A 55102-nucleotide genomic window follows, 5' to 3' on the forward strand; every position below is an offset into this window, starting at 1 on the left:
CCCCCCCCCCCCCCCCCCCCCCCCCCCCCCCCCCCCCCCCCCCCCCCCCCCCCCCCCCCCCCCCCCCCCCCCCCCTTGCCCCCCCCCCCCCCCCCCCCCCCCCCCCCCCCCCCCCGGCACCCGGCGACGCCGGACTAGATGACGCCGTCGGAGATCGTCGTCGGGTTGCCGAACCGGTGGTTGGTGATCGACACCGCCTGCTCGTGCAGGAAGGGCAGCAGCTCGACGCGTCCCGACGGGGTGACCGGGTGCGACCACACCGCGAGGTCGGGCGTGCCGTCCGTCGCCTCGGCGAGCGCCGTCGCCGAGCCGCCGACCAGGCGCACGCGCGACGTGGAGATCTCGCCCTTCGCGGCACGCGCCAGCCATCCGGCGTCGCCCTCGCGCACGACCCGGATGTCGCGGGCCGCGAGCAGCGCGCGCACGCCCTTCGGCAGCTCGTGCGCGGTCGAGACCGTGAGCGGCGACTTCGCGAGCAGGCCCGCCGCGATGACGCGGAGGCCGTCGGCGAGCGTCGCGTCCTCGCTCACGCGGATCGTGACCGGCAGCGGGAGGTAGCGGAACAGGTTCCGCTCGACGCCGACGCCCGAGACGTCCTTGACGGTGCCGTACTCCTCGGCCCAGGCGACCTCGTCGGAGAGGGCGCCGCGGCGGAGCACCTCGTAGGAGTCGTAGTCGAGCGACGACTGCGACGCCTCGATGAGCTCGGTGACCCGGCGCTCGAGCCCCCGCAGGTGCAGTGAGCGGCTGCCGTCGCCGTGGTCGGGCTGCCAGTCGCCCAGGCCGAACAGGTAGTTCGGGCCGCCGGCCTTGGCGCCCGCGCCGACCGAGGAGCGCTTCCAGCCGCCGAACGGCTGGCGCTGCACGATGGCGCCCGTGATGCCGCGGTTCACGTACAGGTTGCCTGCCTCGACCGTCTCGAGCCAGGTCGCGATCTCGTCGGAGTCGAGCGAGTGCAGGCCCGCGGTGAGGCCGAAGTCGACCGCGTTCTGGAAGCGGATGGCCTCCTCGAGGTCCCTGGCGTGCATGACGCCGAGCACCGGGCCGAAGAACTCGGTGAGGTGGAAGTAGGAGCCGGGCTTCACGTTGGCGCGGATGCCGGGCGACCAGAGCCGGTTCGTGTCGTCCAGCCGCTTCGGCTCGACGAGCCACTCCTCGTCGGCGCCGAGCGTCGTGAGCGCGTGGAGCAGCTTGCCGTTCGCGGGCTCGACGATCGGGCCCATCTGGCTCGACGGGTGCTCGGGCCAGCCGACGCGGAGCGACGTGGCGGCGTCCACGAGCTGGCGGCGGAACCGCTCGGACTTCGCGACCGAGCCGACGAGGATGACGAGCGACGCGGCCGAGCACTTCTGGCCGGCGTGGCCGAAGGCGCTCTTGACGACGTCGGATGCCGCGAGGTCGAGGTCGGCCGACGGCGTGACGATGATCGCGTTCTTGCCACTCGTCTCGGCGAGAAGGGGCAGGTCCCTGCGGAACGAGCGGAACAGCTCGGCGGTCTCGTACGCGCCGGTGAGGATGACGCGGTCGACCTTCTCGTCGGACACGAGCTTGGTGCCGAGCTCGCGCGAGCCGAGGTCGACGAGCGCGAGCAGGTCCTTCGGGATGCCCGCCTCCCACAGCGCCTCGACCATGACGGCGCCCGAGCGCTGCGAGAGCTTCGCGGGCTTGATGATGACGCCCGAGCCCGCCGCGAGCGCCGCGAGCACGCCGCCGGCCGGGATGGCGACCGGGAAGTTCCACGGCGGCGTGACGACGGTCAGCTTGGACGGGACGAACCGGGCGCCCTGCACGCGGTCGAGCTCGCGGGCCCGCTCGGCGTAGTAGTGCGCGAAGTCGATGGCCTCGCTGATCTCGGGGTCGGCCTCGGCGATCGTCTTGCCGGTCTCGGCGGCCATGACCTCGATGAGGCGGTCGCGGTTCGCGGCGAGCGCGAGGCCCGCGCGGTGCAGCACGGCGGCGCGCTCGTCGCCCGACATCCGGCCCCACTCGGCGCCGTTCGCGGCGACCGTCGACATGAGCTGCTCGAGCTCGTCGACCGTGTCGATGCGGTTGGCCCGCAGGGTGTCGATGCCGAGCGTCGAGGTGGGCACGCGCTCGAGGATGCGACGACCCCACTCGCGGTTCGCGGCGAGCGCCGGGTCGGTGTCCGGCTCGTTGCGGAAGCCGGGGGTGACGCCCGGGCCGGCCGGCGCCGTCGCCTCGTCGGCGTAGCCGAGCACGGGCTCGCCGTCGGATCCGCGCGTGATGCCGAGCACGACGCTCGTGAGCGAGCCCTCGTGCTGGTCGCCGGGCGCGGGCGCGGCGACCGGCGCGCCCAGCTCGGCGGCATCCTTCTCGTCCCACTCGGTGCGGCGGTTCTGCGTGCGGTTCGGGGCGGGCGCGGGCGCCTCGGGGTCCTCGCCCTCGAGCGCGGCGAGCGACGCGAGGTAGCGGTCGCGCTCGCGCTCGAACAGCGCCCGGTTCTCCGAGAGCTCGAACACGGCCGACATGAAGTTCTCCTGGCTCGCGTTCTCCTCCAGGCGGCGGATGAGGTACGCGATCGCGACGTCGAACTCCGACGGGTTCACGACGGGCGTGTACAGCAGCAGGCGGCCGACGTCGCCGCGGACCGCCGCGGCCTGGCCGGTCGCCATCCCGAGGAGCATCTCGAACTCGACGCCCGCCTCGACGCCCCGCTCCTTCGCGGTGAGGTACGCGTGGGCGACGTCGAAGAGGTTGTGGCCGGCGACGCCGAGCTTCACGGCGTCGATGCGCTCCGGCGTCATCGACCAGTGCAGGACGCGCTTGTAGTTGGTGTCGGAGTCCTGCTTGGTGTCGTAGGTCGCGAGCGGCCAGTCGTGGATGGCCGCGTCGACGTGCTCCATGGCGAGGTTCGCGCCCTTGACGACGCGCACCTTGATCGGCGCGCCGCCCGCGGCGCGGCGGGCCTGCGCCCACTCGGTGAGGTCCTGCATGGCACCGAGCGCGTCGGGAAGGTAGGTCTGCAGCACGATGCCGGCCTCGAGCTGCTGCAGCTGCGGCTGGTCGAGCAGCCGCTTGAAGACCGCGATGGTGAGGTCGAGGTCGCGGTACTCCTCCATGTCGAGGTTGATGAACTTCCCGCCCGTGCGGGCCGAGGCGCTCGAGACGCCGGCCTTCGCGGCCAGCTCGTACAGCGGGGTGAGCTTCGCGACGACCTTCTCGACGGCCTCGTCGAACGACCACATCGAGAGCTGGCTCACGACGCTCGACACCTTGATCGAGACGTAGTCGACGTCGTCGCGCGCGAGGAAGTCGTACGTGCCCTTCAGGCGGCGGTCGGCCTCGGCCTCGCCGAGCACGGCCTCGCCGAGCAGGTTGAGGTTCAGGCGGTTGCCGGTCTCGCGGAGCTGCGCGATGGCGGGACCGAGCTTGGCGGGCGTGGCGTCGAGCACGAGGTGCCCGACCATGGCGCGCAGCACCCGGCGGGCGATCGGGATGACGACCCACGGGAACGCGGGCGCCATCGCGCCGCCGAGGCGGATCGCCGCCGTGAGGTACGCCGGCAGGAACTTCGGGGTGAGCTTCGCCACCTCGGCGAGGTTGCGTCCGGCCACGCCCAGGTCCTCGGGGCGCATGACGCCGTCGACGAACCCGACGGTGAAGGCGAGCCCGTTCGGGTCCTTGAGGACGCCGGCGAGGCGCTGCGCGGCAGGGTCGACGGGGTGGGTGCTGCTCTCGGCGAGCCAGCGCTCGACGAGCGCCACGACGTGGTCGGTGCTCGGCACGACGTTCGCGAGCGTGTTCTGAGTGGTCACGACGACGATGTCCTTCGTTCTCGGGTGCAGGGGTGTGCGCGGGGTGGTGCGCACCCGCCGATTCCAGTGTGCGCCCGCGGCATCCGTTCAGTACAGCGAATGAATCCGATGCATACTGTTCGTGTTTCCCGAATGTTCGGTGCCGTCATCCGGCACGCCGAACCTAACCCGGCGGATGCCGCGCGAGGAGGTGCCACGCGATGCTCGACGTACGCCGCCTGCGCCTCCTGGTCGAGCTGAGCCGCCGCGGCACGCTCGCTGCCGTCGCCGAGGCGCTGGCGTACAGCCCGTCGTCCGTCTCGCAGCAGCTCGCGCAGCTCGAGAAGGAGGCCGGCGTGCCGCTCCTCGTCCAGGTCGGCCGGCGCGTCCAGCTCACCCCGCAGGCGGAGCTGCTCGTGGGACACGCGCAGGCCGTACTCGAACGACTCGAAGAGGCCGAGGCGGATGTCGCCCGCTCGCTCACGACGGTCGGCGGCACGGTCCGCATCGCGGTGTTCCAGTCCGCGGCCCACGCCGTCGTGCCGCAGGCGCTCACGCTGCTCGCCGCCGAGCACCCCGACCTGCGCGTCGAGATCACCGAGCGCGAACCCGAGCTCGCGCTGTTCGACGTGGCCGCGCGCGACTTCGACCTCGTGGTCGCCGAGCAGTACCCCGGCACGACCCGTCCGCTGCACCCGGAGCTCGACCGGGTGCCGCTCGCGCGCGACGCGATCCGCCTGGCGCTGCCGCCGCACCCGTCGGCGCGCCATCGCACGGCCCGCCGCGTCGATCCCGCCGCGGCCCCCGTCGACACCGCCGCCCCGCCCGCTCTCGCCCCCGCCGACCCGCCCACCCCCGGCGGCATCCGCTCAGCAGCAGACCACGCTGCGGATGCCGCGGAGCGTGGCGGACTGCGGAGTCCCGCCGTCGAGCAGCTGCGCGGCGCGGCGGGGCTGCCGTGGGTGATGGAGCCGCGGGGCACGGCGGCGCGGCGCTTCGCGGAACAGCTCTGCCGCGAGGCGGGGTTCGAGCCCGACGTGCGCTTCGAGACCGCCGACCTCATGGGTCACATCCGCCTGATCAGGTCGGGCAATGCGGTCGGGTTGCTGCCCGACCTCGTGTGGGCGGGCGAGCCGCCGAGCGTGCACCTCGCGCCGCTGCCCGGCGACCCCGAGCGCGAGGTGTTCTCGTCGACGCGACGCGCGTCGGCCCGACGCCCCGCGGTCGTCGCAGCCCGTGATGCGCTCGCGCGCGCCGCCGCACGCAGCGACCGGCCGGACGCCGGAGCCTGACGCCCTCCACCCCCGGCGCGCACGGCCCGATCTCGTGCAGGAACGGTGCCTCCCGGCGCCGCGGAGCGCCCGTTCCTGCACGACATCCCAGGGTCAGGCGGCGTCGTGCATCCACGGGGTGTAGCTGATTCCGACGAGCAGCCCCTCCGGGCTCTGCAGCCGTGAGGTGGCCTGGCCCCAGGGCTCCTCGTGCGCCTCGACGAGGACCTCGAGCCCCTTCGCGCGGAGTTCCTCGACGGCGGGCGCGACCGCCTCGGCGGACGCCACGTCGAACTCGATCCACGCCTGCGGCACGGGCCGGTCGACGGGCCACTCGGTCGTGCCGAACGTGGCCTCGGCGGCCTGGTCGAGCGGCCAGATCGCGAACGCCTTCGCGCCCGCGACCTCCTCGGTGTGGAAGTAGCGCGGGGCGTTCTCGTGGAACGGGACGCCGAGTGCGCCGGCCCAGAAGTCGTGCGAGGCGGAGTCGACGGTGCCGATCGGGCCGAACCCGGCGATGAAGGCGATGTCCATACGGCAATTCGACCGCGCCCCGCCGACGGCCGCAACGCCCGCGGGTCAGTCGGCGACCGCGGCGGCGGCGAATCGCGCCGCCTGCGCGCGCAGGTACGCGCGCAGCTCCGGCGGCCCCTCGATGCGGCATCCGACGCCATCGGGCACCCAGAGCAGCGCCGCCGCGACCATCGGGGCGGACTCGCCCTCGACGGGCCACACCGAGCCCGCCCCGTCGGGCGAGGCGACCGCGTCGCGCGCCCACCACCCGAGTCGCGCGTGCAGCTCCGCCGCGGGCAGGTCGACGTGCACCCTGGCGCGCACGGTGTGCTCGCGCCAGCGCACCGCCCGCTGCACCCGGTCGAGCGCTTCCTCGTCGGTCAGCGGATGCGGCGTGAACCGCACGCGCGTCGGGAAGACGTCGTCGATGCGGTCGAGGCGGAACGTGCGCCAGTCGTCGCGGTCGCGGTCCCACGCGAGCAGGTACCAGCGGCGGCCGAGGGGCACGAGCCGGTGCGGCTCGATCGAGCGAGCGGATGTCGCGCCCGTGGCATCCGTGTACCGCATGCGGACCCGCTCGCTGTCGCGGCAGCAGAGCGCGAGCTGCGCGAGCAGGTCGCTGTCGACGGATGCCGCGCCGCCCGAGCCGCCCGGCCCGCCACCGTTCGGCCCGGCCGGCGCCGCGACCGCCTGCAGCGCCTCGATGCGTCGGCGCAGCGCGGGCGGCAGCACCTGCTCGAGCTTCGCGAGCGCGCTGAGGGTGGTGTGCTCGGCGCCGCGCAGCCCCGCCGCCGCCTGCGAGCGCAGCCCCACCGCGATCGCGACGCCCTCGTCGTCGGTGAGCAGGAGCGGCGGCAGCCCGGTGCCCGCTTCGAGCCGGTAGCCGCCCGCCACTCCGCGCGTCGACTCGATGGAGTACCCGAGCTCGCGGAGCCGCTCGACGTCTCGGCGCAGGGTGCGCTCGGAGACGTCGAGCCGGTCGACGAGCTCGCGCGCCGTCCAATGCCGGTGGCTCTGGAGGAGCGAGAGCAGTTCGAGCGTGCGGGTGGTGGTCGCAGCCATATCGCGATTCTCCTCCCATTCAGGACAGAAGGTGACCGGATGCCTCGAGATCCTCGGATCATGACGAACCAGATGATCACGGCGCGGGGCCTCACCAAGACGTTCCGCGCGAAGGGACAGGACGTGGAGGCCGTGCGGGAGGTCGACCTCTCCGTCGCCGAGGGCGAGCTCGTGGCGTTCCTCGGGCCGAACGGCGCCGGCAAGTCGACCACGGTGCGCATGCTCACGACGCTGCTGCCGCCGACCGCCGGCGAGGCGACCGTCGCGGGATGCGACATCCGCCGGGACCCCGGCGGGGTGCGCCGGCGGATCGGCTACGTCGGCCAGGGCACCTCGGGCGGGCACACCCAGCGCGTGCGCGACGAGCTGCACGCGCAGGGCGCGTTCTACGGCATGGGCCGCCGCGAGACCCGCACGCGGGCCGCGGACCTCATCGAATCGCTCGAGCTGGGCCAGGTCGCCAACCGGCAGGTGCAGTCGCTGTCGGGCGGCCAGAAGCGGCGCGTCGACATCGCCCTGGGGCTGATCCACCGTCCCGAGCTGCTCTTCCTCGACGAGCCGTCGACCGGCCTCGACCCGCACAGCCGGGCGAACCTGTGGGAGCACATCGTCGACCTCCGCCGCGAGACCGGCACGACGATCTTCCTCACCACCCACTACCTCGACGAGGCCGACCAGCTCGCCGAGCGCGTCATGGTCATGGACCACGGCCGGGTCATCGCCGACGACACCGCGCCGGCGCTCAAGCAGCAGCTCGCGGGCGACCGCGTGACGCTCGAGTTCGGGTCGGCGACGGATGCCGCGGCCGCGGCCGCTCGCGTCGGCGGGGAGTCGCGCGGGGCGGTCGTGACGATCACGGCGCCCGACGGCGACCGGGCGCTTCCCCGCTGGATCCGCGACCTCGCCGCGGTCGGGCTCGAGGTGCGCGCCGCGACGCATCGCCCGCCCACGCTCGACGACGTGTTCCTCGCGCTCACGGGGCGGAGCCTCCGCGAGGAGGGCGCCGCATCCGCTTCCTCCGACTCGCGGGTCGAGGAGGCGCCGCCAGGGCCGTCTCGAGACCTCCAGCACGCATCGACCGGGTCTCGAGACGCGGCCTGACGGCCGCTCCTCGACCCGCACTGTGAAAGGACTGCTCATGACCACCTCCGTCTCCGCGGCATCCGTCGCCCGCCCCACGGGGTTCGCCCGCGACACCGCGGCCGTCTTCGTGCGGGAGTCGCGCCCGCTCGTCCGCGACCCCTTCAGCGTCGTGTTCTCGCTCGTGCAGCCGCTCGTGTTCCTCGGGCTGTTCGGCCCGCTCCTCGTCGGCGCCGCCGGCGGCGACGTCGCCGGCACGCTGCAGTGGTTCGTGCCCGGCATCCTCGTCATGGTCGCGCTGTTCGGCACCGGGTCGACCGGCGCGAACCTGCTCTTCGAGATGCAGACCGGATCCCACGAGCGCACGCTCGTCGCCCCGCTCTCGCGCGGCGCGCTGCTCGTCGGGCGAGCCCTCAAGGACGTCGTGCCGCTCGTCGTCCAGGGCACCCTCGTGGTGCTCGGGGCCGTGCCGTTCGGGTTCCGGCTCGACGTGCCCGGCCTCGTGGTCGGACTCGTCGTGCTCGCGGTGTTCGGCGTGGGACTGGGCTCGCTGAGCTACACGCTCGCGCTCGCCTGCCGGGACCGCGACTGGATGTTCTGGATGGTGCACCAGACGCTGCTGTTCCCGCTCATGATCCTCTCGGGCATGCTGCTGCCGCTCGACGAGGGCCCCGCGTGGATGCAGGTCGCCGCGTCCGTCAATCCGCTGAGCTACGTCGTCGACGCCGAGCGCGCGCTCCTCGCGGGCGATTTCGCCGACCCGTCGATCCTCGGCGGCGCGCTGGCGGCGGCGGTCACCTGCGCGGTCGGGCTCGCGCTCGGGGTGCGTGCGATGCGCCGCGCCCGCTGAGCTCGCACTGCAGGAGGATCCCGGCGGCGCGCCGGGATCCTCCGGCGTGTCGGCCGGATCCTCCTTCATCGTGCGCGAGCTCGGCGGGCGAGGCGAGGCGCGGCACGGCGGGCGGATGCGGCATCCGCTCGTCTACGCTCGATGGATGCCCGACGAAGCGCAGCCCGCCCCCGCAGCCCCCGCCGCCGAGACCGCGCCCGACCATGACGTCGTCATCGTCGGCGGCGGCCACAACGGACTCACCGCCGCCGCGTACCTCGGCCGCGCGGGCAAGCGCGTGCTGCTGCTCGAGCGCGACGACCACCTCGGCGGCGCGGCCGTCTCGGCGAACGCGTTCGAGGGCGTCGACGCCCGGCTCAGCCGGTACTCGTACCTCGTGAGCCTGCTCCCCCAGCGCATCATCGACGACCTCGGGCTCGACATCCGCCTCGTGCGCCGTCGCTTCTCGTCGTACACGCCCGACCCGCGCGACCCGAGCCGCGGCCTGCTCGTCGACGTCGAGTCGGAGGCCGCGGCCGCCCGCGACGCCTTCGCGCGGGTCGGCGCGGCCGACGACGCCGACGCGTGGGCGGCCTTCTACTCCGACACCGCGCGCGTCGCGGAGGCCCTCTTCCCGACGCTCACCGAGCCGCTGCCGACGCGCGACGAGGCGCGTGCGCTCGTCGGCGACGAGCGCATCTGGCGCGAGTTCGTCGAGCAGCCCCTCGGCGCCGCCATCGACGCGCGGTTCGCCGACGACCTCGTCCGCGGCGTCGTCGCGACCGACGGGCTGATCGGCACGTTCACCGACCTCGCCGACGGGTCGCTCGACGCCAACCGCTGCTTCCTGTACCACGTCATCGGCGGCGGGACCGGCGACTGGGACGTGCCCGTCGGCGGCATGGGCGCGGTCTCCGGCGAGCTCGCGCGGGCCGCGCGCGAGGCGGGCGCGAGCCTCCGCACCGGGGCCGAGGTCACGGCCGTCGACCCCGAGACCGGCGAGGTCCGCTGGCTCGAGGCCGGCAGCGAGCGGATGGCGCGCGCCCACGTCGTCCTCGCGAACGTGGCGCCGCACGTGCTCGACCGGCTCGTCGCCTCCGCCGCGGGTCGAGGAGGAGCCGCAGGCGACGGCTCGCGGCCCGACCCGGAGCACGAGCCCGCCGTCGCCCCACGCGACGAGCGCCCGACCGCCGCCGACCCCGAGGTCCCGCTCGACGAGTACGCCCGTCGGCGCGTCGCGCGGCTCGGCATCCCGGAGGGCGCCCAGGTCAAGGCGAACCTGCTTCTCACGCGCCTCCCGCGCCTCCGAGACGAGACGGTCGCGCCGGAGCAGGCGTTCGCCGGCACCTTCCACATCAACGAGCTGGGCACGCAGCTCGCCGAGGCCTACGCGAGCGCCTCGGGCGGCATCCTGCCCGACCCGCTCCCCTGCGAGATCTACTGCCACACCCTCAGCGACCGCAGCATCCTCGGCCCCGACCTCGCCGACTCCGACGCGCAGACGCTCACGGTCTTCGGCCTCCACGTGCCCGACCGCCTCGTCGACCGCTACGGCAACGACGAGCTGCGCGAGCTCCTCCGCGACGCCGTGCTCGCCTCGCTCGACTCCGTGCTCGCCGAGCCGATCGCCGACGTGATCGCGTCGGATGCCGCGGGCCGCCCGTGCATCGAGGTGAAGACGACGCGCGACCTCGAGGAGGCCCTCGGCATGCCGGGCGGGAACATCTTCCACGGGCCGCTGTCGTGGCCGTGGGCCGAGCCCGGCGCCCCGCTCGAGACGCCCGCCGAGCGATGGGGCGTGGCGACGGCGCACCCCCGCGTGCTCCTGTGCGGCTCCGGCGCGGTGCGAGGCGGCGCGGTCAGCGGCCTCGGCGGGCACAACGCCGCGATGGCCGTGCTCGAGGGCCAGCTGCCGTAGCCGACGCTGGGCGGCCGGCGCCGCGCCATCCGCTCGTCGACCCGGCTAGAAGACGAACATCTGCCCGAGGACGAGCACGGCGATGAAGAACACCGCCACCACGCCGCCCACGATGATGAGCGCGCGAGCCGACATGCGGGCGATCCCGTAGCCGACGAGCACCGGCAGCGCGAGCAGCATGAGCGTCACGACCCACCAGAACGCCTGGTAGCCCGCGGTGGTCGCCTCCGAGAGCCGGCCGGCGAACAGTTGCTGCGTCCCCGGGTTGGTCGCGAACGCGAACGCGGCGCTGAGCGGCACCGCGATCAGTGCGAACACGATGAGGCCGACGAACCAGCCCCACATGTCCGGATGCCGCCCGCCGATGCGGAGTGCCTCGTCCTCGTGCTGCGCCTGAGCCGCGGTGTGCGTGACCCGGGGCTTCGATCCCGAACTGCCCATGCGCGTCACTCTAGCCGTGCGCCGACGCCGGGATTAGCCTGAATCCAGGACGACACGCGGGGGGCGAAGATGACCAGCATCCGACCGACCGGCCACTACACGCAGAAGGCCGACGGGTTGTACCTGCAGCTCGACCGACTGTTCCGTGCCCCGATCGAGGAGATCTGGTTCTCGCTCACCAACCCCACGGCCCTCGACGCGTGGATCGGCACCTACAAGGGCAGCCCGGCCACCGGGGCGGTGCGGTTCCGCATGGGCGCCGAGGGCGACGGCGCGCCCTGGCAGGACGTGACCATCCTCGAGTGCGCGCCGCCGCACCGCATGCACCTCGACATCCAGCAGGGCGAGGACGCCCCGCCGTGGCGCCTGCTCGTGCACCTCGCGGAGGGCAGCGGACTGACGACGCTGACCCTCGCGCACCGGCTCCCGCCGCGCGAGGACGTCGGCAGCCTCGGCGCCGGCTGGGACTTCTACCTCGACCGGCTCGCCGCGGCCCGCGCCGGCTCGCCCCTCCCCGACTGGGACCGCGACGGCTACCTCGACACCCTCGGGCCGCACTACCGCGAGCTCCGGGTCCCGGCCGCGTAGGCCTCGGTGAGCATCGAACGGAGGCCGGCGATCGGCCGGTCGGCCCGTGCGGCCGCGCGCGTACGCACCTCGCGCCTCCGCGGCACGTCCGCCGCCGCTGCGCAGCCGGCCGACGGCGGCCAGGGACTCTTCGCCGAGCACCCGGTGCGGTGGGGCTTCCTCGTCGCGCTCGGGATCCTCGTCGCGGCGCTGCTCGCGGTCGTCGTCGTGAACCTCAGCGACGTGCTGCTGTCGGTCTTCATCGCCGCATTCGTCGCGCTCGGGCTCGACCCGCTCATCCGCTGGTTCGAGCGTCGCGGGATGTCGCGACCGACCGCGATCGTCACCGTCCTGATCCTGTTCATCGCGGTCGTCGTCGGGATCGTCTGGATCCTCATCCCGCCGGTCGTGAGCCAGGCGACCTCGCTCATCACCAACCTGCCGGGGCAGGTGCGCGCGCTCGAGGACTCGGGCTGGTTCGAGCGGGTCGACGAGACCACCAACGGAGTCGCCTCGGCCCTCGCGAGCGGCATCGGCGGCATCCTCTCCGACCCCAACACCTGGGCGACGATCGGCGGCGGCGCGCTCGCCTTCGGTGCGAGGATCCTCAACGCCGTCTCCACCGGCTTCTTCGTGGTCGTGCTCTCCGTCTACTTCATCGCCACGCTCGACAGCTCCAAGCGCGCGATCTACACGCTCGTCGCGGCATCCGACCGGCCCGTGGTGGTGCCGCTCGCCGAGCGGATCATGCAGTCGATCGGCAAGTACCTCAGCGGCATGGTGGTGCTCGCGTTCTTCAACGCCGTGTTCTCGACCATCCTGCTCGTGCTCACGGGCAACCCCTACGCCCTGATCCTCGGCGTCATCGCACTGTTCGTGACGCTCATCCCGCTCATCGGAACGGTGCTCACGACCGTGCTCATGACGGTCGTCTCGCTCTTCGTCTCGCCCACCGCGGCGCTCGTCGTCCTGATCGCCATGCTGATCTACATGCAGGTGGAGGCCTACATCCTGACGCCGCGCGTGATGGGCAAGGCCGTGCAGGTGCCGGGCACGATCGTCCTCATCTCGGCGCTCGCGGGCGGTACCCTGCTGGGGCTGCTCGGGGCGCTCGTGGCGATCCCGATCTCGGCGGGCATCCTGCTCATCCTCCGCGAGATCGTGATCCCGAGGAAGGCGGTCACGTAGGGGGACGGGGTCCGGTCGGTCAGGCCCAGACGGACGGCGCCTCGGCGCGCGTCGCGGGCAGCGCGACATCCGCACCCCACCGCTCGATCCACTCGGGCAGCTCGTCGCTCGCGGGCGGCGCGCCGAACGCCTCGATCAGCTCGGACACGGGGACCGTGCCGCCCTCCTTGCGCAGGAAGCGGGCGCGGATGAAGCCCTTCGCGTAGACCTCGGGCTCGCCGTCGCGGCCCGGGCGGACGAACCGCTGCTCGCAGTAGACGGCCTTCTGGTCGAAGCCCAGCAGGCGCGACTCGATCGTGAACCGCTGCCACGGCTCGAGCGACTTGCGGAACGTGATCGTCTCGCTCACCACGACCGGGTACCAGCGGCGCTGCCGCATGATGCGGAACACGTCGCTGCGCACGAGCAGGTCGAACCGCGCGACGTCCATGATCGAGAAGTACACGCCGTTGTTCATGTGCCGGTTGATGTCGAGGTCGGTCGGCAGCACGACGAACCGCGTGTGCGCGACGTCGTAGTGGCCGAGGTCGGGCTTGCGTCGCGACAGGAAGAGCACGTGCAGCAGCGTGCGGAACAACATGTGCATAGTCCACGACTGTAGGCGCGATCCGTCGTGGATACCCCATCATTCGTGTGTGCGCACAGGCCGACGACGGATACCGCGGCGCGGAATTGTGCGCAGTCGCGAACGCCGCGCGGGGCGGCCGCTCCGCTACGCCGCGGGCTCGCCCGTCGCGTTGCCCTTCGGCGGCACGTGCCGCTCGTCGTGGCCGTTGTAGACGGACAGCGGGCGGATGAGCGCGTTCGACGCGTGCTGCTCCATGATGTGGGCGGTCCAACCCGTGACGCGGCTCGCGACGAACAGCGGCGTGAAGGTCTCGGTGTCCCATCCCATCAGGTGGTACGCGGGCCCGGCCGGGTAGTCGAGGTTCGGCTTGATGCTCTTGCGCTCGCCCATCGCCTGCTCGAGCGCCGTGTAGACCTCGAGGATGTCCGGGCGGTCGTAGTGCTCCGCCATCCGCTCGAGCGCATCGCGCATGGTCGGCACGCGACTGTCGCCGTTCTTGTACACGCGGTGCCCGAAGCCCATGATCTTGCGCTTCTCGGCGAGCGCCGCGTCGAGCCAGGCGACCGCGCGCTCGGCGGACCCGTCGCCCAGGCCGATCTCGTCGAACGCGTGCATGACCGCCTCGTTCGCGCCGCCGTGCAGCGGGCCCTTGAGCGCCCCGATCGCGCCGACGACCGCCGAGTACAGGTCGGCGAGGGTCGAGGTGATCACGCGCGCCGTGAACGTCGACGCGTTGAACGAGTGCTCGGCGTACAGGATCATCGACACGTCGAAGGCGTTCACGACCTCGAGCTCGGGCGCCTCGCCGAACGCCTGCCAGAGGAAGTTCGCCGAGTAGCCGAGGTCGGCGCGCGGCTCGACGAACTCGAGGTCGTGCCGGCGGCGCTGGTCGTACGTGACGATCGAGGGCAGCTTCGCGAAGAGGCGGATCGCCTTCTCGAGGTTCGCCTCGCGCGAGTCGTCGGGCGTCGTCGGGTCGCTCGCTCCGATGACGCTGACGGCCGTCCGGACCACGTCCATCGGGTGCGCCGTGAGCGGGAGCTCGTCGACGATGCGCTTGACCTCGTGGTCGAGGCCGCGGTGGCTGCGCTCGAGCTCCTCGAACTCGGCCAGCTGGGCGTCGTCCGGCAGGTCGCCGTGCCAGAGCAGGTAGGCGACCTCCTCGAAGGTGACGGATGCCGCGAGCTCCTGCACCGGGTAGCCGCGGTAGAGCAGCGAGTTCGTCTCGGGGTTCACCTTCGAGATGGCGGTGTAGTCGACGGGGACACCCGCGAGCCCCTTGAAGATCTGCGGCTGGAAGGCCGCGGCCGCGGTGGTCTCCTGCGACGTCTGCTCGCTCATCGTTCTCCTCGTGGGATGTCGGCCGCCCGCCGCGTCGCGGGCGCCACCCCAGCCTACGATGCCCCCTCATCCTCCCGCCTCCTGTCCCCAGCCGCTCTTCCGCGAGGACGGCGAGGGGCTGGAGTACCACGGCGACCACCATCGCACCGACCTCGGGCAGTGGCGACGTGGGGGTCAGAAGAGGCCGGTCGGGATCTCCACGTGGTTGAGGGCGCCCGGCGCGGCCGTGAGCGTCAGCTGGCCGAGCTCGTCGGGGCCGAGCTCGGGCAGGCGCTGCGCGACATCCAGGAACCGGTCGATCTCGGCCTCCTCGAGCACCCACTCGGCGAGCGTGCGGAACTTCTGCACGTACTGCTCGCGCCCGAAGGGCCGCGCACCGAGCGGGTGGGCGTCGGCGACGGCGATCTCCTCGACGATCTCGCTGCCGTCGGCGAGGCGGAGGACGACACGGCCGCCGAACGCCTTCTCGTCGATGTCGAGCGAGTGGTAGCGGCGCGTCCACTCCGGGTCCTCGACGGTCGACACCTTGCGCCAGAGTGCGACGGTGTCGGGGCGATGCGCGCGCTCGGGCGCGTACGAGTCGGCGTGGTGCCAGGTGCCGTCCTGCAGGGCGACCGTGAAGATGTACGGGATCGAGTGGTCGAGCGTCTCGCGCGAGGCATCCGGGTCGTACTTCTGCGGGTCGTTCGCGCCCGAGCCGATCACGTAGTGCGTGTGGTGCGACGTGTGGATGGTGATCGACTCGATGCGGTCGGGGTCGTCGAGGATGAGCGGGTAGTCCTCGTGGATGCGGCGGGCCAGGTCGATGAGCGCCTGCGCCTGGTACTCGGCCGAGTGCTCCTTGGTGTACGAGTCGAGGATGGCGCGCTTCGCCTCCCCCTCCTCGGGCAGCGGCACGTCGTAGTTGGCCTCCGGGCCGCCGAGGAGCCAGGCGATCACGCCGTCCTCGCCCTCGTAGATCGGCACGGGGCTGGTCTCGCCGCGCATCGCGCGGTCGACCGCCTCGACGGCCATCTTGCCCGCGAACGCCGGCGCGTACGCCTTCCACGTCGAGATCTCGCCCTTGCGCGACTGCCGCGTGGCGGTCGTCGTGTGCAGCGCCTGCCCGATCGACTGGAAGATCGTCTCCTGGTCGAGGCCGAGCAGTGTGCCGATGCCGGCCGCGGCCGACGGGCCGAGGTGGGCGACGTGGTCGATCTTGTGGGCGTGCAGGGTGATGGCCTTCACGAGGTCGATCTGGATCTCGTAGCCCGTGGCGATCGCGCGCACGACCTCGCGCCCGGTGAGCCCGCGCGCCGCCGCGAGGTGCTGGGCGACCGCGAGGATCGGCGGGATGTTGTCGCCCGGGTGCGAGTAGTCGGCCGCGAGGAACGTGTCGTGGAAGTCGAGCTCGCGCACGGCCACGCCGTTGGCCCAGGCGGCCCACTCGGGCGAGGTCCGCCGCGCGGCATCCGCCCCGACGACGGTGGCGCCCTCGCCGCCGATCGAGACCGGGTGCGCGAGCGCCTGGCTGCGTGCGGCGACCACGGGCTTGCGGGCGAGGGATGCCGCGGCGACGGCGGCGTTGTCGATCACCCGGTTCACGACCATGTCGACGACGTCGTCCTCGACGTCGACGGGGTCGATCGCGACGGCCGCGAGCTGCCAGGCCAGCTGGCCCTCGCGCGGCAGGTTCTCGTCGCTCCGGTGGGTACGCAGGTGGTGGGTCTTCACGTGGCCACGCTATCGAATGGGGTTCCGGATGTCGCGGCCCGGCTCCTCCCCTTCCTCCCAGCGTCGTCCGCTATGGCGCGTGAGACGATTGACGCGATGAATCACACCGACGCCGACTCGGTCGGCGGCCGCCCGGTCCGCGACATCCGCCTCGACTTCCCCGCCTTCGCGACGACCGGCGACGCCCGGCCCACCGCCTACCTCGACTCCGCCGCGACGTCGCAGCGTCCGACGGCGGTGCTCGACGCCGAGCGCGACTACCTCGAGCACCACCTCGCGGCCGTGCACCGCGGGGCGAGCGCCGCGACCGGGGCCGCGACGACGCGCTTCGAGGAGGCGCGCGCCGACGTCGCACGCTTCATCGGCGCGGGCGGGCGCGAGGTCGTGTGGGCGCAGAACGCCACCGATGCGCTGAACATGGTGGCGCTCGGCATCGCCGACGCCAGCGCGGGCATCGGCGGTTCGGCCGCCGCACGGTTCGCCCTGCAGCCCGGCGACGAGATCGTGCTCACCGAGGCCGAGCACCACGCCAACCTGCTGCCGTGGCAGCGCGTCGCGCAGCGCACGGGCGCGCGCATCGTGCCCGTGCGGGTCGACGAGCACGGATGCTGGACGGTCGGCGACCTCGCCGCGGTGCTCACCGAGCGCACGCGCGTCGTCGCCTTCGCCGAGGTGTCGAACGTGACGGGCCAGATCGCGCCGGTCGCCGAGATCGCCGAGCTCGCGCACCGCCGCGGCGCGCTCGTCGTGCTCGACGCGTGCCAGTCGGTGCCGCACCGGCCGGTCGACTTCGCCGCGTACGGCGTGGACTTCGCGGCGTTCTCGGCGCACAAGATGCTCGGGCCGAACGGCGTCGGCGTGCTCTACGGCCGCGATGAGCTGCTCGACGCGCTGCCCCCGGCGCGCACCGGCGGGTCGACCATCACGAAGGTCACCCTGGAGGAGGCGCACTTCCTCCCGGCGCCGCACCGGTTCGAGGCGGGGACCCAGGCGGTCTCGCAGGCCGTCGCGCTCGGCGCCGCCGTGCGATACCTCGAGGCGATCGGCATGGAGGCGGTGGCGGCGCACGAGGAGGCCTTCGCCGAGCGCGTCGTGGCCGGCATCGAGGCCATCGAGGGCATGCGGATCGTCGGCCCGCCCGCCGGCGAGCGCCGCGCCGGACTCGTGAGCGTCGCCGTCGACGGCGTGCACGCGCACGACGTGGGCCAGTTCCTCGACGAGGCCGGGCTCGTGGTCCGGGTCGGACACCACTGCGCGCAGCCGCTGCACCGCGCGCTCGGCATCACGGCGACGACCCGAGCGAGCGCGCACGTGTACACGACCGCCGACGAGGCCGACCGGTTCGTCGCCGCGATGGGCGAGGTGCGCGGCTTCTTCGGAGTCGGACGGAAGGTGTCCTGATGGCCGGACTCGAGGGCCTCTACCAGCAGATCATCCTCGACCACTCGAGGGAGCGGCACGGCGACGGCCCGCTCGCGGGCGCCGACGGCGAGCACCACGAGTTCAACCCGACGTGCGGCGACGAGATCACGCTGCGCGTGAAGCTCGACCCCGGCCACGAGCGCATCGAGCAGGTCGCCTGGGAGGGCGACGGATGCAGCATCTCGATGGCGTCGGCGTCGGTGCTCACGGACCTCGTGCAGGGGCGTCCGGTCGGCGAGGCGCTGGCGACCGCCGAGACGTTCCGCGAGATGCTGCGCTCGAAGGGGGAGGGCGAGCCCGACGAGGACGTGCTCGGCGACGCGATCGCGTTCCACGGCGTCGCGCGGTACGTCATGCGCATCAAGTGCGCGATGCTCGGGTGGGTCGCACTCGAGGCGGCGGTCGCGAAGGCGCGGTAGGTCGGTACGGGCGCTTCGCCTCCTACTCGACCACCGGCGCCGGGCGCGACCACACGGGCTCGTACAGCTGCTCCGCGAGCACGCGGTCGGCGAGGCCCTGGGGCACGTCGTCGAGCGCCGGCGGGTCCCACCTCGGGTTGCGGTCCTTGTCGATGACCTGGGCGCGGATGCCCTCGTGCAGGTCGTGCTGCCCGATGAACCACGACACCGCGCGGAACTCCTGCTCGAGCGCGTCCTCGAGCGACCCGAGGGAGCGCGCCCGGCGGACCGCCGCGAGCGTGACGCTGAGCGCGGTCGGCGAGAGCGTCTCGAGCTCGTCGGCGGCGGCGGCCGCATACGCGGCGGCCGGCTGGTTCGACGGATGCCGCGCCGCGGCGTCATCGGCGGGCGACGGCACCGCGCCATCCGCTCGCCCCCCGGCGAACGCCCGCAGGCGGGAGATGATGTCGGCGACCGTCGGCGCCGAGTAGCACGCGTCGACCCACGGGCGCGCGGCGGCGAGCGCGGACGGTCCGGGGGTCTCGTCGAAGAGCATGACGATCTCCCACGGGGTGCCCGGGTCGGCGCGCTCGGCGAGCGCCTGCAGCAGGTGCGGGATGCGCTCGGATGGCACGAACGCGTCGGCGAACCCCGCGTGCATCGCATCGGCCGCGTCCATCGTGCGCGAGTTGAGCGCGAGGTGCACGCCCAGCTCGCCGGGGGCGCGCGCGAGGAGCCACGATCCGCCCACGTCGGGCGTGAACCCGATGCGGGTCTCGGGCATCGCGACGCGCGACCGCTCGGTCACGATCCGGATCGACGCGTGCCCGGCGAGACCGATGCCGCCGCCCATGGTGATGCCGTCCATGATCGCGACCACGGGCTTCGGGTAGCGCGCGATCGTCGCGTTGAGGCGGTACTCGTCGCGGAAGAACCGCAGCGCCTCTGCCGCGTGCCCGCCGGTGGTGTAGCCGTAGAGCTCGCGCACGTCGCCGCCCGCGCAGAACCCGCGTTCGCCGGCGCCGTCGAGCACGACCATCGAGACCTCGGGGTCGTGCCGCCATGCCTCGAAGACGCCGCTGATCGAGCGGATCATCTCGTAGCTCAGCGCGTTCAGCGCCTGCGGACGCTGCAGCGTCAGGCGCCCGACGCCGTCGGCCGCGATCGCGGAGATGTGCTCGCTCACGCTGCAACGGTAGCGGCATCGGTCGGCGCGGCGTAGCGTCGGCCGCAGGAGGGGTCATGATCGAATCCGCGTTCCCGATCGTCGAGGTGCCCGACATGGATGCCGCGATGCGCTTCTACCACGATGCGCTCGGCGCGACGGTGATCTACCGCAATCCGGCCGAGGGCGACCCGGTCTTCGTGACGCTGCAGGCGGGCTCGTCGCAGCTCGGGCTGGGCCTCGCCGAGGGCGCGACGGCCGGCGAGGGCGCCGGCATGCTGCTGTGGTTCTACGTCGACGACGTCGACGCGGCGACGGCCGCGATCGGCGAGGCGGGCTACCTCGTGATCGAGCAGCCGGATGACACCCCGTGGGGCGAGCGCATGTCGATGGTCGCCGACCCGTTCGGCACGAGGGTGCGCCTGGCGCGCGCCGTCGACCCGCAGCCCGAGGAGGAGTAGCGGCGGCATCCGTGCCGCCGGGGGTACGATCCGTCCGTGGTCCCCGCATCGAACCTCTGGGCGTTCGTCCTGGCCTCGGTGGTGCTCATCGTCATCCCGGGGCCCAGCGTGCTGTTCGTCATCGGCCGCTCCCTCGCGCTCGGCCGTGCGGGAGGCCTGCTCAGCGTGATCGGCAACGCGCTCGGCATGCTGCCGCTCGTCGCAGCGGTGGCGCTCGGCGTCGGCGTCGTCGTCGCCCAGTCGGTGCTGCTGTTCACGGGCATCAAGATCGCCGGGGCGCTCTACCTCATCCACCTCGGGGTGCAGGCCATCCGGCATCGAGCGGATGCCGCGGCATCCGTCACCGGCGAGACGGCGCCCCGCTCGCCCGGGCGACTGCTCGGCGAGGGGTTCGTCGTCGGCGTGACCAACCCGAAGACGATCGCCTTCTTCGTCGCGGTGCTCCCGCAGTTCGTGTCGTTCGAGGCGGGTGCGATCCCGCTGCAGATGGCGATGCTGGGCACGGCGTTCGTGGTGCTCGCGCTCGCGTGCGACTCCGTGTGGGCGCTCGCCGCCGGCTCGGCCCGCGACTGGTTCGCGCGGTCGCCGCGTCGGGCGTCGCACCTCGCGACGACGGGCGGCGTGATGATGATCGGCCTCGGCGGCGCGCTCGCGCTGTCGGGCGACACGCCGTAGCGGCCTCGAGCGATCAGTCGCGGTCGGCGGTCCCGGTCAGGATGCCGCGCGCGAGGCCGTGGAAGAAGCACCGCATGCCGAGGGTCGCGGGCGAGGCGGCCGGGTCGAGCTCGAGGCTCGGCACGTCGAGCGCGTGCACGACGAACACGTACCGGTGGGCGCCCGTGCCTCGCGGCGGCGCCGCACCCCCGAACCCGCGTTCGCCGTCCTCGTTGCGCAGCACGAGCGATCCGGCGGGGAGCGGCGGTCCGCCGGGTGCGCCGGCGCCCGCCTCCAGGCTCGTCGTGCCGACCGGCAGGTTCGCGACGGCCCAGTGCCACCAGCCGGAGCCGGACGGCGCATCGGGGTCGAGGCACGTGACCGCGAAGCTGCGCGTGCGCTCGGGGAAGCCCGACCACGACAGCTGCGGCGACCGGTCGACGCCGCCCGCGGCGGCGCTCCACTGCGGGCGGGCGAGCGGACCCCCGTCGTCGAAGTCGGCGCTCGTCACGGTGAACGAGTCCACGGGCCGGAGCTTCTGCAACGCAGCGTACGGATCCACGTCGAGCATCGCGATCCTCCTCGTTCGGGGCGGGCGGCATCGCGGTCAGGATACGACCGTGGTCGCCGGGGCCGCCGCGCACGCGCCGCGACGCGGCATCCGCCCAGCGAATCGACCTATGATCGGCCGGTGCCGCTCGCCAAGATCCTGCTGTTCTACGTGTTCACGCCCCTCGCCGACCCCGATGCGATCCGGCTGTGGCAGCGGGACCTCGCCGAGTCGCTCGGGCTGCGCGGCCGCATCCTGATCTCGAAGGACGGCCTGAACGGCACGCTCGGCGGCGAAATGGGCTCGCTCAAGCGGTACGTGCGCAGGACCCGCGACTACCCGCCGTTCAAGGACATCGACTTCAAGTGGAGCGAGGGCACCGGGCTCGACGACGACGACCGCAGCCTCGACTTCCCGAAGCTCAGCGTGAAGGTGCGCGACGAGATCGTGTCGTTCGGCGCGGCCGGCGAGCTGCGCGTCGACGAGCACGGCGTGATGGGCGGCGGCACACGCCTGAGCCCCGAGGCGCTGCACGAGCTCGTGGCCGAACGCGGCGACGAGGTCGTCTTCTTCGACGGGCGCAACGCGCTCGAGGCCGCCATCGGCAGGTTCCGCGGAGCCGTCGTCCCCGACGTCGAGACCACGCGGGACTTCGTCGCCGAGCTCGACTCGGGCCGGTACGACGACCTGAAGGGTCGGCCGGTCGTGACCTACTGCACGGGCGGCATCCGGTGCGAGGTGCTCTCGAGCCTCATGGCGAACCGCGGCTTCGGCGAGGTCTACCAGCTCGAGGGCGGCATCGTGCGCTATGGCGAGCGCTTCGGCGACGACGGGCTCTGGGAGGGTTCGCTGTACGTGTTCGACGGGCGTGGCTCGGTCGACTTCAGCGACCACGCCGCGGTGATCGGGGTGTGCGAGGGCTGCGGCGCCGCGACCAAGCGCACCGTCGACTGCACGGATGCCGCGTGCCGCACGCGATCCGTGCGGTGCGAGTCGTGCGGCCCCGCGCGATGCGCCGGCCACGCCGCATCCGCCGCCTGAGCGCGCCGCGCGACGCATCGCTCAGCCGTCGTCGCGGGACACCCGGACCATGAGGTCCTCGGCGAGCGCGTCCACGGGCTCGCCGCGGTTCGACAGGACGATGACGGCGCGTCCCGCGGTGCGGTCGACCATGAGGCTCGCGGCGAAGCCGGCGGTGAGCCCGCCGTGCGAGGCGATCTCGTGGCCGTCGTACCCGGTCGAGACGACCCAGAACCAGCCCATCTCCGACCCCTCCCACGCGACCGCGGGCTCGAGGGCGGGGCTGTCGGCGAACGGGCCGTCGATCACGCCGCGCGCGTACGCGGCGAGGTCGGCGACGGTCGCGACGATGCCGCCCGCGGGCGCGAACGCCGCGAGCGTGGACGGCTCGGCCGGCCGCCCGTCCGCGAGGAACCCGGGGGCGAGCGCCTCGGGGACCTCGTCGTCCTCCACCGGGCTGGACGCGGTGCCGAGCCCGAGCGGCCCGAGGAGGCGCTCCTCCAGGAGGCCGGCGTAGTCCGTCCCGGCGGCGGCCGCGAGCGCCTGGCCCGCGAGAGCGGCGCCGAGGTTGGAGTACTGGGGCGGCGCGTCCGCCTGGATCGGCTCGGCACGGGCGAGGGCGAGCAGCTCGGGCACGGTCTCGTCGAGCACGTCCTCGCCATCGGCGAAGCCGTCCTCGACGGACGCCATCCATCCGGGATCGCTCGGGAAGGTCGGCAGGCCCGACCGGTGGGTCGCGAGCTCCTCGAACGTGGCGGATGCCGCGGGCGAATCGCCGAGGTCGAGGTACCTGCCGATGGGGTCGTCGACGGCGACCTCGCCGCGCTCGACCGCCTCGGCCAGCAGGAGCCCGATGAACGTCTTGCTGACCGATCCGATCTCGAAGGCGGTGTCCGCGTCGGCGCCGACGAACGCCGTCCGCACCTCGTCGCCGTCGACCACGGCGACCGCGGCGAGATCCTCCGGGTCGGTGAAGACGGGGCGGATGGCGCGCACGAGCTCGGCGTCGCTCCCGGTCGCCGCCGAGGCCGTGGGCTCGGCGGCGTCGGAGTCCGGCCCGGGCCGGCATCCCGTGAGTGCGGCGAAGGCCATAAGGACGGCGAGGGGCGCGGCGAGGCGGCGGATCGTTCGCCTCATGGCGGAGTGGTCGGGCATCATGAGAACCTACGCCGCCGTTCCCGCGACGTCCTCAGGGCGGTCCCCGAGGCGGGCGCTCCCACGTCGCCGGCCCCCTGCCGAGTGCCGCCCCGCCCGCGGCAGCCGGGCCCAGGCGCGGGAGTCCCGGCTCGACAGCGCGAGCAGGATCAGGATGTCCAGGGCGACCGTGAAGAACGTGGTCCGGATGGTGACCTCGGCGTCGCCGGTGAACGAGTCGATCGCCGCGATCGTGATGTTGATCGTCGCGAACAGCATGACCGTGATCCGCGCCCAGTTGCTGCCGAACCAGATGAGCACGGCGAGCACGACGTCGATCGCGAGCACCGTCCCGCCGATCAGGAGCACGATCGCGAGCGCCGCGTCGGAGGCCGCCGCCGCCGACGCGCCGCCGAGCCGCACATCGAACTCCCGCTCGACCGCCGACCAGTTGAGCGCGAGCGAGACGAGCCAGAGCACGCCCGCGATCACGCGGAGCAGCACGAGCACCGAGCCGAACGCCGTCGCCGCCGGCCTGCGCATCCGCCGGCGGATCGGCTCCCGCTCGGCCAGGCGCGCGGGCGGTTCGAACGCCGCGCGCTTCTCGGGGACGACGGGGCCGACCGCGTTCACGAGGCCGCCTCCGCGACCCCGGCGTCGGCGGCATCCGCGAGGCCGACCCGGCTCACGTCGACCACCGGGAGGTCGCCGTCGGTGCGGACGCTGTCGCCGCCGCCGTTGCGCGAGTGGTAGCCGGTCGAGAAGTCGCGCAGCACGTGCACGCCCACGCCGACGTCGGCATCGGTGAGCGTCCGGATGATGTGATCGCGTTCGACGTCGATGTCGGCGTCGATCTTGTGCGTGACCTGCAGCGTGAACAGCGAGAACCCGACGGCGCGGTCGAACGTGCCCGCGGCGAGCCAGTCCACGCGGCGCCCGCCGGGCAGCAGCCAGCCGTCGGCCGTGCGCCAGAACCGCACGTGGTGGCGCTTCGCCGGGTTGCCGGCGACCTCCTGCTGGTACGCGAAGTCCTGCTGGCGGCCGAAGAGGAAGAGCGGGCTCACCGGGGCCTCGTCGTAGCTCCGGCGCGAGAGCGTCGAGGTCACGATCCGCCAACTCGAGCCGAGCGTCACCTCGTCGGCACGGGTCCACCCGCCGGCGCCCATGGCGGCGTGCACCGCGACCTCGGGGCCGTCGAAGGCGAGGTTCACGGGGTCGCCGAGCAGCCCGTCGCTCGTGCGCGTGCGGCCGATGAAGTAGTCGGGCACGTAGATGGTCGTGAGGATCCGGTGCAGCCGCGGCAGCACGAGGTAGGCGAGCACGAGCCAGAACACGACGAAGAAGGCGATGCCCCACCAGCCGAACTCGAAGGACTGCTCGAAGAGGAGCCACGCGAGCCAGATCGCGGCGACCCCGGCGAACACGAAGAAGAACCCGTCGAGCATCGCCGTGAACGACACGCGCGGCGGCAGGTCGGGTGCCGGGCGCTCGTCGCTCGACCCGGGCCGCTCCCCTGGCGCCTGCATGCGTGCATGCTAACCCCCGTCGACGGTGACGTGACCTAGGCTCTGGCGCATGGCCTACGACGTCGCCCGCATCCGATCCTGGTTCCCCGCGCTCGACTACGGCTGGGCCCAGTTCGACGGGCCCGGCGGCACGCAGACGCCGCGGCAGGTGGGCGAGGCCGTGGCATCCGTGCTCGTGGGGCCGCTGTCGAACCGCGGGCTGATCGGCGAGTCGGAGGTGCGCGCCGAGGAGGCCGTGACGAGCTTCCGGCTCGCGGTCGCCGACCTCGTGAACGCCCACCCGCGCGGGGTCGTGCACGGTCGCAGCGCGACGCAGCTCGCGTACGACTTCTCGCGGCACCTGTCGCGCGACTGGGGCGCCGGCGACGAGGTCGTCGTCACGCGCCTCGACCACGATTCGAACGTGCGCCCCTGGGTGCAGGCCGCCGAGCGCACGGGCGCGACCGTGCGCTGGGCCGACTTCGACCCGGAGACCGGCGAACTGCCGGTCGAGGCGATCGCGTCGCTGCTCGGCCCGCGCACGCGCCTCGTCGCGGTCACGGCGGCGTCGAACCTCATCGGCACGATGCCCGACATCCCGGCGATCGCCGCGGCGGTGCACGCGGCGGGCGGGCTGCTCTTCGTCGACGGCGTGCACGCCACCGCCCACGAGCTGCCGGACGTCGTCACGCTCGGCGCGGACTTCTTCACGTGCTCGCCGTACAAGTTCCTGGGCCCGCACTGCGGCGTGCTCGTCGCGCGGCCCGAGCTGCTCGAGACGATCGCACCGGACAAGCTGCTGCCATCGACCGACGCCGTGCCCGAGCGGTTCGAGTTCGGCACGCTGCCCTACGAGCTGCTGGCGGGCGTCACGGCGGCGGTCGACGTGCTCGCGTCCCTCGATACCGGGACGACGGATGCCGCGGCCTCCCGCCGCGACCGGCTCGCCACGTCGTACGCCGCGCTCCACGAGCACGAGCTCGCCCTCGCGGAGCGGCTCCGGGCGGGACTCGACGCGCTCGGCGGCGTCACCGTCCGGTCGCGTGCGGAACGTCGCACGCCGACCGTCCTCATGACGTTCGAGGGGCACGCGGCCGCCGACGTCACGAGGCGCCTCGCAGCCGACCGGATCCTCGCGCCGAGCGGCAACTTCTACGCGCTCGAGGCGTCGCGTCACCTCGGACTCGGCGACGAGGGCGGCCTCCGCGTGGGGCTCGCGCCGTACACGGACGAGCGCGACGTCGACCGGTTGCTCGCGAGCCTCGCCACCGCGCTCCGCTGACCCCGCCTACGCTGGTCGCATGACCGCCGCCCCCGCCTCGGCCGCCGAACTGCGCCGCCTCCACGACGACCCGCACCTGCTGCAGGTGGTGAACGTGTGGGATGTCGCGAGCGCCCGGGCGGTCGCCGCCCTCCCGGAGACCCGCGCGCTCGCCACCGCGAGCCACGCGATCGCGGCCACGTTCGGCTACCCCGACGGCGAGCGGATCCCCGTCGACCTCATGCTCGACATGGTCGGCCGCATCGCGGCCGCCGTCGACGTGCCCGTGAGCGCCGACCTCGAGGCGGGGTACGGCGATCCGGGCGAGACCGTCCGCCGCGCCGTCGGGCTCGGCGTCGCGGGCGCCAACCTCGAGGACGAGCTGCGACCGCTGGCCGAGTCGGTCGCGGCCGTGGAGGCCGCCGTCGCCGCGGCCGACGCCGAGGGCGTGCCGTTCGCGCTCAACGCGCGCACCGACGCGTGGCTCCGCGGGCGCGACCGCCCGCGCGAGGCGTCGCTCGCCGACGCCGTCGAGCGCGGCCGCGCCTACCTCGATGCGGGCGCCACGTGCGTGTTCGTGCCGGGCGACTTCGGCGAGGACGTCATCGTCGAGCTCGTCGCGGCACTCGGCGAGCGCCGCCTGAGCGTCATCGGCCTGCCGTCCGTGCCGCCGCCCGATCGGCTCGAGGAGCTCGGCGTCGCCCGCGTCTCGTACGGCCCGTACCCCCAGCGCCTCGCCCTCGGCGCGCTGCAGGACGCCGCGTCGTACCTGTACCGAGGCGGAGTGCTGCCGAGCGACATCCGGCCGCTCAACTGACGCGGTGCGGGGCTCGCCGCCGGACGGCGAGTCGATAGTCTGACCCGGGGCGTGCGACGGCCGCGCGCCCCATCGACGCGAGGAGAACGCATGGCGGACGGCATCCCCATCGAGATCAGCGGCCTCACGAAGCGCTTCGGCCCCGTGACCGCGGTCGAGGACCTCTCGTTCACCGTCCGGCCCGGCCGCGTCACGGGGTTCCTCGGGCCGAACGGCGCGGGCAAGACGACGACCCTGCGCGTCCTGCTCGGGCTCGTCCGGCCGACCGAGGGCACGGCGACCTTCGGCGGCACGCGGTACCGCGACCTGCGGCGCCCCCTCGAGACGGTGGGAGCCGCGCTCGATGCGGCGTTCCACCCGGGCCGGACCGCGCGCAACCACCTCCGCGTCGCGGCGACGGCGGGCGGGATCCGCTCGTCCCGCGTGCCCGAGGTGCTCGCGCAGGTGGGTCTCGCCGAGTTCGCCGACCGGCGCGTGGGCGGATTCTCGCTCGGCATGCGGCAGCGGCTCGCGCTCGCGACGACGCTGCTCGGCGACCCGCGGGTGCTCGTCCTCGACGAGCCGATCAACGGCCTCGACCCCGAGGGCATCAAGTGGATCCGGGGGTTCCTGCAGCGCCTCGCGAGCGAGGGACGCACGGTGCTCGTGAGCTCGCACCTGCTCAGCGAGGTGCAGCAGTCGGTCGACGATGTCGTCATCATCACCCGGGGTCGCCTCGTGAAGTCCGGTCCGCTCTCGAGCATCGAGCTCGACACCGCGCCGCGCACCGTCGTCGACTCCCCCGAGCGCCTCCGGCTCGCCGCCGCACTCGACCAGGCGGGACTCCACTACACCGAGGGACCGGAGGGCATGATCGTGGCCGAGCCCGATCCGGGCGTCGTCGGGCACGCGGCATTCGTCGGCGGCGTCGAGCTGAGTGCGCTGCATCCGTTGAAGTCGGGCCTCGAGGACTCCTTCCTCGCGCTCGTGGGCGAGGGTGGGGAGTGATGTCGTCCATGCGATCGATCGCCGCGGAGTTCCGCAAGGTCTTCACCACGCGCATGTGGTGGCTGCTCGCGCTCGTGCTCGTCGTCTACGTCGCGATGATGGCGGGCGGGTTCGGCGCATTCCTCGGGTGGACGGTGCAGAATCCGGAATCGGCCGCCCAGGTCGGCAACAACACGGCCCTCCCGCCCGGGCTCGAGCTCCCGCCCCTGCTGTACAGCTTCGCGACCTCGATCGGGTACGTCTTCCCGGTGCTGCTCGGCGCGCTCGCGGTCACGACCGAGTTCCGGCACCGGACGCTCACCGCGACGTTCCTGGCCGAGCCGCACCGCACGACCGTGCTCGGCGGCAAGTTCGCCACGCAGCTCGTGATGGGCGCCGTGCTCGGCGTCATCGGGTTCGCCACCTCGGTGGGCGCCGGCGCGGCGGCCCTCGCCGCGTTCGACCTCGAGACGGGCCTCGACTCGTCCGACACGTGGGCCCTCGTCGGCCGCGGCATCCTCGCAATGGCGCTCTGGGGCGCGATCGGCGTCGGGCTCGGCACCCTCGTCCCCAACCAGGTGGCCGCGATCGTCATCGTGATCGCCTTCACCCAGTTCGTCGAGCCCGTGCTGCGACTGGTGGCCTCGTTCAACGAGGTCACGGCCGACCTCGGCCGGTACCTCCCCGGCGCGGCGAGCGACGCACTCGTCGGCGCCTCGTTCTACAGCGTGGCCGGCATGGGCGCGGTCGAGGCGCTCGAATGGTGGCAGGGTGCGCTCGTGCTGTTCGGCATCGCGCTCGTCACCACGGTGCTCGGCGGCCTCACGACGTGGCGCCGCGACGTGTCCTGACACATCCGACGCATCCCCGCACCCCCACGTTCGGGGCGGATGCCCGCGAGCGCCCCGGCGCGTAGCATCCGCCCATGGGCTTCGTGCAGATCGCCGGGATCGTGGTCGTCGTCCTCGCCGCGCTGCTGCACGTCTGGATCTTCGTGCTCGAGAGCATCCGGTGGATGCATCCGTCCACGTGGCGCACGTTCGGCGTGCGCACTCCCGAGCAGGCCGAGGTGCTGCGGCCGATGGCGTACAACCAGGGCTTCTACAACCTGTTCCTCGCGGTCGGCGCGCTCGCGGGCGTCGCGGTCCTGCTCTGGGCCGGGCTGCCGTACGCCGGGCGCGCGCTCGTGCTGTTCGCGACGGCGTCGATGACCGCGGCCGCGGTCGTGCTGACGACCACCGGGCCCGGGTACCTGCGTCCGGCGCTCATCCAGGGCACGCTGCCGCTCATCGGGTTCGTGCTGTTCCTGTTCGCCTGAGCGCCGCCCGGCGAGGCGCGCCCGAACCGGCTCAGTCGCCGCTGGTCTCCTCTTCGGCGAAGACCTCGCTCGGCACGTGGTGCGGCGCCGGGTCGCCGCCCTCCTCGGCTGCGCCGTCGCCCACCGGCACGCCGACCTTGAGCCGGTCGACGAGCTCGGCCGCGCGGCTGGTGCTCAGCACGAGCCGGGCGAACTCGCCGCCCGAGAGCTCGAGCACGATCGCCTGGCGCTTGCGCTTGACGAGGACGAAGTCGCTGCCGCCGTGCGTCTTCCAGACGCCGACCGCGAGCACGAGCGGCACCTCGCTGCCGCGACGACGGATGCCGCGGATCCAGATCCACGGGTCGTCGGTGATGGTCGCCGAGCGGATGTCGTCGCGCTGGACGATCACGTCGGCCGACCGCATCGCGAGCGTCTTCTCCGCCGGCGTGAGGTGGACCTCGAGCCGGTCGTTGTGCACGCGGAGATTGGCCATATGTCCCATCCTGCCCGACGCGCCCGCGGCTCGCGTCGTCGACGCTCCACAAACGCCGGATCGGTTCCGTTGCCGATCCCTACGGACGATGGGCCGCGTCAGGCCTCGGGCGGGCGAGCGGATGCCGCGGCGCGGGCCGCCGCCGGGAGGGCGTCGACGATGCGGGAGACCGCCGCGTCGTCGTGCGCGGCCGTGACGAACCACGCCTCGAAGACGCTCGGCGGCAGCGAGACGCCCGCGTCGAGCATCGCGTGGAAGAACGGCGGGTAGCGCCAGGGCTCCTGTGCGAGCACGCCCGCGTAGTCGCGCGCGCCGCCCGCGACCGCGTCGCCGAACAGGAAGCTGAAGAGGTTGCCGGCGTACTGGACGGCGTGCGGCACGCCCTCGGCGGCGAGCGCCGCCGAGACCGCCTGCGAGATCGTCTCGGCGACCGCGGAGAGGCGGTCGTACACCGCGTCGTCCGCGAGCCGGAGGGTCGTGACGCCCGCGGTCACCGCGACCGGGTTCCCCGAGAGCGTGCCGGCCTGGTAGACCGGGCCGAGCGGCGCGAGGCGCTCCATGACGTCGGCGCGGCCGCCGAGCGCGGCGACCGGCATGCCGCCGCCGACGACCTTGCCGAACGTGAGCAGGTCGGGCGTGGACTCGGCGTCGGTGCCCGCCTCGACCCCCCACCAGCCGGCCTTCGAGACGCGGAATCCGGTGAGCACCTCGTCGCTGATGACGAGCGCGCCGTGGGCGTGCGCGAGCTCGACGAGCGCGCGGTTGAACCCGGGCGCCGGCGGCACGACGCCCATGTTCGCCGCGGCCGCCTCGGTGATGACGGCGGCGATGCGGTCGCCGTGCTCGGCGAACACCGCGCGCAGCGCGTCGAGGTCGTTGTACGGCACGACGAGCGTCAGTGCGGCGACGTCGGCGGGCACCCCGGCCGAGCCGGGCAGCGCGAACGTCGCCAGGCCCGAACCGGCCTCGGCGAGCAGGCCGTCGGAGTGGCCGTGGTAGTGGCCGGCGAACTTCACGAGCAGGTCGCGTCCGGTGAACCCGCGGGCCAGGCGGATGGCGCTCATGGTCGCCTCGGTGCCCGTCGACACGAGCCTCAGCTTCTCGACGGGCGCCACGCGCTGCTCGATGAGCTCGGCGAGCTCGGTCTCGACGGGCGTGGACGCGCCGAACGAGAGGCCGCGGGCGGCGGCCTCCTGGACGGCGGCGATCACCTCGGGATGCGCGTGGCCGAGGATCGCGGGACCCCAGCCCGCCACGAGGTCGACGTACTCGCGTCCCTCGGCGTCGGTCACGTACGGGCCGCGGGCCGACACGAGGAAGCGCGGCGTGCCGCCCACCGAGCGGAACGCGCGCACGGGCGAGTTCACGCCGCCCGGGATCGCGGCCTGCGCGCGGGCGAACAGGTCGGCGTTGGTCGGTGCGGATCGAGGAGCCGAAGGCGTCTCGAGATCCCCTGCGGTCGTCATCGGTCGATCCCCTCCCGGATCCATGCGGCGAGCTCGGTCGCCCAGTAGGTCAGCACGACGTCGGCACCGGCCCGACGGATGCCGCGCACCGACTCGATCACCGCGCGACGGCGGTCGATCCAGCCGTGCATCGCGGCGGCCTCGATCATCGCGTACTCGCCGGACACCTGGTACGCCCAGACGGGCACGTCGCTCGCGGCGGCGACATCGGCCAGCACGTCGAGGTACGACCCCGCGGGCTTGACCATCACCACGTCGGCGCCCTCGTCGATGTCGATCATCGCCTCGCGCAGGCCCTCGCGGCGGTTGCCGGGGTCGAGCTGGTAGGTGCGGCGGTCGCCCTCGAGCGTCGACTCCACGGCGTCGCGGAACGGGCCGTAGAAGGCCGAGGCGTACTTGGCCGAGTAGGCGAGGATCGCCGTGTGCGTGAAGCCCGCACCGTCCAGCGCCTCGCGGACCGCCGCGACCTGGCCGTCCATCATGCCCGACAGGCCGAGCAGCTGCGAGCCCGACGCCGCCTGCACGAGCGCCATCTCGCGGTAGCGCTCGAGGGTCGCGTCGTTGTCGACGCGGCCGAGCGGGTCGAGCAGGCCGCAGTGGCCGTGGTCGGTGAACTCGTCGAGGCACAGGTCGGTCTGCACGACGAGCGCGTCGCCGACCTCGTCGGCCACGACGCGGGTCGCGACGTTGAGGATGCCCTCGGGGGCGACGCCGCACGAGCCCGTCGCGTCGCGGGTCTCGGGCACGCCGAAGAGCATCACGCCGCCGACGCCCGCGGCCGCGGCATCCGTCACCGCCTGCCTCACGGAGTCGAGCGAGTGCTGCACGACGCCCGGCATCGACGCGATCGGCATCGGCTCGCTCACGCCCTCGCGGACGAAGATCGGCAGCACGAGCTCGGCGGGGTCGAGGCGGGTCTCGGACACCAGGCGGCGCAGGGCCGGCGTCTCGCGAAGGCGCCGGGGTCGCACGCGGGGGGCGGGTGCGGAAGTCACCCGTCAAGCCTACGCGCGCGCGGCTGGGCGGCAGGTGGGCGCCGGGCACCCGCCTTGGAGTGCTGTTTCCGGGATGGAGTGCGGGAGGAAGCGTGCCTCGAACCCGGAAACGGCACTCCAGCCCGGGCAGGGGAACGAGGCGCGGGGGCAGCGGGGCGCGAGCGCGGGCGCGCGGATGGCGCTCGAAGGTCAGACGGTCTGCGTGGCGGCGTGCACGACCGCCTCGATGAGCGACTCGGCGCTGCGCTCGGCGGCGACGACGTCGACACGGAGGCCGACCTTCGCGGCATCCCTCTGCGTCTGCGGGCCGATCGCGGCGACGAGCGTGCGCTCGGGGATCGGACCGAGCTGCGCCTGCACCTGCTCGGCGACGCTGCCCGACGTGACGAGGATCGCGTCGACCTTGCCGGCGCGCACGTCGTCCACGACCTTCTGCGCCACGGGGACGCCGATCGTGCGGTACGCCACGACCGCCTCGACGTGGTGGCCGATCCGCTCGAGGCCGATCGAGAGCACCTGCTTGGCGATGGCCGAGCGGAGCGCGAGGACGCGGAGCGGCGTGCGCCCCTCGGTCGCGGCCTCCCACTCCTCGAGGAGCCCGCGGGCCGAGTTGTCCTCGCTCGGGACGATGTCGGCGCGGTACCCGGCCGCGACGAGGGCGGCCGCGGTGGTCTCGCCCACCGCGGCGACCTTCGTCGACTCCGGGATGACCGCGCCGTAGGAGGACAGCACGTCGACCGTCGTCGCGCTCGTGACGGTCACCCAGTCGAAGCCGCCCGCGGCGAGCTTGGCGAGCGCCGCCTCCAGCGCCGGCTGGTCGTCGGTCGGCGCGAAGTTGATCATGGGCGCGATGATCGGCGAGGCGCCCCGCGCGCGCAGGGACCCGGCGACCGCGTCGCCCCAGGGTCCGCCGCGCGGCACGAGCACGCGCCATCCGGCGAGCGGCCTCGATCCGTCTGCCCCGGGCAGGCGGATCGCACCGGTCATCGGCTCGAATTCGGTCACGGCGACTCCAAGGCAGGTGCGAGGTCGGCGGCGCCGTTGCCGAGGAGTTCCGCGACGGCGCGCTCGGCGACGTCGCGGGCCGCGTCCGCCAGGTCGGCGGCCGAGCGGCTGTCGGGGGCCGCGGCGTGCGAACTCGTCAACCACCGCGTCCCGTCGGCACTGTACACCGTCGCCGTGAGGAACAGAAGTTCGTCCTCCACGAAGGACGTGGCCCCGATCGGGGCCGCGCACCCCGCCTCGAGTCCCGCGAGGACGAGCCGCTCGGCGAGCACCGTGGCGCGTGTCGTGCCGTGGTCGACGGCCGCGAGCCCGCGCTCCAGGTGCGGCGAGCCGCGCTCGCGGCGCACCTCCAGCGCGAGGGCGCCCTGGCCGGGCGCGGTCGGCCAATCGGCGAGCTCGAACCGCTCGGTCGCGGCATCCGCCCGCCCCAGCCGATGCAGGCCCGCGGAGGCGAGCAGCACCGCGTCGAGCTCGTCGTCCTCGACGAACCCCAGGCGCGTGTCGATGTTGCCGCGCACGTCGACCGCGACCACGTCGGGCCGCACCCTGCCGAGCTGCGCGATGCGGCGCGGCGAGCCCGTGCCGATGCGGGCGCCCTCGGGCAGCTCGGCGAGCGTCAGCCCGTCGCGGGCGCACAGGGCGTCGCGTGCGTCGGCGCGCTTCGGGACGGCGCCGAGGCGCAGGTCGGGGTGCTCGCCCGTCGGCAGGTCCTTCAGGGAGTGCACGACCACGTCGCACTCGCCCGCGACGAGCGCCTCGCGCAGCGCCGCGGCGAACACGCCCGTGCCGCCGATCTGCTGCAGCGACGCACGCGACGTGTCGCCCTGCGTCGTGACGGTGACGATCTCGATGTCGGCGTCGGCCGCGGCGCCGAGGCGCTCCGCGATCTGCCGTGTCTGGGCGAGGGCGAGGGCGCTGCCCCGCGTGCCGACCCGGATCACGTCTCGGGCAGGACTCACGGCGCGATCCCGGCGAGCGCCGGCTTGAAGCCGAGGCGCACGTTCTCGCAGCATCCCGGTCGGCACGTGTCGTACCAGGGCCCGAGGTCGGTGAGGTGCGGGCGGTCGGCGGTCGGGGTGCCGTCGACGCGCTCCATCACGAGGTCGACGAGCCCGGCGACGTAGGCCGGGTGCACGCCGGGCGTCGGCACGCGGACGGCGGCGAGCCCGTGCTCCTCCGCGGTCTCCATGGCCTCCTCGTCGAGGTCCCACATGACCTCCATGTGGTCGCTCACGAACCCGAGCGGCACGATGACGACCGCCTTGCGGCCCGCGGCGGGCAGCTCGGCGATCGCGTCGTTCACATCGGGCTCGAGCCACGGCTGCGAGGGGGGCCCCGAGCGCGACTGGTAGACGAGCTGCCACGGCACGTCGGCCGCGCCGGCCTCGCGCATGACGACCTCGGCGACCGCGAGGTGCTGCGCGGCGTAGGCGCCGCCCTCGCCGAACCCGCGCTCCGCGGGGCCGGACTTCGCCGCATCCGCCGTCGGGATCGAGTGCGTCGCGAACAGCACCTCGACCTCGGTCGCGCGGTTCAGGCCGGGCTGCTCGGCCTCGAGCTTCCCGAGTGCGTCGCGCAGGCCCTCGACGAACGGCGTCACGAACCCGGGGTGGTCGAAGAACTGGCGCACCTTGTCGATCCGGATCACCTCGCCGAGGCCCGTGTCCTCGAGGGCGTCGGCGTAGTCCTCGCGGTACTGGCGGCAGCTCGAGTACGAGCTGTAGGCGCTCGTCGCGATCGCGATGAGCTTGGTGAAGCCGCGCTCGTTCGCCTCGCGGACCGCGTCGTTGAGGTAGGGATCCCAGTTGCGGTTGCCCCAGATCACCGGCAGGTCGACGCCGCGCCGCGCGAGCTCGGCCTCGAGCGCCGCCTTGAGCTGGCGGTTGTGCTCGTTGATCGGGCTGACGCCGCCGAAGTGGCGGTAGTGGTGCGCGACCTCCTCGAGGCGCTCGTCCGGGATGCCGCGACCGCGCGTGACGTTCCTGAGGAAGGGGATCACGTCGTCCTGCCCCTCGGGCCCGCCGAACCCGGCGAGCAGGATCGCGTCGTAGGCGACGGGCGTCTCGACGTGCTCCGGGCCCGACTGGGCCGGCTCGGTCGCGCCGGGGACGACCGCGCCGGGTGCGCAGTACGCCCCGGTGGCCGGGGCCGGCTTGCGTCCGATGTTCGTCGCGGCCATTACTGCAGCACCTCCACGAGCTCGGCGGTCGAGATGCGTCGACCGGTGTAGAACGGCAGTTCGTCGCGCACGTGCCGGCGAGCGTCGGTGGCGCGCAGGTCGCGCATCATGTCGACCAGGTCGGTGAGCTCGTCGGATTCCATGGGCAGCAGCCACTCGTAGTCGCCGAGCGAGAACGCCGAGACGGTGTTCGCGATGACGCCGCGGTACGCGGCGCCCTTGCGGCCGTGCTCGGCGAGCATGCGGCCGCGCTCCTCGGGGGCGAGCAGGTACCACTCGTAGCTGCGCACGAACGGATAGATCGTGAGCCACCCCTTCGGCTCGACGCCGCGGAGGAAGCCGGGCACGTGCGCCTTGTTGAACTCGGCGTCGCGGTGCACGCCCATGGCGTTCCACGTCGGCAGGAGCGCCCGGAAGAGCCGCGCCCGGCGCAGCTCGCGCAGGGCCCACTGGAGGCCCTCCGCCGTCGGGCCGTGGAGCCACAGCATCACGTCGGCGTCGGCACGCAGCCCCGAGACGTCGTAGATGCCGCGGAGCGTGACGCCCTCGTCCTGGACGAGGTTGATCACGCCGTCGAGCTCGTCGACGAACCGCGGGACGTCGCGGCCGTCGAGGTCGTCGGGTCGTGCTGGATCCTTCCGGAGCACCGCGAAGAGCGTGTAGCCCTCGTACGTCTGCTCGGCGTCGGTTTCGATTCGGGGCGCGTCGGCTGCCCCTTCGGCAGCGGGGGAAGACATGCCACCTATCCTCCCCCCGCAACCTGAAAGCACGAAATGCGGCCGACGGATGCCGGGTGCCCGGCGCGACGCGGCCGGGACCCGGCCCGGACCCGGCCTCCGAGCGGCTCCGGGTCAGTCGAGGAGCAGCCGGGTGGAGTGCTCGAGGTGGGCGCGCAGCGCGTCCGGTCCGCGGGTGGGGAGCTCGTCGAGGAGGCGCCGGTGCTCCTCGACGACCGCGACCACGCTGTAGTGCGTGCGCGCGTGGAGGATGAAGAGCAGCAGCTCGCTGCCGAGGGCGGTGTGGATCTCGATGATCCGCGAGCTGCCAGAGGCGGCCACGAGCGCCGAGTGGAAGTCGGCGTGGAGCCGTTCGACCTGGAGCCACTCCGCGTCGGTGGCGCTCCCGGGCACGTCGTGACCGGAGCCGAGCAGCTCCATCGCGTCGATGGCGGCGCGGGCGGGCGCCAGCACCGACTCGGGGAGCCGGCCGCCGAAGCGCTGGAACGCGATGCGCACCGCCTCGACCTCGAGCGCGGCGCGCAGCTGCTGCAGCGCGACGAGCTGCTCGTCGTCGAAGCTCGTCACCCGCACGCCGCGGTACGGCTCGGCGACCGCGAGCCGCTCGGCGACGAGGCGCTGGAACGCCGCGCGGATCGTGTGCCGCGAGACGCCGAGCCGCGCGGCGCAGGACTCCTCGCGGAGCGGCTCGTCGGGCGGGAGTGCGCCGCTCAGGATCTCCTCGCGGAGGACGGCCGTGGCGCGGTCGACCGCGGTGGTGGCGTTGCCGGACGCGTCGGCGTGCGCCGCGGCATCCGTCACGGGGACCTCACCGATCGAGGTTCGCGCGGACCACCAGCCACACGCCGACGCCCACCGCGACGGCGACGCCGGCGACCACCGCGATGGCCGTGCCGGGCTGCTCCTCGGTGAACCGCTGCACGCGGCGCTTGGCGCGCGAGGTGGCGCGGGCGACGCGCTTCGGCACGTTCAGGCGCTCCTCGAGCAGCCCGAGCGTCGCCGCGAGCTCGTCGCGCGCCGCGCGCGCATTGTCGTGCGCCTCCAGGCGCGTGAGGTTCCGCTGCGTCTTCTTGTCGAGCGTCGCCACGTCAGTCCCGGCTGCCATACGCTCCCCTTCCGGTGATCGCGTCGAGGTCCTGCCGGACGCTCTCGATCGATTCGAGCGGCTCGCTGCCGCGCTTGAAGTTGAGCATCGCCACGCCGAGCAGGATCAGGATGATGAGCAGGAGCACGCCGGAGACGATGAGCGCCGCGGCCCAGCCCGGCATCACGAGCGACAGCGCGAGGATGCCGGTGGCGATGAGCGTGCCGAGCAGGAAGATCCCGACGAAGGCGGCGCCGACGACGAGGCCGGCCCCGATGCCGAAGTGCTTTGCCTTGTAGGTGAGTTCGGCCTTGATCTGGTCGATCTCGGCGCGGACCAGCGTGGAGACGCGGTCGGGCAGCTCACCGAGCAGCGTGAGCAGCCCGCGGTCGTCGTTCAGTGGTGAGGACATCGCGATTCCACTTCCGTCAGGTCGGTCAGGACGAGCTCGACGAGCCCGACCCGGTTCCGCTGGACTTGGCGGACGAACCCGACGGGCCGGTGCCCGAGGTCCCGTTGCCGCTCGACTTCGACGCCGCGCCGCGGCCCGATCCCGACGACGCCGCACCGGGCGACGACGCGGCCGGCTTCGGCGAGGCGGTGGTCGTGACCGTGGCGGACCTCGCGGCCGGCGACCGCGTGCTCGAGCCCTGCGTGCCGGTGAACTGCGACACGAGCTTCTTGGCGCCGTCGAGGACCTTGTCGCCCACGTCGCCCGCCCGGCTCAGCGCGAAGCCCTTGACGGTCTCGACGCCCTCCTGGACCTTCGGCTGGTTCCAGACGTCCTCCGCCGCCTTGCGGATCTGCTCGTAGCGCTCGCGGCCGGCGCGCGTGCCCAGCACGTAGCCCACGCCGAGGCCGACGACGAAGAGGAACTTGCCCTTCATGTGCACCCCATCCCCCGCTGCGGTTGTGAGACAGCAGTGACACCAGCGTAGACCCCGGCCCGGGGGGCGCAAGGGGGTTGCGGGCGGTTCGGCGGGCTCGTATTCCGTTCCGGCTATGCGACGTCGGCGATGCGCACGGCCAGATGGCGGATGCGGCCGGCCGCGTCGGTCGCGTGCGGCACCACCGACGCGAGCCCCGTGCCGGCCACCCACGAGCCCGTGATCGCGAGCCCCGCCTCCTCGTCGATCGCCGCCTCGAGGGCGCGGACCCGGGCGCGCTGGCCCACCGCCGCCTGCGACAGGGCGTCCCGCCAGGCGCTCCGCCCGGAGGCGCGAACCCGGGAACGATCGAGGGGGACGCCCAGCAGCACCGAGGCGTCGCGGACGGCGAGGTCCGTCACGGCGTCGTCGTCGAGCCCGGTGAGGGGCCCGTCGGCGCCGGCCCGGCCGTACGAGAGTCGGACGACGTGACGCCCGCCCGCGGCATCCGCGAGCCACGGCCACTTGGCGCTCGAGTGCGTGAGGGCCTTGGCGGCCACCCCGGGCGTGCCGGCCGCGACGAGCACGCCCGTCCCGCGCGGGGCCGCGTCGAGCTCGGGCGCGTCGAGCACGAGCGTGACGAGCTCGACGGAGGCCGCGTCGGGCCACTCCTCGGCGAGCGCGTCCTCGGGCAGGACGCCGGCGAGCAGTCCCCTCGAGACGTGCGCGGGGGTCGCGACGACGGCGAACCGGGCGTCCACGACGACGGCCTCGGGCTCGTCGCCGGGGTCGGCGAGGCGCACGCCGGCGGCGCGCCAGGCGAGGCCCGCGGGCGCGGCGTCACCGGCACCGGCCGGCTCGCGATGCTCGAGCTCGGTCACGCGCACGCCCGTGCGCACGTCCGCGCCGAAGCGCGCGAGCTCGGCGAGGAGCGCGTCGACGAGCGTGTGCATCCCGCCGCGGAGGCCGAGGACCGCACTGCCCGCCTTCCGCTCGCCGACGAGCTGCGCCACGCCGCCCGAGAGCGATCCGGCCCGGGTCATGGCCTCGTTGAGACCCGGTGCCACCACGTCGACGTCGAGGTCGTGCGGGTCGGTCGAGTACACGCCCGCCGAGATCGGCGTGACGAGCCGGTCGAGCACCGCCCGCCCCATCCGCTGGCGCACGAGCGGGCCGAGCCGCTCGGCGCGGCCGATCCGCAGGATCGGGGTGACGCGGTCGAGCCAGGCCCGCCAGGCCCCGCCCCACCCGATGACGGCCCGGACGTCCTCGCCGAGGGGGTTCGCCGGGATGCCGAGCACGCCGGTCCGCGGCAGCGGCGCCGCCTTGGTCGCCTCGCCCTCGCCCCACACGAGCCAGGCGCCCGACGGATTCGGCGTCTCCACCTGATCGGCCAGGCCCAGCTCCTCGGCGAGCGCCGCGACCGAGCCGTTGCGGGTCGCGAACGACTCGGCGCCGCGGTCGAGCGCCAGCCCGTCGAGCTCGATGCGTGCGACGCACCCGCCCGGGCGGTCGGCCTGCTCGAGGACCGTCACGCCCAGTCCGAGCCGTGCGCACTCGAGCGCCGCGACGAGGCCGGCCACGCCGCCGCCGACGACGACGACGTCGGTCGTGCGGTGCTCGCCCCCGGCGAGGGGCCGCCCGGCGGCGTCGGTCATCGCCCGGCCTCGTGCACGAGCTCGACGACGCGCGTGAGCGTGGCGGGGTCGGTCTCGGGCGGCACGCCGTGGCCGAGGTTGAAGACGTGGGCCGGCGCGACCCGGCCACGTGCGAGCACGTCGCGCACGGCCTGCTCGAGCACGGGCCGCGGTGCCGCGAGCAGCGCCGGGTCGAGGTTGCCCTGCAGCGGCACGTCGGCTCCGATCCGGGCGGATGCGACGTCGAGCGGCACGCGGTAGTCGACGCCGACCACGTCGACGCCCACCGACTTCATGGCGCCGAGCAGTTCGCCGGTGCCCACGCCGAAGTGCACGACCGGAACCGCGCGCCGCGCCGGCCCCGCGGCGTCCGGCACCTCGTACTCGAGGTCGTGCACGTGCGCGAGCGCGGCGGCCGAGGCGGGGGCGACGTGCGTCTCGTAGTCGGCGAGCGACAGCGCTCCGGCCCACGAGTCGAACAGCTGCGCGGCCGACGCGCCCGCGAGCACCTGGGTGCGCAGGAACCGGCCGGTGAGCTCGGCCGTCCACTGCATGAGGGCGCGCCACGCACCGGGGTCGGCGTGCATGAGGGTGCGGGCGGCGAGGTGGTCCTTGGAGGGACCGCCCTCGGCCAGGTACGCCGCGAGCGTGAACGGCGCGCCCGCGAAGCCGATGAGCGGCGTGGCGGTCGAGGCGCCCGGCGCGGTCAGCTCGCCGAGGCCCGCCACGGTGCGCTGCACCGCCTCGGTGATCGGCGCCGCGGTCTCGTCGAGCAGGGCGGGGTCGATCGCGGTGAGCTCCGCCACGCCCGCGGCATCCGCGTACGCCCTGCCGAACACGGGACCGCGGCCCGGCTGGATCTCGACGTCGACGCCCACGAGCTTCAGCGGCACGACGATGTCGCTGAAGAAGATGCCCGCGTCCACGCCGTGGCGTCGCACCGGCTGCAGCGTGATCTCGGCCGCCATCGCGGGGTCGAGGCACGCGTCGAGCATCCGGGTGCCCACGCGCAGTTCGCGGTACTCGGGCAGCGACCGGCCCGCCTGCCGCATGAACCAGACCGGCGTGGTGTCGCCGCGCTCGCCCCGGTAGGCGCGCACGAGGCGCGAGTCGTGGGTGAGGCCGGCGGCGAGCGGATGCTGCGGGGAGAGGATCACGCGCAACATCCTCCCCCATCCGAACTGGACGCGTCCTGACCCGGACCAGCGCCCGCGGTGTTGCACGGATGGAGAACGGGGTCTGGTGGTCGCGCTCCCACGGCGATACAGTCGGACGGTCGTGCACCCCCGCGCACGTCGACGCGCCGTCCCGGCTCCCCTCCCGGCGCGCCTCCGCCACCCACGGAGACCCCATGTCCAGCACTGCATCGCGGCACCGCAACGGATCGATCATCCTCGTCGGGCTGGCCGCCGTCCTCCTCGTCGCCGGGCTCGCGCTCGGCCAGTCCTGGGTCGAGCGACTCGTCCCACGCCTGCCCGACGTGCCCGCCACCGAACTCGTGGCGGTGCTCGCGGCGGCGACCCTCGTGGCGGCGGTCGTCGTGCTGCTCCGGCGCGCCGCGGCGGCCGCCCGTGCGTCGGCTCGACGTCGCGCGCTCGAGACGAGCCATCGCGGCGACGTCTCGGGCGGCATCCGCAACCGCGACCTCGTCGCGCGTCTCGCCGAGCTCGGCCGGCCGGGCGGGAGCTCCGCCTCGCTGCCGTCGCGGTTCTCGATCGTCGCCGACGACGGCGGGCTCTCGTTCTGGAGCGGCGGGCACCGGCCGCGACGGGTCGCGCACTTCCCGTGGCGAGAGGTCCGCAACATCCGCTCGGACCGGACCGTGGTGGGCAGCAGCGGCGTCCCCGTCGCCGTGGTCCGCATCCGGCGGGGCGGGTCGAGCATCGAGCTGCCCGTGGTGCTGAGCGACCCGCGCCCGGGACGGTACGCGCTCACCGACGCGCCCTTCTTCGCGACCGTGCGATCGTGGAAGGCCCGGCACCGAGCCGCGCTCGCCGCCGAGGGTCTCGAGCTTCCGCCGCTCACGGGCGCCATCCCGATCATCCGGCCGCACGCCGCCGCCTGACCCCGAACATGACACGGCCGGTCGGAGCACCTTTCGACCACCGGTAGAATCGTCGGGTGCTCATCTGTCTCACCGCGAGTCACAAGAACGCCGGGTTCGACATGCTCGAACGGCTCTCGGCGACCGCGGAGCACGCGGCGCCGCGGCTCCTCGACGGGCATCCCGCCGTCCAGGGCGCGGTGGTCGTCGCGACCTGCAACCGGTTCGAGGCCTACCTCGACCTCGACACGCCCGAGGGCGACTCGCCCGTCGAGGCGGTCCACGGGGCCATCCGCGCGGTCGGCGACGCGGCCGAGCTCGAGTCCGACGAGCTGCGCAGCACCTTCGACTTCGTGCACGGCAACGCGGTCGCGGGCCACCTGTTCGCCGTGGCATCGGGCCTCGAATCGGTCGTCGTGGGCGAGGGCGAGATCGCGGGCCAGGTGCGCCGCTCGCTCGAGCGCGCGCGCAAGGAGGGCACCACCACCCCCGAGCTCGAGCGGCTGTTCCAGCGGGCCTCGCAGACCTCGCGCCGCGTGAAGAACGCCACCGGCATCGGCAGCGAGGGCCGCTCGCTCGTGCGCCTCGCGCTCGACCTCGCCGAGAGCCGCGTGACCGACTGGTCGGCCGTCCGCGTGCTGCTCGTCGGCACCGGCCGCTACGCCGGCGCCTCGCTCGCCGCGCTGCGCGACCGCGGCGTCACCGACGTGTCGGTGTACTCCCCGACGGGCCGCGGGGCGAAGTTCGCCGCGAGCCACGACATCGCGGCGGTCCGGGCCGGCGACTACGCCATGGCCGCGGCCAGCGCCGACCTCATCGTCACCTGCACGATGGTCGAGCACTTCGTCGTCGACCGCTCGCTCGTCGAGCTGGGCCGTGCCGAGCTCCGCGTGGCCGAACGCCCCGGGCCGGTCGCGCTGCGGGCCGCCCGCGAGGGGGCCGCTCCGGCCGACGACGTCGGGGCGGACGATGCGGCGACCGGTGAGGCCCCGCGCCAGCTCGTCATCGACCTCGGACTGCCCCGCAACGTCGACCCCGACGTCGCGGGAGTCCCGGGCGTCGAGTTGCTCGACCTCGAGACGATCAAGATCCACGCGCCGCTCGAGGAGTTCGGCGCCACCGACGCCGCGCGCGAGCTCGTCGAGCGCGCCGCCCGCAAATTCAGTCGCGTCGGTGAGGAGCTCGACCTCGCGCCCGCCGTCGTCGCCCTCCGCACGCACGTCTTCGACGTGCTCGACGCCGAGATCCGCCGGGCCCGCGTGCGCGGCGACGACGACGGCCGGACCGAGGCGGCGCTGCGCCACATGGCCGGCGTGCTGCTGCACACGCCCATGGCGCGTTCGCGCGAGTACGCGCGGGCCGGCGAGCAGCAGGCGTGGCTCGACGGCCTCGAGGCGATGTTCGGCATCCGGCCCGGAGCCGAGGCGGCCGGCGCGGACGGTGCCGCCGATCGGGACCGCGACGCCGACGGCGGTCGCACGGGCACCCGCTGACCGCATCGGCGCTACGCTTACGCTCCGTGACCGTGCACGACCGCCCCGACGAGGCCGCCGACGGCGGCGCGCCCGCACTGCGCCTCCCCTTCGACGTCGCCGAGCTCGATCATCGTCCCCTGCCCTCCGATCGGATGGTGCTGCGGCCGCTCGCCGCATCCGACGCCGACGACGTGTGGGAGTACCAGCGCCTCCCCGAGGTCCTGCGCTACATCCCGTGGCCCGACCGCGACCGCGACCAGGCGCGCGAGCACACCGCGACGCGCGCCGGGATGCGCCGGCTCTCCGCCGACGGCGACGCGCTCTTCGTCGCCATGGTCCTGCGCGACGAGCCCTCGCTGGCCGAGGTCGCCGCCGGGCGCCCGCGCGCCGACCGCGTCATCGGCGACGTCATGCTGCGCGTCTCCTCGGCGGAGGATGCGCGCCTCGAGATCGGCTGGGTCGTGCACCCCGACTTCCAGGGCCGCGGCCTCGCGGCCGAGGCGGCCGCCGCCGCCCTCGACCTCGCCTTCGGACGGCTCGTCGCGCACCGGGTCGAGGCGCGCCTCGACCCCCGCAACGCGGCATCCGCCCGGCTCTGCGAGCGGCTCGGCCTGCGCCTCGAGGGCACGTTGCGCGACGCGGAGTGGGACGACGGCGAGTGGCAGGACTCCGCCGTCTACGGCATGCTCCGCAGCGAATGGCGGGCGAAGCGGCTCGCCGACGCCTGAGCCCGGGCTCAGTCCCAGAGCGCGCGCGGTGCGGGCAGCTCGGCGAGGACGTCGGCCGGGATGCGGTGCGAGAGCTCCGGGATCTCGAGCCCCCGGCACTCGGCCACCAGTTCGAGGTCGCCGGCCGGGCGTTCGGGCCACCACAGCCACGCCGTGAACTTGCCCTCGTAGCCCTCGGGTCCGCCGCTGCTGCCGCCGTGCCCGGACATGAGGCTCGGGGGCGCGACGGCGCCCGGGTCGTGCGCCGCTGTCATGAGGTGGAGGGGCAGGAGGGGCGTACCGTCGGGAAGCCGCATGCCGACTCGGAGGGTACGCTCGCCCTCCGTCGGCCCGTGCCACCCCAGCACGGACTGCATCAGTTCGTCCCACTCCGCTGTCGACATGCCGGCCGAGCGGGCGAACCAGGCCAGGCGCACCTCGATGCCGATGGAGAACCGGCGCACCTCGCGGAGCACCAGCACGGCGTGTTCGCTGCGGAACAGCACCTCGTCGAGCACGACCCGCCCGGGCAACTCGTCGCGGGGCGACTGGATCCACGGCGGGGTCGGCGGGAGCTCGGGCTGCGGCGGCGGCTCGTGCCGCTCGACGTCGAAGAAGCCACCACCACCGGATGCCGCGTGCATGCGGCTCACCCTAGCGAGGCGTCGGCGTCGGCGGCATCCGCTCTGCACAGCCACACCACCGCTGGCGACGAGTGTCCCCGGACGGCGGCCCGAGCAGACGAGAGGCGGCATGTCGTGGACACGCCCGGCCCGGGAGGCCGAGCGAAGCGCGCGATCAGCGCGCCGCCGTGCGTCAGGCCCCGACGAGGCGCGAGCCGAGGGAGGTCTCGAGCTCGGCGAGCGGCACGCGCTCCTGCTGCATGGTGTCGCGGTCGCGCACCGTCACGGCCTGGTCGTCGAGCGAGTCGAAGTCGACCGTGACGCAGAACGGCGTGCCGATCTCGTCCTGACGGCGGTAGCGGCGGCCGATCGCGCCGGCGTCGTCGAACTCGACGTTCCAGAGCTTGCGGAGGCGCGCGGCCACGTCGCGGGCGAGCGGCGAGAGCTTCTCGTTCCGCGAGAGCGGCAGCACGGCGGCCTTGACCGGCGCGAGGCGCGGGTCGAGCTTCAGCACCGTGCGCGTGTCGGTGCCGCCCTTCGCGTTCGGCACCTCCTCGACGTGGTACGCGTCGACGAGGAACGCCATGAGCGAGCGCGTGAGGCCCGCCGCGGGCTCGATGACGAACGGGGTCCAGCGCTCGTTCTTCGACTGGTCGAAGAACGAGAGGTCCTTGCCGGAGTGCTTCGCGTGCGTCGACAGGTCGAAGTCGGTGCGGTTCGCGACGCCCTCGAGCTCGCCCCACTCGCCGCCGGTGAAGCCGAACTTGTACTCGATGTCGACGGTGCGCTTGGAGTAGTGGCTGAGCTTGTCCTTCGGGTGCTCGAACAGGCGGAGGTTCCCCGGGTCGATGCCGAGATCGACGTACCACTGGAAGCGCGTGTCGATCCAGTACTGGTGCCATTCCTCGTCGGTGCCGGGCTCGACGAAGAACTCCATCTCCATCTGCTCGAACTCGCGCGTGCGGAAGATGAAGTTGCCGGGCGTGATCTCGTTGCGGAACGACTTGCCGATCTGGCCGATGCCGAACGGCGGCTTCATGCGCGCCGCCTGCAGCACGTTGGCGAAGTTCACGAAGATGCCCTGCGCGGTCTCGGGGCGCAGGTAGTGCAGGCCCGACTCGTCGTCGACGACGCCGAGGAACGTCTTCAGCAGGCCCGAGAACGCGCGCGGCTCGGTCCACTGGCCGCGGGTGCCGCAGTTCGGGCAGACGATGTCGGCGAGGCCGTTCTCGGGCTCGCGGCCCTTCTTCTCCTCGTAGGCCTCGACCAGGTGGTCCTCGCGGAAGCGCTTGTGGCAGTGCAGGCACTCGATGAGCGGGTCGGTGAACACCGCGACGTGGCCCGACGCCTCCCACACCTGCGTGGGCAGGATGACGCTCGAGTCGAGGCCGACGACGTCGTCGCGGCCCTGCACCATCGAACGCCACCACTGGCGCTTGATGTTCTCCTTGAGCTCGACGCCGAGGGGCCCGTAGTCCCACGCCGACCGGGATCCGCCGTAGATCTCACCCGCCTGGAAGACGAAGCCCCGGTGCTGGGCGAGGGTGATGACGGAATCGAGACGGGTGGGTGCGGCCACGGTGGCTCCAATGGTCCAGGTGAGGGGGTGGGGCGAGTCGCCCCGGAAGTCGGTGTCCATCCTACGAAATGTGCGGGCCCGCGGATGCCGCGCGGTTCGCACACGCCCGCGCGACGTCCGGGCGCGGTGGGGCGACGGGTGTAGAACAGCCGCGGAAGGCGCGCCGGCGCCGGGCGGGAGCATGCGATGGGCGACGTGTCGCGCCGCACGGTCGTGGCCTCGCTCGGCATCGGCACGGTGCTCGTCTTCGCCAAGCTCGCGTCCGACGCGCGCGGGGGCGGCGCCGAGGCCGGCGGCAGCGCGGCCGCCGCCGCGGAGCCCGTCGCCCCGGCGCCCGACGTGCCCCGCACCGCGGTCCCGGCGGCGACGCTGACCGGCCTGCCGCCGGAGGCGGGCGACGTCATCGCGATCACGCTCGACGACGGCACCGACTCCGCGGTGGTCGCCGCGTACACCGCCTTCGCGGTCGAACGCGACCTGCGGCTCACCTACTTCGTGAACGGGACCTACCGCTCGTGGACCGACAACGCCGAGACCCTCCGGCCGCACGTCGCGAGCAGCCGCATCCAGCTCGCGAACCACACCTGGTCGCACCCCGACCTGACGACGCTCGACGACGCGGGCATCGTCGGCGAGCTCCAGCGCAACCACGACTTCCTCGCCGACGTCTACGGGGTCGACGCCCGCCCGTACTGGCGGCCCCCGTACGGGCGGCACGACGCGAGGGTGGATGCCGCCGCGGCATCCGTCGGCTACACCGTGCCGACCCGCTGGTACGGCGACCTGGGGCCGCCCGCCGCCTCGGAGGGCGAGGTCCTCGCGGCCGCGACGGAGTGGTTCACCGCCGGACGCATCGTCATCGGCCACCTCAACCACGACCCGGCGACGCGCGTGTTCGGGCACCTCGCGGACCTGCTCGAGGAACGCGGCCTCACGACGGTCACGCTGAACGACGTGTTCGTCACCGAGCAGCATGCCTGACGCGGGGCGACCGTAGGCTGATCGGATGCCGCCCCTGCCCGACCTGCACGTCGCCGCGATCGCGCTCGTGCGCGACCGTCGGGTGCTCATGGTCACCGCACGCGGACGCGACGTGCACTACCTGCCCGGCGGCAAGATCGACCCGGGCGAGACGCCCGCCGAGGCCGCCGCGCGGGAGGCGCTCGAGGAGGTCGGGATCGCGCTCGACCCCGACGCGCTCGCCGAGGCGTTCGCGGTGCGCGAGCTCGCTCACGGGCAGGGCGAGGGCCGCCACGTGCTGATGCACGTCTTCCTCGCCGAGACGGACGCCGCGCCGGAGCCCGCGGGAGAGGTCGACGCGGTGCACTGGGTCGGCACCGACGAGGCCCACCGATGCCCGCCGGCGGGCGTGGAGGTGCTGCGCCGGCTCGCGGCGTCCGGTCTCGTCGACTGAACGGTCCCCGCGAGTCGCGCGACGATCGCGCGCAACCCCCTGCCCGTCTCAGCGCCCGGGGGGCGGCATCCGGCATGATCGCCTCAGGAGTGCGGAAGCCGGGCAGGACGGATTCGCGGGTCGTCGGGTCCTGCCGGACCTCCGCTCTCCTGGATCGACCGGGGTGCAGGCGAGGGGGTGCGGATGTCGCTGACACGCGAGTTCCGCCGCGGCGACGGGGTGACCGTCATCACCGAATCGGGGAACGGCGACGGCCCCGTGTACGTCCTCGTGCACGGCATCGGCATGGGCCACCGGTACTGGTCCGAGCTCGCCGACGCGCTCGCCCGTGCGGGCCGGGTCCTCGCCCTGGACCTGCCCGGATTCGGCGAGGCGCCCGAGCCGGAGCGACCGCTCACCATGTCGCAGTCGGGCGAGTACCTCGCGGAGCTCATCGAGGCCGAGGGGCTCGACCGGCCGGTCGTGCTCGTCGGCCACTCGATGGGCACGCAGATCGTCGCCGAGACGGCCGCGCAGCGACCGGACCTCGTGGCATCCGTCGTGCTCATCGCCCCGACCGTGAACCCGCGCGAGCGCTCGGCGGTCGTGCAGGGCCTCCGGCTGCTCGGCGACCCGTCCCTCCTGCGGCCGAGGGTCGTCGCGCTCGGCATCCGGTCGTACCTGCAGGCCGGGCCCCGCTGGTACTTCGGGAAGCTGCGCCAGATGCTCGACCACCGCATCGAGCTGGTGCTGCCGGATGTCGCGGCCCGGACGCTCGTGATCCGCGGCGAGCACGACCGGCTCGCCCCGCGGCCATGGGCGGAGCAGGTCGCGCTCATGCTGCCGCACGGCCGCTACGTCGAGGTGCCCGACCGCGGGCACGAGACGATGGTCACCGCGGGTGATCGAGTGGCGGATCTCATCGCGCGGCACGCGCGCGGCGAGACCGTCGGCCGCGAGGTCGCCACGGTGTCGGAGCCCGAGCCCCCTTCCCGCATCGAGCGCGGATGGTGGTGGGCCGGCGACTACGTCTACGCCGGATGGCGGCAGGCGGCCGTGGTCCTCGAGGGGTGGCATCCGCCCGAGCGCTGGCGGCGGGGCGACCCGTCGCTGCCCGAGGTGGTCCTGCTGCCGGGCATCTACGAGCACTGGTCGTTCATGCGCCCGCTCGGCGACGCCCTCTCGCAGGCCGGCCACCGGGTGCGCGTCGTGCACGGCATGGGGACCAACCGGCGCGGCGTCGCCGACACCGCGCGGCGGCTCGGGCGTGCGCTCGCGAAGGTGCCCGTGCCGAACGCCGGCCGCGTCATCGTCGCGCACAGCAAGGGCGGCCTCATCGCGAAGCACCTCCTGGTCTCCGAGGCGGATGCGGCGCGGGAGCGCGTCGCGGACGGCGGAAGCGCACCCGAGGGCACGCGCGGACTGCTCGGCGTGGTCGCCGTCTGCACGCCGTTCGCCGGGTCGCGCCTGGCCCGGCTCATCGTCGACCCGAGCGTGCGGGCGCTGCTGCCGAGCGACGAGACCATCGTGATGCTCGCGCGTGCGGCATCCGTCAACTCCCGGATCGTGTCGGTGTTCGGCCGCTTCGACCCGCACATCCCGGGCGGGAGCCTGCTCGACGGCGCGACGAACATCCGGGTGCCCGTGCCGGGGCACTTCCGCATCCTCGGCTCGACCGAGACCCACCGGGCGGTGATCGAGGGCGTCGCGCTGCTCGCCGCGCCGACGCCGAGCGTCCCCTGAACCGGCGCCGCCGGCCCGGCGTGGATCGCAGGGTCAGGCCAGCAGGAACGGGATGCTCGCCACGGCGATCCCCGACAGGACCAGCAGCACGGCGATCGGGACCGACGATCGCACCGTCCCGCTCCCGAATCGCGCGACGAGCCCCTGGAGCCGCGCCCGCGTCCGGTCGCGGGCGAGCAGGCCGACGACGAGGAGCACGAGGCACGGCAGGCAGTACACCAGGGTGTATCCCGCGAGCACGAGGAACCCCTGCCAGGTCTCCGCGCCCGAGTCGACGAGCCGCTCGATCGCGACGAAGTACGGGAAGGCGTTCGGCAGGTCCGCGGCCGTGACGACCACGCCGAACGCGATCGCCGTGCGCGGGCCGAACCAGTCGGGCAGTGCGACGGGCCTCCTCGGCCGATCGCGGAGCCGGCGGACCCCCGAGACGACGAGGCCGACGGCGGCGGCGCCGAACGCGAGGAACCTCAGCGCGGTGACGACCCCATCGACCGCGCCGGCCGCCGCGCCCGCGGTGACGTAGAGCGCCGCTCCGACCGCGAAGACCGTGAGCGCGGCCCCCGACACCGTGGCGAGGGCGGTGAGGCCCGGGCGCCGCGGCGCCGCCAGCAGGATGAGCGCGACGGACACGATGGTCGCGGGGTTGAGCGCGTCGAGCGCGGCGAGGCCCGCGACGCCCAGCAGCAGCGCCGGCGTCACGGCTGCCGGTCCGCGACCCCGAGGTGCTCGAGGAGCGCCCGCAGGCCCTCGCCGCGGGCCGCGGGTTCGTCGAGGCCGGCGAGGGCGTTCCCGGCGAGTCCGTCGCCGACGAGGCGGATGACGCGCGCGCGGACCGGGTCGCCGACCTCGTCCGCGATGAGCCGCTCCCAGCGCGCGACCGCCTCGGATGCCGCGGCGAGGACGCGCGCGCCGGGCTGCTCGAGCGCGCGGTGGGCGATCGCCATCGCGCGGAACAGGTCGAGGTCGTCGCCGCTCGGCACGGACAGGGCGAGCCAGGTGGCCGCGGCACGTCCCTCGGCGGCGGCGGCGACCATGGCCCGGTCGACCTCGTCGAGCGCGCGCCGCGCGAGACCTTCGACGAGCGCCGCACGGGTCGGGAAGTGGTGCATGAGGCCGCCCTTGGAGACCCGGGTCGCCTCGGCGACCGCGTTGAGCGAGGGGATCACGCCGTGCTGGAGCGTGAGTCGGCGGGTCTCGTCGAGGATCCGGTCGCGGAGGTCCATGCCGACAGCCTACCCGACAGACCGACCGGACGGTCGGCCGACGAACGGACTCATAGGCGCTTCATTGCCTCGTCTCGGCATTCGTGCAGTCAGCGCAGGCATACTTGCAGTTACTGCACTACAACCTGTAGCGACTGAAAGGACTGCCATGACCCCCGCCGCCCCACCGCCCCGAGGCGCCCCCGTGCTCCGCGCCGTCGACCTCGCGAAGTCCTACGGCTCCGGCGAGACGCGCTTCGACGCGCTGAAGGGCGTCAGCCTCGACGTGCGTCGCGGCGAATCGCTCGCCATCGTCGGCCGGTCCGGGTCGGGCAAGTCCACGCTCATGCACCTGCTCGCGCTCCTCGACCGTCCGAACGCCGGGCGCATCGAAGTCGACGGCGAGGACGTCGCGGGCGCCGGCGCGCGGACGCTGAACCGGCTCCGCAACGAGCGGTTCGGCTTCGTGTTCCAGCAGTTCTTCCTGACCGCGCAGCAGAGCGTCCTCGAGAACGTGACGCTCCCCCTCCTCGTCGCCGGGGTCGCACCGCGCGAGCGCACGCGCCGGGGAATGGCCGTGCTCGAGTCGCTCGGCCTCGCCGACAAGGCCCGGAACCGCGCGACCGACCTCTCGGGCGGGCAGAAGCAGCGCGTCGTCATCGCACGCGCCCTGGTCAACGAGCCCGACGTGATCTTCGCCGACGAGCCGACGGGCAACCTCGACTCCGCCACCGGCCGCCAGGTCGAGGACCTGCTCTTCGGCCTGCAGCGCGATCGCGGCATCACGCTCGTCGTCGTCACCCACGACGAGGAGCTCGCCGCCCGCTGCGACCGGCGCATCACCATCGCCGACGGCCGCATCATCGCCCCCTCGGATGCCACGGCATCCCTCGTCACGGAAGGAGCGGCCCGATGAGGTCCGCCGACGTCATCGCCACCGCGACCCGCAACGCCTTCCGCAGCCGGCTCCGCACGACCCTCACCGCGCTCAGCCTCTTCGTCGGCGCGTTCACGCTCACCCTCACCACGGCGCTCGGGGCGGGGGTCAACGACTACGTCACCACGCAGGTCGAGTCGCTCAGCACGGGCGACGTGCTGCTCGTGACGCCGGCCGCGTCCACCGACACGACCGACGGCCCGAACGAGTACGACCCGGACGGCCGGCAGCAGTCCGGTCAGGCGAACCCCCTCGGCGCCGGCACGCTGCTGAACGACGACGACCTCGAGAGCACCCGGGCCATCGCCGGGGTCCAGCGGGTCGAGCCCGTGCAGCAGATCTCGGTCGACTGGGTCGCCGCCGATGCGGACGCCGGCGACGGCGCGAAGTACGAGCTCGAGGTGAATCCGACGTCGTCGATCGGCCGCAGCGACCTCGTCGCGGGGACGCAGCTCGACCAGGAGTCGGACGACTTCCAGATCATCCTGCCCGAGGACTACGTCGACGCGCTCGGCTTCGACGACGCCGACTCGGCGATCGGCGAGACGGTCGCGCTCGGCTACACCGACGCCGCCATGGTCGAGCAGGCCGCCGAGGCCGAGGTGGTCGGCGTCGCGCGGACCAGCCTGCTCGCCGCCGGGTCCGGCGTGAGCCAGGCGCTGACCGACGAGATCGCCGACGCGCAGGCCGTGCCCGGCCAGCCGAACGCCTACGCCGTCGCGGTCGCGTACCTCGAGGGCACGGGCGCCGACGGCGCGGTGACGGCGGCCGACGTCGACGCCGTCAAGGCCGACCTCGCCGACGCCGACCTCGCCGGGCAGACGGTCGAGGACCAGCTCGGCGTCATCCAGACCGTGATCACCGGCATCATCGGCGTGCTCAGCGCCTTCGCCGTCGTCGCGCTCATCGCGGCATCCTTCGGCATCGTGAACACGCTGCTCATGAGCGTGCAGGAGCGCACGCGCGAGATCGGCCTCATGAAGGCGATGGGCATGTCGAACGGACGGGTGTTCGGCCTGTTCAGCCTGGAGGCGGTCGTGATCGGCCTGCTCGGGTCGGCGATCGGCGCCCTGGCCGCGATCGGCGTCGGCTCGGCCATCTCGGCGGGCGCCGCGTCGACGGTGCTCGCCGACCTGCCGGGCCTCACGCTCCTGCTGTTCGAGCCCGCCACGGTCGCGACCGTGATCGTCGTGATCATGCTGATCGCGTTCCTCTCGGGCGTGCTTCCCGCGCGGCGCGCGGCCCGGCAGGACCCGATCGAGTCGCTACGGTACGAGTAGACCGAGGAGCAGATCATGTCGACCGAGCCGGGTGCGCGCCGCCGAGGCGTCGCCGAGACGACCGCGGCGATCGAGCGGGCCACCGTCGACCTCGTGCTCGAGCACGGGTACGACGGGGTCACGGTCGACATGATCTGCCGGGCGGCGGGGGTCAGCCAGCGCACGTTCTTCAACCACTTCAAGACGAAGGATGCCGCGCTGCTGGGGCCCGACCTCCCGCGGATCGACGAGCGGGCGGCCCGGGAGTTCATCGTCTCCGACGGGCCGCTCCTCGCCGAGGCGGTCGGGCTGGTGCGGATCGACCCGTCGCGCCTCCCGGGCGACCCGGGCCTGATGGCCCGGCGTATCCGCGCCATCTCGGCGGATCCCCTGCTCATGGCGCGGCAGATGGAGCGCCTGGCCGAGATCGAGGGCGAGCTGCGCGAGATCGTCGAACTCCGGCTGCGCCAGCAGGCGATCCGCGCGGGGGCCGACGAGGCCGAGCTCGCCGGCATCGCCGAGGAGGCCGAGATCGTGACGCACCTGCTCGCGGGCGTGATGCGCTACGTCGGGATGAGCTGGTCGCGGCGCGCCGAGGATGCTCCGCCGCCCGACGGCGCCGAGGTCGCCGAGGCGCTCGGCCGCGTCATCCGCAAGCTCGCCTGAGCTCGTCCGCCTACCCGACGCGGACCTCGCGTCGGCCGACGCGGATGCCGGCGACGGCGACGCGGCCGAACGAGTCGATGGGGCTCGTCCGCACCTCGTCGCCGTCGGGTTCGAGTCCGAGCACCGCGGTGAGCACCGCGACGGATGCCGCCGCGGACCACGCCTGCGGCCGGCACGCGGCCGGGTACGGCACGGGTACCGCGACCTCGCTCGCGGGGTCGCCCGAGTGGAGCTCGGGCATCCGGTACCCGAAGCCCGCCGCGGCCCGGAGGAGCCCGTCGACCAGGCCCGCGGCATCCGCCCCGCGACCCTCGCGTGCGAGGCCGAGCACCGCGATCGCGGTGTCGTGCGCCCACACCGTGCCGCCGTGGTAGCTCAGCGGCCAGTACCCGCCCGAGTCGGTCGACATGGTGCGCAGGCCGAACCCGGAGTCGAGCGTCGGGTGGGTGAGGCGGCGCACGACGAGGTCGACCTGGTCGTCGTCGAGCAGCCCCGTGCCGAGCAGGTGCCCGATGTTCGACGTGACGGTGTCGACCGGACGCTTCCGCGCGTCGAGCGCGATCGCCGGGTAGGCGCCCGCGGGATCGTCGATCCAGAACTCGGCGTGGAATCGCTCGCGCAGGCGCGCGGCCCAGTCGCGCCATCCGGCCGCGCCATCGAGGTGGAACGCATCGAGCAGCTCGGCACCGTGCATCGCGGCCTCGTAGGCGTACGCCTGCACCTCGCACAGGGCGATCGGTCCCTCGGCGAGCGAGCCGTCGCGCCACTGGACCGAGTCGCCCGAGTCCTTCCAGCCCTGGTTGGCGAGGCCGCGGCCCGACCGGTCGACGTACTCCAGGAGGCCGTCGCCGTCGGCGTCGCCGTGGTCGCGCATCCACGCGAGGGCGGCCTGCAGGTTCGGCAGCAGGGCGCGCACCTCGTCGTCGGGCAGGCCCCAGCGCCACGCGTCGTGCAGCAGCGAGATCCAGAGGGCGGTCGCGTCGACCGTGCCGTAGTAGAGCGGCGGCAGTTCCCCCTCGTCGCCGTCGAGCGCGAGGGCCGCGCGACGCAGCTCGTGCATGATCTTGCCGGGCTCCTCGGCGGTGGCGTCGTCGACGCGGGTGCCCTGCAGGCCCGCGAGTACTCGGAGGGTGTCGCCCGCGAGCCCGGTGCCGAGCGGGAGGAGCATGCGCGCCGTCCAGATGGAGTCGCGGCCGAAGAGGGTGAAGAACCAGGGTGCGCCCGCGGCGATGAACTCGGCGTCGGGCTGCCGCACGGTCGTCATGCGCAGCACGTCGAGGTCGGCGAGGCCGTGTGCGATCCAGCGCGCGAGCCGGTCGTCGGCGGCGACGACCGCGGGCGTGCTCCAGGGCGCGGGCGTGTCGACGCCGCGCACGACGGCGGCCTCGTCGACGACGTCGAGGCGCCATCCGACGGTCGCCTCGCCGGCGGCGGGCACGACGAGGTCGGCGGTGAGGCGGATGCCGCGGTCGTCGGCCGCCGGCTCGAGCCCCCGGGCGGTGAGTCGCGCGGAGACCTCCTCCCCCGACCACACGGCCGCACCGGCCGCGAGGGCGGCCCGGACGGACGAACCGGCGGCGGCGCCGAGCTTCACGTGATCGACGGGGGTCGCATCGGGTTCGAGCTCGATCTCGACCCGGGCGCGCACGTCGACGGACCGGCGGTTGCGCAGCGTGAGCGTGTCGCCGACGCCGTCGGCGTCGACCGCGCGTTCGAGCACGAGCCGGACGCCGGGGTCGGGCGTGGGGTCGTCGAGGGTGCGCACGAGCGCGTCGATGCGGACCCGGTCGCTGCGTTCGCCGCCGGTGGCGAGGTGCTCCGGCTCGTGGCCGTCGACCGTGAGGCGCAGGCCGCGCACGAGCCGGACGTCGGCACTGTAGATGCCGTGGACGGGCGCACGGCCGATGCCGCCGTCGGGCGACGACCAGACCTGGGTGGGCGCCCGCAGGACCGCCAGCGCGTCGTGCAGCAGTGGCTGGAGTGGTGCGGTCACGGTGTGCTCGCTTCCGGTTCGTGATGGAACGGTGACGCCGCATGGGTTGACACCGCTGTCGGATTGTGGGCAACATTAGCAAAGATTTGATCGATCAAATCAGGAGATTTCCGAAGATCG

Annotated in this window: 55 protein-coding genes; 25 read left to right on the plus strand and 30 right to left on the minus strand. The window is 73.7% G+C overall.

What is annotated here, in order from left to right; all coding sequences use genetic code 11:
- Positions 1 to 134 precede the first annotated feature (134 nt).
- On the minus strand, positions 135 to 3776 hold the full coding sequence (locus WBQ80_RS09365) for a bifunctional proline dehydrogenase/L-glutamate gamma-semialdehyde dehydrogenase (RefSeq protein ID WP_336570790.1): 3642 nt from the start codon (positions 3774 to 3776) through the stop codon (positions 135 to 137).
- 200 nt (positions 3777 to 3976) lie between these two features.
- Here WBQ80_RS09365 and WBQ80_RS09370 point away from each other — a divergent pair, with 200 nt between their 5' ends.
- Entirely contained in the window at positions 3977 to 5047 is a 1071-nt protein-coding gene (locus tag WBQ80_RS09370; RefSeq protein ID WP_336570789.1) for a LysR family transcriptional regulator, read from the plus strand.
- A 93-nt stretch (positions 5048 to 5140) separates the two neighbouring features.
- Here the strand turns inward: WBQ80_RS09370 and WBQ80_RS09375 are convergent, their stop codons facing one another.
- Together WBQ80_RS09375 and WBQ80_RS09380 are read right to left on the minus strand one after the other, a co-directional pair.
- Entirely contained in the window at positions 5141 to 5560 is a 420-nt protein-coding gene (locus WBQ80_RS09375) for a VOC family protein (RefSeq protein WP_336570788.1), read from the minus strand.
- Positions 5561 to 5605: 45 nt separating this feature from the next.
- A complete protein-coding gene (locus tag WBQ80_RS09380; RefSeq protein ID WP_336570787.1) occupies positions 5606 to 6601 on the minus strand; it encodes a helix-turn-helix transcriptional regulator in 996 nt (331 codons plus the stop codon).
- A 60-nt stretch (positions 6602 to 6661) separates the two neighbouring features.
- On the opposite strand from WBQ80_RS09380, the gene WBQ80_RS09385 reads away from it, so the two are divergent.
- The 3 genes from WBQ80_RS09385 (at position 6662) to WBQ80_RS09395 (ending at position 10428) form a co-directional block, all read left to right on the plus strand.
- On the plus strand, positions 6662 to 7702 hold the full coding sequence (locus tag WBQ80_RS09385) for an ATP-binding cassette domain-containing protein (RefSeq protein WP_336570786.1): 1041 nt from the start codon (positions 6662 to 6664) through the stop codon (positions 7700 to 7702).
- Between the two features lie 37 nt (positions 7703 to 7739).
- A complete protein-coding gene (locus tag WBQ80_RS09390; protein WP_336570785.1) occupies positions 7740 to 8531 on the plus strand; it encodes an ABC transporter permease in 792 nt (263 codons plus the stop codon).
- Positions 8532 to 8676: 145 nt separating this feature from the next.
- The gene (locus tag WBQ80_RS09395; protein ID WP_336570784.1) at positions 8677 to 10428 is read left to right on the plus strand and encodes a phytoene desaturase family protein; all 1752 of its coding nucleotides are present in this window, start codon (positions 8677 to 8679) and stop codon (positions 10426 to 10428) included.
- A 45-nt stretch (positions 10429 to 10473) separates the two neighbouring features.
- Here WBQ80_RS09395 and WBQ80_RS09400 read toward each other — a convergent pair whose 3' ends face one another.
- Positions 10474 to 10869, minus strand: coding sequence for a hypothetical protein (locus tag WBQ80_RS09400; RefSeq protein WP_336570783.1), 396 nt, complete (start codon positions 10867 to 10869; stop codon positions 10474 to 10476).
- Between the two features lie 69 nt (positions 10870 to 10938).
- On the opposite strand from WBQ80_RS09400, the gene WBQ80_RS09405 reads away from it, so the two are divergent.
- Complete coding sequence (locus WBQ80_RS09405) at positions 10939 to 11457, plus strand: SRPBCC domain-containing protein (protein ID WP_336570782.1); 519 nt, start codon at positions 10939 to 10941, stop codon at positions 11455 to 11457.
- 6 nt (positions 11458 to 11463) lie between these two features.
- Positions 11464 to 12624, plus strand: a complete 1161-nt coding sequence (locus WBQ80_RS09410; RefSeq protein ID WP_336570781.1) for an AI-2E family transporter — start codon at positions 11464 to 11466, stop codon at positions 12622 to 12624.
- 19 nt (positions 12625 to 12643) lie between these two features.
- Here the strand turns inward: WBQ80_RS09410 and WBQ80_RS09415 are convergent, their stop codons facing one another.
- The 3 genes from WBQ80_RS09415 to WBQ80_RS09425 all read right to left on the minus strand — a co-directional run bounded on the left by WBQ80_RS09415 (position 12644) and on the right by WBQ80_RS09425 (position 16246).
- A complete protein-coding gene (locus WBQ80_RS09415; protein WP_336570780.1) occupies positions 12644 to 13210 on the minus strand; it encodes an acyl-CoA thioesterase in 567 nt (188 codons plus the stop codon).
- A gap of 126 nt (positions 13211 to 13336) precedes the next feature.
- Positions 13337 to 14533 (minus strand): bifunctional 2-methylcitrate synthase/citrate synthase, encoded by a 1197-nt coding sequence (locus tag WBQ80_RS09420; protein ID WP_336570779.1) that lies wholly within the window; start codon positions 14531 to 14533, stop codon positions 13337 to 13339.
- 174 nt (positions 14534 to 14707) lie between these two features.
- Positions 14708 to 16246, minus strand: a complete 1539-nt coding sequence (locus WBQ80_RS09425; protein WP_336570778.1) for an MmgE/PrpD family protein — start codon at positions 16244 to 16246, stop codon at positions 14708 to 14710.
- Positions 16247 to 16342: 96 nt separating this feature from the next.
- Between WBQ80_RS09425 and WBQ80_RS09430 the strand changes: the two genes are divergently transcribed.
- Positions 16343 to 17647: an aminotransferase class V-fold PLP-dependent enzyme gene (locus tag WBQ80_RS09430; protein ID WP_336570777.1), complete on the plus strand. Its 1305-nt coding sequence runs from the start codon at positions 16343 to 16345 to the stop codon at positions 17645 to 17647.
- The gene (gene sufU, locus WBQ80_RS09435) at positions 17647 to 18087 is read left to right on the plus strand and encodes a Fe-S cluster assembly sulfur transfer protein SufU (protein ID WP_336570776.1); all 441 of its coding nucleotides are present in this window, start codon (positions 17647 to 17649) and stop codon (positions 18085 to 18087) included. Before WBQ80_RS09430 ends, sufU begins: the two co-directional genes overlap by 1 nt.
- A 22-nt stretch (positions 18088 to 18109) precedes the next feature.
- On the opposite strand, the gene WBQ80_RS09440 is transcribed toward sufU, so the two are convergent.
- A complete protein-coding gene (locus WBQ80_RS09440) occupies positions 18110 to 19252 on the minus strand; it encodes an enoyl-CoA hydratase/isomerase family protein (protein WP_336570775.1) in 1143 nt (380 codons plus the stop codon).
- A 17-nt stretch (positions 19253 to 19269) separates the two neighbouring features.
- Here WBQ80_RS09440 and WBQ80_RS09445 point away from each other — a divergent pair, with 17 nt between their 5' ends.
- Together WBQ80_RS09445 and WBQ80_RS09450 are read left to right on the plus strand one after the other, a co-directional pair.
- Positions 19270 to 19692 carry a VOC family protein gene (locus tag WBQ80_RS09445; RefSeq protein WP_336570854.1) on the plus strand — a complete coding sequence of 141 codons (423 nt, stop codon included), beginning with the start codon at positions 19270 to 19272 and terminating at the stop codon, positions 19690 to 19692.
- 36 nt (positions 19693 to 19728) lie between these two features.
- Positions 19729 to 20367, plus strand: coding sequence for a LysE family translocator (locus tag WBQ80_RS09450; protein ID WP_336570774.1), 639 nt, complete (start codon positions 19729 to 19731; stop codon positions 20365 to 20367).
- Positions 20368 to 20380: 13 nt separating this feature from the next.
- Here the strand turns inward: WBQ80_RS09450 and WBQ80_RS09455 are convergent, their stop codons facing one another.
- A complete protein-coding gene (locus WBQ80_RS09455; RefSeq protein WP_336570773.1) occupies positions 20381 to 20917 on the minus strand; it encodes a YbhB/YbcL family Raf kinase inhibitor-like protein in 537 nt (178 codons plus the stop codon).
- A 120-nt stretch (positions 20918 to 21037) separates the two neighbouring features.
- Between WBQ80_RS09455 and trhO the strand changes: the two genes are divergently transcribed.
- On the plus strand, positions 21038 to 21937 hold the full coding sequence (gene trhO / locus WBQ80_RS09460) for an oxygen-dependent tRNA uridine(34) hydroxylase TrhO (protein WP_336570772.1): 900 nt from the start codon (positions 21038 to 21040) through the stop codon (positions 21935 to 21937).
- Positions 21938 to 21958: 21 nt separating this feature from the next.
- Here the strand turns inward: trhO and WBQ80_RS09465 are convergent, their stop codons facing one another.
- From WBQ80_RS09465 to WBQ80_RS09475, 3 genes are read right to left on the minus strand one after another with little or no spacing between them, the layout of a single operon-like run.
- Entirely contained in the window at positions 21959 to 23071 is a 1113-nt protein-coding gene (locus tag WBQ80_RS09465) for a serine hydrolase domain-containing protein (RefSeq protein WP_337282530.1), read from the minus strand.
- 9 nt (positions 23072 to 23080) lie between these two features.
- Positions 23081 to 23683, minus strand: coding sequence for a hypothetical protein (locus WBQ80_RS09470; protein WP_336570770.1), 603 nt, complete (start codon positions 23681 to 23683; stop codon positions 23081 to 23083).
- Complete coding sequence (locus WBQ80_RS09475; protein WP_336570769.1) at positions 23680 to 24576, minus strand: LssY C-terminal domain-containing protein; 897 nt, start codon at positions 24574 to 24576, stop codon at positions 23680 to 23682. Before WBQ80_RS09475 ends, WBQ80_RS09470 begins: the two co-directional genes overlap by 4 nt.
- A gap of 49 nt (positions 24577 to 24625) precedes the next feature.
- On the opposite strand from WBQ80_RS09475, the gene WBQ80_RS09480 reads away from it, so the two are divergent.
- From WBQ80_RS09480 to WBQ80_RS09500, 5 genes are all read left to right on the plus strand, one after another.
- On the plus strand, positions 24626 to 25837 hold the full coding sequence (locus WBQ80_RS09480; RefSeq protein ID WP_336570768.1) for a cysteine desulfurase-like protein: 1212 nt from the start codon (positions 24626 to 24628) through the stop codon (positions 25835 to 25837).
- Between the two features lie 19 nt (positions 25838 to 25856).
- On the plus strand, positions 25857 to 26633 hold the full coding sequence (locus WBQ80_RS09485; RefSeq protein WP_337282531.1) for an isocitrate lyase/PEP mutase family protein: 777 nt from the start codon (positions 25857 to 25859) through the stop codon (positions 26631 to 26633).
- A gap of 90 nt (positions 26634 to 26723) precedes the next feature.
- On the plus strand, positions 26724 to 27620 hold the full coding sequence (locus tag WBQ80_RS09490) for an ATP-binding cassette domain-containing protein (RefSeq protein ID WP_336570765.1): 897 nt from the start codon (positions 26724 to 26726) through the stop codon (positions 27618 to 27620).
- Positions 27620 to 28450 (plus strand): ABC transporter permease, encoded by an 831-nt coding sequence (locus tag WBQ80_RS09495; RefSeq protein ID WP_336570764.1) that lies wholly within the window; start codon positions 27620 to 27622, stop codon positions 28448 to 28450. The genes WBQ80_RS09490 and WBQ80_RS09495 overlap by 1 nt, the downstream gene beginning before the upstream one ends.
- Before the next feature lie 74 nt (positions 28451 to 28524).
- The gene (locus tag WBQ80_RS09500) at positions 28525 to 28917 is read left to right on the plus strand and encodes a DUF1304 domain-containing protein (protein WP_336570763.1); all 393 of its coding nucleotides are present in this window, start codon (positions 28525 to 28527) and stop codon (positions 28915 to 28917) included.
- Between the two features lie 31 nt (positions 28918 to 28948).
- On the opposite strand, the gene WBQ80_RS09505 is transcribed toward WBQ80_RS09500, so the two are convergent.
- The 13 genes from WBQ80_RS09505 to hemE all read right to left on the minus strand — a co-directional run bounded on the left by WBQ80_RS09505 (position 28949) and on the right by hemE (position 40527).
- Complete coding sequence (locus WBQ80_RS09505) at positions 28949 to 29392, minus strand: hypothetical protein (RefSeq protein WP_336570762.1); 444 nt, start codon at positions 29390 to 29392, stop codon at positions 28949 to 28951.
- 98 nt (positions 29393 to 29490) lie between these two features.
- A complete protein-coding gene (gene hemL / locus WBQ80_RS09510) occupies positions 29491 to 30858 on the minus strand; it encodes a glutamate-1-semialdehyde 2,1-aminomutase (protein ID WP_336570761.1) in 1368 nt (455 codons plus the stop codon).
- Positions 30855 to 31853, minus strand: coding sequence for a porphobilinogen synthase (gene hemB / locus WBQ80_RS09515; RefSeq protein ID WP_336570760.1), 999 nt, complete (start codon positions 31851 to 31853; stop codon positions 30855 to 30857). The genes hemL and hemB overlap by 4 nt, the downstream gene beginning before the upstream one ends.
- 189 nt (positions 31854 to 32042) lie before the next feature.
- A complete protein-coding gene (locus tag WBQ80_RS09520; RefSeq protein ID WP_336570853.1) occupies positions 32043 to 32840 on the minus strand; it encodes a uroporphyrinogen-III synthase in 798 nt (265 codons plus the stop codon).
- A gap of 14 nt (positions 32841 to 32854) precedes the next feature.
- A complete protein-coding gene (hemC, locus tag WBQ80_RS09525) occupies positions 32855 to 33817 on the minus strand; it encodes a hydroxymethylbilane synthase (RefSeq protein ID WP_336570759.1) in 963 nt (320 codons plus the stop codon).
- Positions 33814 to 35037, minus strand: a complete 1224-nt coding sequence (locus WBQ80_RS09530) for a ferrochelatase (RefSeq protein ID WP_336570758.1) — start codon at positions 35035 to 35037, stop codon at positions 33814 to 33816. Before WBQ80_RS09530 ends, hemC begins: the two co-directional genes overlap by 4 nt.
- Positions 35037 to 35774, minus strand: a complete 738-nt coding sequence (gene hemQ, locus WBQ80_RS09535; RefSeq protein ID WP_336570757.1) for a hydrogen peroxide-dependent heme synthase — start codon at positions 35772 to 35774, stop codon at positions 35037 to 35039. Before hemQ ends, WBQ80_RS09530 begins: the two co-directional genes overlap by 1 nt.
- A 114-nt stretch (positions 35775 to 35888) precedes the next feature.
- Positions 35889 to 36575 (minus strand): GntR family transcriptional regulator, encoded by a 687-nt coding sequence (locus tag WBQ80_RS09540; RefSeq protein ID WP_336570756.1) that lies wholly within the window; start codon positions 36573 to 36575, stop codon positions 35889 to 35891.
- Between the two features lie 7 nt (positions 36576 to 36582).
- Positions 36583 to 36879: a DUF3618 domain-containing protein gene (locus WBQ80_RS09545; protein ID WP_336570755.1), complete on the minus strand. Its 297-nt coding sequence runs from the start codon at positions 36877 to 36879 to the stop codon at positions 36583 to 36585.
- The gene (locus WBQ80_RS09550) at positions 36863 to 37270 is read right to left on the minus strand and encodes a phage holin family protein (protein WP_336570754.1); all 408 of its coding nucleotides are present in this window, start codon (positions 37268 to 37270) and stop codon (positions 36863 to 36865) included. Before WBQ80_RS09550 ends, WBQ80_RS09545 begins: the two co-directional genes overlap by 17 nt.
- A 25-nt stretch (positions 37271 to 37295) precedes the next feature.
- Positions 37296 to 37745 (minus strand): YtxH domain-containing protein, encoded by a 450-nt coding sequence (locus WBQ80_RS09555; RefSeq protein WP_336570752.1) that lies wholly within the window; start codon positions 37743 to 37745, stop codon positions 37296 to 37298.
- Between the two features lie 113 nt (positions 37746 to 37858).
- Complete coding sequence (gene hemG, locus WBQ80_RS09560) at positions 37859 to 39382, minus strand: protoporphyrinogen oxidase (RefSeq protein WP_336570750.1); 1524 nt, start codon at positions 39380 to 39382, stop codon at positions 37859 to 37861.
- Entirely contained in the window at positions 39379 to 40527 is a 1149-nt protein-coding gene (gene hemE, locus WBQ80_RS09565; protein ID WP_442892665.1) for a uroporphyrinogen decarboxylase, read from the minus strand. The genes hemG and hemE overlap by 4 nt, the downstream gene beginning before the upstream one ends.
- A 185-nt stretch (positions 40528 to 40712) precedes the next feature.
- On the opposite strand from hemE, the gene WBQ80_RS09570 reads away from it, so the two are divergent.
- From WBQ80_RS09570 to WBQ80_RS09580, 3 genes are read left to right on the plus strand one after another with little or no spacing between them, the layout of a single operon-like run.
- Positions 40713 to 41426, plus strand: a complete 714-nt coding sequence (locus WBQ80_RS09570; RefSeq protein WP_336570747.1) for a hypothetical protein — start codon at positions 40713 to 40715, stop codon at positions 41424 to 41426.
- 56 nt (positions 41427 to 41482) lie between these two features.
- Positions 41483 to 42898: a glutamyl-tRNA reductase gene (locus tag WBQ80_RS09575; RefSeq protein WP_336570746.1), complete on the plus strand. Its 1416-nt coding sequence runs from the start codon at positions 41483 to 41485 to the stop codon at positions 42896 to 42898.
- 26 nt (positions 42899 to 42924) lie between these two features.
- Positions 42925 to 43608 carry a GNAT family N-acetyltransferase gene (locus tag WBQ80_RS09580; RefSeq protein WP_336570745.1) on the plus strand — a complete coding sequence of 228 codons (684 nt, stop codon included), beginning with the start codon at positions 42925 to 42927 and terminating at the stop codon, positions 43606 to 43608.
- 8 nt (positions 43609 to 43616) lie between these two features.
- Here the strand turns inward: WBQ80_RS09580 and WBQ80_RS09585 are convergent, their stop codons facing one another.
- Positions 43617 to 44231 carry a hypothetical protein gene (locus WBQ80_RS09585; RefSeq protein WP_336570744.1) on the minus strand — a complete coding sequence of 205 codons (615 nt, stop codon included), beginning with the start codon at positions 44229 to 44231 and terminating at the stop codon, positions 43617 to 43619.
- Between the two features lie 172 nt (positions 44232 to 44403).
- Complete coding sequence (locus WBQ80_RS09590) at positions 44404 to 45789, minus strand: glycine--tRNA ligase (RefSeq protein ID WP_337282553.1); 1386 nt, start codon at positions 45787 to 45789, stop codon at positions 44404 to 44406.
- A 186-nt stretch (positions 45790 to 45975) separates the two neighbouring features.
- Here WBQ80_RS09590 and WBQ80_RS09595 point away from each other — a divergent pair, with 186 nt between their 5' ends.
- From WBQ80_RS09595 to WBQ80_RS09605, 3 genes are all read left to right on the plus strand, one after another.
- Positions 45976 to 46770, plus strand: coding sequence for a polysaccharide deacetylase family protein (locus tag WBQ80_RS09595; RefSeq protein WP_336570742.1), 795 nt, complete (start codon positions 45976 to 45978; stop codon positions 46768 to 46770).
- 25 nt (positions 46771 to 46795) lie between these two features.
- Complete coding sequence (locus WBQ80_RS09600; protein WP_336570741.1) at positions 46796 to 47203, plus strand: NUDIX domain-containing protein; 408 nt, start codon at positions 46796 to 46798, stop codon at positions 47201 to 47203.
- 183 nt (positions 47204 to 47386) lie between these two features.
- Complete coding sequence (locus tag WBQ80_RS09605) at positions 47387 to 48925, plus strand: alpha/beta hydrolase (RefSeq protein WP_336570740.1); 1539 nt, start codon at positions 47387 to 47389, stop codon at positions 48923 to 48925.
- 33 nt (positions 48926 to 48958) lie between these two features.
- Here the strand turns inward: WBQ80_RS09605 and WBQ80_RS09610 are convergent, their stop codons facing one another.
- Both WBQ80_RS09610 and WBQ80_RS09615 read right to left on the minus strand, forming a co-directional pair.
- Positions 48959 to 49624 carry a GAP family protein gene (locus tag WBQ80_RS09610; protein ID WP_336570739.1) on the minus strand — a complete coding sequence of 222 codons (666 nt, stop codon included), beginning with the start codon at positions 49622 to 49624 and terminating at the stop codon, positions 48959 to 48961.
- Complete coding sequence (locus tag WBQ80_RS09615; protein WP_336570738.1) at positions 49621 to 50148, minus strand: TetR/AcrR family transcriptional regulator; 528 nt, start codon at positions 50146 to 50148, stop codon at positions 49621 to 49623. The genes WBQ80_RS09610 and WBQ80_RS09615 overlap by 4 nt, the downstream gene beginning before the upstream one ends.
- Before the next feature lie 148 nt (positions 50149 to 50296).
- Between WBQ80_RS09615 and WBQ80_RS09620 the strand changes: the two genes are divergently transcribed.
- The 3 genes from WBQ80_RS09620 to WBQ80_RS09630 are packed head-to-tail and all read left to right on the plus strand — an operon-like array spanning position 50297 to position 52989.
- The gene (locus WBQ80_RS09620; protein WP_336570737.1) at positions 50297 to 51043 is read left to right on the plus strand and encodes an ABC transporter ATP-binding protein; all 747 of its coding nucleotides are present in this window, start codon (positions 50297 to 50299) and stop codon (positions 51041 to 51043) included.
- Positions 51040 to 52344, plus strand: coding sequence for an ABC transporter permease (locus tag WBQ80_RS09625; RefSeq protein ID WP_336570736.1), 1305 nt, complete (start codon positions 51040 to 51042; stop codon positions 52342 to 52344). Before WBQ80_RS09620 ends, WBQ80_RS09625 begins: the two co-directional genes overlap by 4 nt.
- A gap of 15 nt (positions 52345 to 52359) precedes the next feature.
- Entirely contained in the window at positions 52360 to 52989 is a 630-nt protein-coding gene (locus tag WBQ80_RS09630) for a TetR/AcrR family transcriptional regulator (protein ID WP_336570735.1), read from the plus strand.
- A gap of 10 nt (positions 52990 to 52999) precedes the next feature.
- On the opposite strand, the gene WBQ80_RS09635 is transcribed toward WBQ80_RS09630, so the two are convergent.
- A complete protein-coding gene (locus tag WBQ80_RS09635; RefSeq protein WP_336570734.1) occupies positions 53000 to 54982 on the minus strand; it encodes a glycogen debranching N-terminal domain-containing protein in 1983 nt (660 codons plus the stop codon).
- Positions 54983 to 55102: the final 120 nt, after the last annotated feature.

The organism is Agromyces sp. CCNWLW213, from assembly GCF_037199545.1.
In the GTDB taxonomy this organism is placed as follows: domain Bacteria; phylum Actinomycetota; class Actinomycetes; order Actinomycetales; family Microbacteriaceae; genus Agromyces.

What these genes read in the sequence shown, in the direction of transcription:
- WBQ80_RS09370 (WP_336570789.1), top strand. Translation starts at nt 3,977, where the DNA reads ATGCTCGACGTACGCCGCCTGCGCCTCCTGGTCGAGCTGAGCCGCCGC.
- WBQ80_RS09375 (WP_336570788.1), bottom strand. Translation starts at nt 5,560, where the DNA reads ATGGACATCGCCTTCATCGCCGGGTTCGGCCCGATCGGCACCGTCGAC.
- WBQ80_RS09380 (WP_336570787.1), bottom strand. Translation starts at nt 6,601, where the DNA reads ATGGCTGCGACCACCACCCGCACGCTCGAACTGCTCTCGCTCCTCCAG.
- WBQ80_RS09385 (WP_336570786.1), top strand. Translation starts at nt 6,662, where the DNA reads ATGACGAACCAGATGATCACGGCGCGGGGCCTCACCAAGACGTTCCGC.
- WBQ80_RS09390 (WP_336570785.1), top strand. Translation starts at nt 7,740, where the DNA reads ATGACCACCTCCGTCTCCGCGGCATCCGTCGCCCGCCCCACGGGGTTC.
- WBQ80_RS09395 (WP_336570784.1), top strand. Translation starts at nt 8,677, where the DNA reads ATGCCCGACGAAGCGCAGCCCGCCCCCGCAGCCCCCGCCGCCGAGACC.
- WBQ80_RS09400 (WP_336570783.1), bottom strand. Translation starts at nt 10,869, where the DNA reads ATGGGCAGTTCGGGATCGAAGCCCCGGGTCACGCACACCGCGGCTCAG.
- WBQ80_RS09405 (WP_336570782.1), top strand. Translation starts at nt 10,939, where the DNA reads ATGACCAGCATCCGACCGACCGGCCACTACACGCAGAAGGCCGACGGG.
- WBQ80_RS09415 (WP_336570780.1), bottom strand. Translation starts at nt 13,210, where the DNA reads ATGCACATGTTGTTCCGCACGCTGCTGCACGTGCTCTTCCTGTCGCGA.
- WBQ80_RS09420 (WP_336570779.1), bottom strand. Translation starts at nt 14,533, where the DNA reads ATGAGCGAGCAGACGTCGCAGGAGACCACCGCGGCCGCGGCCTTCCAG.
- WBQ80_RS09430 (WP_336570777.1), top strand. Translation starts at nt 16,343, where the DNA reads ATGAATCACACCGACGCCGACTCGGTCGGCGGCCGCCCGGTCCGCGAC.
- sufU (WP_336570776.1), top strand. Translation starts at nt 17,647, where the DNA reads ATGGCCGGACTCGAGGGCCTCTACCAGCAGATCATCCTCGACCACTCG.
- WBQ80_RS09455 (WP_336570773.1), bottom strand. Translation starts at nt 20,917, where the DNA reads ATGCTCGACGTGGATCCGTACGCTGCGTTGCAGAAGCTCCGGCCCGTG.
- WBQ80_RS09465 (WP_337282530.1), bottom strand. Translation starts at nt 23,071, where the DNA reads ATGCCCGACCACTCCGCCATGAGGCGAACGATCCGCCGCCTCGCCGCG.
- WBQ80_RS09475 (WP_336570769.1), bottom strand. Translation starts at nt 24,576, where the DNA reads ATGCAGGCGCCAGGGGAGCGGCCCGGGTCGAGCGACGAGCGCCCGGCA.
- WBQ80_RS09480 (WP_336570768.1), top strand. Translation starts at nt 24,626, where the DNA reads ATGGCCTACGACGTCGCCCGCATCCGATCCTGGTTCCCCGCGCTCGAC.
- WBQ80_RS09485 (WP_337282531.1), top strand. Translation starts at nt 25,857, where the DNA reads ATGACCGCCGCCCCCGCCTCGGCCGCCGAACTGCGCCGCCTCCACGAC.
- WBQ80_RS09490 (WP_336570765.1), top strand. Translation starts at nt 26,724, where the DNA reads ATGGCGGACGGCATCCCCATCGAGATCAGCGGCCTCACGAAGCGCTTC.
- WBQ80_RS09495 (WP_336570764.1), top strand. Translation starts at nt 27,620, where the DNA reads ATGTCGTCCATGCGATCGATCGCCGCGGAGTTCCGCAAGGTCTTCACC.
- WBQ80_RS09500 (WP_336570763.1), top strand. Translation starts at nt 28,525, where the DNA reads ATGGGCTTCGTGCAGATCGCCGGGATCGTGGTCGTCGTCCTCGCCGCG.
- WBQ80_RS09505 (WP_336570762.1), bottom strand. Translation starts at nt 29,392, where the DNA reads ATGGCCAATCTCCGCGTGCACAACGACCGGCTCGAGGTCCACCTCACG.
- hemL (WP_336570761.1), bottom strand. Translation starts at nt 30,858, where the DNA reads ATGACGACCGCAGGGGATCTCGAGACGCCTTCGGCTCCTCGATCCGCA.
- WBQ80_RS09520 (WP_336570853.1), bottom strand. Translation starts at nt 32,840, where the DNA reads ATGACCGGTGCGATCCGCCTGCCCGGGGCAGACGGATCGAGGCCGCTC.
- WBQ80_RS09530 (WP_336570758.1), bottom strand. Translation starts at nt 35,037, where the DNA reads ATGGCCGCGACGAACATCGGACGCAAGCCGGCCCCGGCCACCGGGGCG.
- hemQ (WP_336570757.1), bottom strand. Translation starts at nt 35,774, where the DNA reads ATGTCTTCCCCCGCTGCCGAAGGGGCAGCCGACGCGCCCCGAATCGAA.
- WBQ80_RS09545 (WP_336570755.1), bottom strand. Translation starts at nt 36,879, where the DNA reads ATGGCAGCCGGGACTGACGTGGCGACGCTCGACAAGAAGACGCAGCGG.
- WBQ80_RS09550 (WP_336570754.1), bottom strand. Translation starts at nt 37,270, where the DNA reads ATGTCCTCACCACTGAACGACGACCGCGGGCTGCTCACGCTGCTCGGT.
- WBQ80_RS09555 (WP_336570752.1), bottom strand. Translation starts at nt 37,745, where the DNA reads ATGAAGGGCAAGTTCCTCTTCGTCGTCGGCCTCGGCGTGGGCTACGTG.
- hemG (WP_336570750.1), bottom strand. Translation starts at nt 39,382, where the DNA reads ATGACCGACGCCGCCGGGCGGCCCCTCGCCGGGGGCGAGCACCGCACG.
- hemE (WP_442892665.1), bottom strand. Translation starts at nt 40,527, where the DNA reads ATGTTGCGCGTGATCCTCTCCCCGCAGCATCCGCTCGCCGCCGGCCTC.
- WBQ80_RS09570 (WP_336570747.1), top strand. Translation starts at nt 40,713, where the DNA reads ATGTCCAGCACTGCATCGCGGCACCGCAACGGATCGATCATCCTCGTC.
- WBQ80_RS09585 (WP_336570744.1), bottom strand. Translation starts at nt 44,231, where the DNA reads ATGCACGCGGCATCCGGTGGTGGTGGCTTCTTCGACGTCGAGCGGCAC.
- WBQ80_RS09595 (WP_336570742.1), top strand. Translation starts at nt 45,976, where the DNA reads ATGGGCGACGTGTCGCGCCGCACGGTCGTGGCCTCGCTCGGCATCGGC.
- WBQ80_RS09600 (WP_336570741.1), top strand. Translation starts at nt 46,796, where the DNA reads ATGCCGCCCCTGCCCGACCTGCACGTCGCCGCGATCGCGCTCGTGCGC.
- WBQ80_RS09605 (WP_336570740.1), top strand. Translation starts at nt 47,387, where the DNA reads ATGTCGCTGACACGCGAGTTCCGCCGCGGCGACGGGGTGACCGTCATC.
- WBQ80_RS09615 (WP_336570738.1), bottom strand. Translation starts at nt 50,148, where the DNA reads ATGGACCTCCGCGACCGGATCCTCGACGAGACCCGCCGACTCACGCTC.
- WBQ80_RS09620 (WP_336570737.1), top strand. Translation starts at nt 50,297, where the DNA reads ATGACCCCCGCCGCCCCACCGCCCCGAGGCGCCCCCGTGCTCCGCGCC.
- WBQ80_RS09625 (WP_336570736.1), top strand. Translation starts at nt 51,040, where the DNA reads ATGAGGTCCGCCGACGTCATCGCCACCGCGACCCGCAACGCCTTCCGC.
- WBQ80_RS09630 (WP_336570735.1), top strand. Translation starts at nt 52,360, where the DNA reads ATGTCGACCGAGCCGGGTGCGCGCCGCCGAGGCGTCGCCGAGACGACC.